Origin of the sequence: Rhodococcus sp. 27YEA15, from assembly GCF_049739425.1 — a bacterium.
Taxonomy (GTDB): Bacteria; Actinomycetota; Actinomycetes; order Mycobacteriales; family Mycobacteriaceae; genus Rhodococcus_F.
Map to the genome: position 1 here is coordinate 1280001 of NZ_JBMHHW010000001.1, position 57671 is coordinate 1337671.

The 57671-nt window shown below is 64.5% G+C and carries 41 protein-coding genes, 4 tRNA genes, 2 rRNA genes and 1 pseudogene (2 of these 48 cut by a window edge); 26 read left to right on the top strand and 22 right to left on the bottom strand.

Annotated features, from left to right (window positions below):
• The 3 genes from ABH922_RS05930 to ABH922_RS05940 all read left to right on the top strand — a co-directional run.
• Positions 1 to 1366: ribosomal RNA gene (locus ABH922_RS05930) — 23S ribosomal RNA — on the top strand; it begins 1771 nt to the left of the window's first position.
• A 171-nt stretch (positions 1367 to 1537) separates the two neighbouring features.
• Positions 1538 to 1654, top strand: a 5S ribosomal RNA gene (rrf, locus tag ABH922_RS05935).
• Positions 1655 to 1833: 179 nt separating this feature from the next.
• Positions 1834 to 3552, top strand: a complete 1719-nt coding sequence (locus ABH922_RS05940) for a metallophosphoesterase (RefSeq protein ID WP_424806040.1) — start codon at positions 1834 to 1836, stop codon at positions 3550 to 3552.
• 23 nt (positions 3553 to 3575) lie between these two features.
• Here the strand turns inward: ABH922_RS05940 and ABH922_RS05945 are convergent, their stop codons facing one another.
• On the bottom strand, positions 3576 to 5174 hold the full coding sequence (locus ABH922_RS05945; protein ID WP_424806041.1) for an adenylate/guanylate cyclase domain-containing protein: 1599 nt from the start codon (positions 5172 to 5174) through the stop codon (positions 3576 to 3578).
• Between the two features lie 42 nt (positions 5175 to 5216).
• Here ABH922_RS05945 and nucS point away from each other — a divergent pair, with 42 nt between their 5' ends.
• Both nucS and ABH922_RS05955 read left to right on the top strand, forming a co-directional pair.
• Positions 5217 to 5888 carry an endonuclease NucS gene (gene nucS / locus ABH922_RS05950; RefSeq protein ID WP_424806042.1) on the top strand — a complete coding sequence of 224 codons (672 nt, stop codon included), beginning with the start codon at positions 5217 to 5219 and terminating at the stop codon, positions 5886 to 5888.
• Between the two features lie 19 nt (positions 5889 to 5907).
• Positions 5908 to 6246: an ATP/GTP-binding protein gene (locus ABH922_RS05955; RefSeq protein ID WP_424806043.1), complete on the top strand. Its 339-nt coding sequence runs from the start codon at positions 5908 to 5910 to the stop codon at positions 6244 to 6246.
• Positions 6247 to 6253: 7 nt separating this feature from the next.
• On the opposite strand, the gene ABH922_RS05960 is transcribed toward ABH922_RS05955, so the two are convergent.
• Positions 6254 to 7261: a hypothetical protein gene (locus ABH922_RS05960; RefSeq protein ID WP_424806044.1), complete on the bottom strand. Its 1008-nt coding sequence runs from the start codon at positions 7259 to 7261 to the stop codon at positions 6254 to 6256.
• 40 nt (positions 7262 to 7301) lie between these two features.
• The gene (gene mce, locus ABH922_RS05965; protein WP_424806045.1) at positions 7302 to 7766 is read right to left on the bottom strand and encodes a methylmalonyl-CoA epimerase; all 465 of its coding nucleotides are present in this window, start codon (positions 7764 to 7766) and stop codon (positions 7302 to 7304) included.
• Positions 7767 to 7884: 118 nt separating this feature from the next.
• On the opposite strand from mce, the gene ABH922_RS05970 reads away from it, so the two are divergent.
• The 3 genes from ABH922_RS05970 to ABH922_RS05980 all read left to right on the top strand — a co-directional run bounded on the left by ABH922_RS05970 (position 7885) and on the right by ABH922_RS05980 (position 10557).
• On the top strand, positions 7885 to 9078 hold the full coding sequence (locus tag ABH922_RS05970) for an acetyl-CoA C-acetyltransferase (protein ID WP_424806046.1): 1194 nt from the start codon (positions 7885 to 7887) through the stop codon (positions 9076 to 9078).
• Positions 9079 to 9183: 105 nt separating this feature from the next.
• Positions 9184 to 9543 carry a DUF3817 domain-containing protein gene (locus tag ABH922_RS05975; protein ID WP_424806047.1) on the top strand — a complete coding sequence of 120 codons (360 nt, stop codon included), beginning with the start codon at positions 9184 to 9186 and terminating at the stop codon, positions 9541 to 9543.
• 105 nt (positions 9544 to 9648) lie between these two features.
• Positions 9649 to 10557: a co-chaperone YbbN gene (locus ABH922_RS05980; protein ID WP_424809579.1), complete on the top strand. Its 909-nt coding sequence runs from the start codon at positions 9649 to 9651 to the stop codon at positions 10555 to 10557.
• A 33-nt stretch (positions 10558 to 10590) separates the two neighbouring features.
• Here ABH922_RS05980 and ABH922_RS05985 read toward each other — a convergent pair whose 3' ends face one another.
• The 3 genes from ABH922_RS05985 to ABH922_RS05995 are packed head-to-tail and all read right to left on the bottom strand — an operon-like array spanning position 10591 to position 16264.
• On the bottom strand, positions 10591 to 12039 hold the full coding sequence (locus ABH922_RS05985) for a neutral zinc metallopeptidase (RefSeq protein ID WP_424809580.1): 1449 nt from the start codon (positions 12037 to 12039) through the stop codon (positions 10591 to 10593).
• A complete protein-coding gene (gene glgB / locus ABH922_RS05990) occupies positions 12039 to 14240 on the bottom strand; it encodes a 1,4-alpha-glucan branching protein GlgB (RefSeq protein ID WP_424806048.1) in 2202 nt (733 codons plus the stop codon). Before glgB ends, ABH922_RS05985 begins: the two co-directional genes overlap by 1 nt.
• Positions 14240 to 16264 carry a maltotransferase domain-containing protein gene (locus ABH922_RS05995; RefSeq protein WP_424806049.1) on the bottom strand — a complete coding sequence of 675 codons (2025 nt, stop codon included), beginning with the start codon at positions 16262 to 16264 and terminating at the stop codon, positions 14240 to 14242. The genes glgB and ABH922_RS05995 overlap by 1 nt, the downstream gene beginning before the upstream one ends.
• Before the next feature lie 217 nt (positions 16265 to 16481).
• On the opposite strand from ABH922_RS05995, the gene glgP reads away from it, so the two are divergent.
• Positions 16482 to 19082, top strand: a complete 2601-nt coding sequence (glgP, locus tag ABH922_RS06000) for an alpha-glucan family phosphorylase (protein WP_424806050.1) — start codon at positions 16482 to 16484, stop codon at positions 19080 to 19082.
• Positions 19083 to 19231: 149 nt separating this feature from the next.
• On the opposite strand, the gene ABH922_RS06005 is transcribed toward glgP, so the two are convergent.
• The 3 genes from ABH922_RS06005 to ABH922_RS06015 are packed head-to-tail and all read right to left on the bottom strand — an operon-like array spanning position 19232 to position 23253.
• Positions 19232 to 21280: an ATP-dependent DNA helicase gene (locus ABH922_RS06005; RefSeq protein ID WP_424806051.1), complete on the bottom strand. Its 2049-nt coding sequence runs from the start codon at positions 21278 to 21280 to the stop codon at positions 19232 to 19234.
• A gap of 9 nt (positions 21281 to 21289) precedes the next feature.
• Positions 21290 to 21904, bottom strand: a complete 615-nt coding sequence (locus ABH922_RS06010) for an isochorismatase family protein (protein WP_424806052.1) — start codon at positions 21902 to 21904, stop codon at positions 21290 to 21292.
• On the bottom strand, positions 21901 to 23253 hold the full coding sequence (locus ABH922_RS06015; RefSeq protein WP_424806053.1) for a nicotinate phosphoribosyltransferase: 1353 nt from the start codon (positions 23251 to 23253) through the stop codon (positions 21901 to 21903). The genes ABH922_RS06010 and ABH922_RS06015 overlap by 4 nt, the downstream gene beginning before the upstream one ends.
• Before the next feature lie 71 nt (positions 23254 to 23324).
• On the opposite strand from ABH922_RS06015, the gene clpS reads away from it, so the two are divergent.
• The 7 genes from clpS (at position 23325) to rdgB (ending at position 28433) form a co-directional block, all read left to right on the top strand.
• Positions 23325 to 23687: an ATP-dependent Clp protease adapter ClpS gene (gene clpS, locus ABH922_RS06020; RefSeq protein WP_424806054.1), complete on the top strand. Its 363-nt coding sequence runs from the start codon at positions 23325 to 23327 to the stop codon at positions 23685 to 23687.
• A gap of 56 nt (positions 23688 to 23743) precedes the next feature.
• Positions 23744 to 24334, top strand: coding sequence for a DUF2017 domain-containing protein (locus ABH922_RS06025; RefSeq protein WP_424806055.1), 591 nt, complete (start codon positions 23744 to 23746; stop codon positions 24332 to 24334).
• Positions 24331 to 25398: a P1 family peptidase gene (locus ABH922_RS06030; protein ID WP_424806056.1), complete on the top strand. Its 1068-nt coding sequence runs from the start codon at positions 24331 to 24333 to the stop codon at positions 25396 to 25398. Before ABH922_RS06025 ends, ABH922_RS06030 begins: the two co-directional genes overlap by 4 nt.
• A gap of 73 nt (positions 25399 to 25471) precedes the next feature.
• On the top strand, positions 25472 to 26125 hold the full coding sequence (locus ABH922_RS06035; RefSeq protein WP_424806057.1) for a rhomboid family intramembrane serine protease: 654 nt from the start codon (positions 25472 to 25474) through the stop codon (positions 26123 to 26125).
• A gap of 96 nt (positions 26126 to 26221) precedes the next feature.
• Positions 26222 to 26980, top strand: a complete 759-nt coding sequence (locus tag ABH922_RS06040; protein ID WP_424809581.1) for a cyclic nucleotide-degrading phosphodiesterase — start codon at positions 26222 to 26224, stop codon at positions 26978 to 26980.
• 55 nt (positions 26981 to 27035) lie between these two features.
• Positions 27036 to 27821, top strand: a complete 786-nt coding sequence (rph, locus tag ABH922_RS06045; RefSeq protein WP_424806058.1) for a ribonuclease PH — start codon at positions 27036 to 27038, stop codon at positions 27819 to 27821.
• A 3-nt stretch (positions 27822 to 27824) separates the two neighbouring features.
• Positions 27825 to 28433, top strand: a complete 609-nt coding sequence (gene rdgB, locus ABH922_RS06050) for an RdgB/HAM1 family non-canonical purine NTP pyrophosphatase (protein ID WP_424806059.1) — start codon at positions 27825 to 27827, stop codon at positions 28431 to 28433.
• A gap of 60 nt (positions 28434 to 28493) precedes the next feature.
• Here the strand turns inward: rdgB and ABH922_RS06055 are convergent, their stop codons facing one another.
• On the bottom strand, positions 28494 to 28874 hold the full coding sequence (locus ABH922_RS06055; protein WP_424806060.1) for a DUF3817 domain-containing protein: 381 nt from the start codon (positions 28872 to 28874) through the stop codon (positions 28494 to 28496).
• On the bottom strand, positions 28871 to 29278 hold the full coding sequence (locus tag ABH922_RS06060) for a transcriptional regulator (protein ID WP_424806061.1): 408 nt from the start codon (positions 29276 to 29278) through the stop codon (positions 28871 to 28873). Before ABH922_RS06060 ends, ABH922_RS06055 begins: the two co-directional genes overlap by 4 nt.
• A gap of 415 nt (positions 29279 to 29693) precedes the next feature.
• Between ABH922_RS06060 and gap the strand changes: the two genes are divergently transcribed.
• Together gap and ABH922_RS06070 are read left to right on the top strand one after the other, a co-directional pair.
• Positions 29694 to 30692, top strand: a complete 999-nt coding sequence (gene gap, locus ABH922_RS06065; RefSeq protein ID WP_424806062.1) for a type I glyceraldehyde-3-phosphate dehydrogenase — start codon at positions 29694 to 29696, stop codon at positions 30690 to 30692.
• Between the two features lie 901 nt (positions 30693 to 31593).
• Positions 31594 to 32013, top strand: a complete 420-nt coding sequence (locus ABH922_RS06070) for a YybH family protein (protein ID WP_424806063.1) — start codon at positions 31594 to 31596, stop codon at positions 32011 to 32013.
• A 102-nt stretch (positions 32014 to 32115) separates the two neighbouring features.
• Here the strand turns inward: ABH922_RS06070 and ABH922_RS06075 are convergent.
• Positions 32116 to 32200: transfer RNA gene (locus ABH922_RS06075), tRNA-Leu, on the bottom strand.
• A 1080-nt stretch (positions 32201 to 33280) separates the two neighbouring features.
• Here ABH922_RS06075 and ABH922_RS06080 point away from each other — a divergent pair.
• From ABH922_RS06080 to ABH922_RS06090, 3 genes and pseudogenes are all read left to right on the top strand, one after another.
• Positions 33281 to 42624: pseudogene (locus ABH922_RS06080) on the top strand (fatty acid synthase subunit beta domain-containing protein).
• Positions 42625 to 42635: 11 nt separating this feature from the next.
• Positions 42636 to 43034 carry a holo-ACP synthase gene (locus ABH922_RS06085; RefSeq protein WP_424806064.1) on the top strand — a complete coding sequence of 133 codons (399 nt, stop codon included), beginning with the start codon at positions 42636 to 42638 and terminating at the stop codon, positions 43032 to 43034.
• Positions 43035 to 43054: 20 nt separating this feature from the next.
• On the top strand, positions 43055 to 43852 hold the full coding sequence (locus ABH922_RS06090; protein ID WP_424806065.1) for an N-formylglutamate amidohydrolase: 798 nt from the start codon (positions 43055 to 43057) through the stop codon (positions 43850 to 43852).
• Here ABH922_RS06090 and ABH922_RS06095 read toward each other — a convergent pair.
• Positions 43849 to 44514 (bottom strand): TetR/AcrR family transcriptional regulator, encoded by a 666-nt coding sequence (locus ABH922_RS06095; protein ID WP_424809582.1) that lies wholly within the window; start codon positions 44512 to 44514, stop codon positions 43849 to 43851. The genes ABH922_RS06090 and ABH922_RS06095 overlap by 4 nt on opposite strands.
• A 316-nt stretch (positions 44515 to 44830) precedes the next feature.
• Here ABH922_RS06095 and ABH922_RS06100 point away from each other — a divergent pair, with 316 nt between their 5' ends.
• On the top strand, positions 44831 to 46183 hold the full coding sequence (locus tag ABH922_RS06100) for a dipeptidase (protein ID WP_424806066.1): 1353 nt from the start codon (positions 44831 to 44833) through the stop codon (positions 46181 to 46183).
• Positions 46184 to 46187: 4 nt separating this feature from the next.
• Here ABH922_RS06100 and bcp read toward each other — a convergent pair whose 3' ends face one another.
• Positions 46188 to 46661, bottom strand: coding sequence for a thioredoxin-dependent thiol peroxidase (bcp, locus tag ABH922_RS06105; protein WP_424806067.1), 474 nt, complete (start codon positions 46659 to 46661; stop codon positions 46188 to 46190).
• 129 nt (positions 46662 to 46790) lie between these two features.
• Between bcp and ABH922_RS06110 the strand changes: the two genes are divergently transcribed.
• Positions 46791 to 47012 carry a DUF3618 domain-containing protein gene (locus ABH922_RS06110; protein ID WP_424806068.1) on the top strand — a complete coding sequence of 74 codons (222 nt, stop codon included), beginning with the start codon at positions 46791 to 46793 and terminating at the stop codon, positions 47010 to 47012.
• A gap of 58 nt (positions 47013 to 47070) precedes the next feature.
• Here the strand turns inward: ABH922_RS06110 and ABH922_RS06115 are convergent.
• Positions 47071 to 47143: transfer RNA gene (locus ABH922_RS06115), tRNA-Lys, on the bottom strand.
• A gap of 146 nt (positions 47144 to 47289) precedes the next feature.
• Positions 47290 to 47362, bottom strand: a tRNA-Lys gene (locus ABH922_RS06120).
• Positions 47363 to 47673: 311 nt separating this feature from the next.
• On the opposite strand from ABH922_RS06120, the gene ABH922_RS06125 reads away from it, so the two are divergent.
• A complete protein-coding gene (locus ABH922_RS06125; protein WP_424806069.1) occupies positions 47674 to 48906 on the top strand; it encodes a L,D-transpeptidase in 1233 nt (410 codons plus the stop codon).
• Positions 48907 to 49082: 176 nt separating this feature from the next.
• Here ABH922_RS06125 and ABH922_RS06130 read toward each other — a convergent pair.
• Positions 49083 to 49155 (bottom strand) — tRNA-His (locus tag ABH922_RS06130).
• An 84-nt stretch (positions 49156 to 49239) separates the two neighbouring features.
• Positions 49240 to 49839 (bottom strand): oligoribonuclease, encoded by a 600-nt coding sequence (gene orn, locus ABH922_RS06135; RefSeq protein WP_424806070.1) that lies wholly within the window; start codon positions 49837 to 49839, stop codon positions 49240 to 49242.
• Positions 49840 to 49961: 122 nt separating this feature from the next.
• On the opposite strand from orn, the gene ABH922_RS06140 reads away from it, so the two are divergent.
• The gene (locus ABH922_RS06140; RefSeq protein WP_424806071.1) at positions 49962 to 51707 is read left to right on the top strand and encodes a helicase HerA-like domain-containing protein; all 1746 of its coding nucleotides are present in this window, start codon (positions 49962 to 49964) and stop codon (positions 51705 to 51707) included.
• A 103-nt stretch (positions 51708 to 51810) separates the two neighbouring features.
• Here ABH922_RS06140 and ABH922_RS06145 read toward each other — a convergent pair whose 3' ends face one another.
• The 4 genes from ABH922_RS06145 to ABH922_RS06160 form a co-directional block, all read right to left on the bottom strand.
• Entirely contained in the window at positions 51811 to 52938 is a 1128-nt protein-coding gene (locus tag ABH922_RS06145) for a beta-propeller fold lactonase family protein (RefSeq protein ID WP_424806072.1), read from the bottom strand.
• Positions 52939 to 53617: 679 nt separating this feature from the next.
• Positions 53618 to 54421, bottom strand: coding sequence for a mycolate reductase (gene cmrA, locus ABH922_RS06150; protein WP_424806073.1), 804 nt, complete (start codon positions 54419 to 54421; stop codon positions 53618 to 53620).
• Positions 54422 to 54440: 19 nt separating this feature from the next.
• A complete protein-coding gene (locus tag ABH922_RS06155; RefSeq protein WP_424806074.1) occupies positions 54441 to 56471 on the bottom strand; it encodes an FAD-dependent oxidoreductase in 2031 nt (676 codons plus the stop codon).
• Positions 56468 to 57049 carry a PadR family transcriptional regulator gene (locus tag ABH922_RS06160; RefSeq protein ID WP_424806075.1) on the bottom strand — a complete coding sequence of 194 codons (582 nt, stop codon included), beginning with the start codon at positions 57047 to 57049 and terminating at the stop codon, positions 56468 to 56470. The genes ABH922_RS06155 and ABH922_RS06160 overlap by 4 nt, the downstream gene beginning before the upstream one ends.
• A gap of 109 nt (positions 57050 to 57158) precedes the next feature.
• Here ABH922_RS06160 and ABH922_RS06165 point away from each other — a divergent pair, with 109 nt between their 5' ends.
• Positions 57159 to 57671 carry the start of an MFS transporter gene (locus tag ABH922_RS06165; protein WP_424806076.1) on the top strand. It continues 846 nt past the right edge of the window, so 513 of the gene's 1359 nt are visible here — the first part of the coding sequence; it begins with the start codon at positions 57159 to 57161; its stop codon lies off the right edge, out of view.

The window sequence follows — 57671 nt, forward strand, 5'->3', positions numbered from 1 at the left end:
GAGGCGAATTCAATCAGTGATCCTATGCTGCCGAGAAAAGCCTCTAGCGAGCTTTCACACGGCCCGTACCCCAAACCGACACAGGTGGTCAGGTAGAGAATACTAAGGCGATCGAGATAACTATGGTTAAGGAACTCGGCAAAATGCCCCCGTAACTTCGGGAGAAGGGGGGCCTCGTCTGGTGACGGAATTTACTTCCTGAGCTGGGTGGGGCCGCAGAGACCAGTGAGAAGCGACTGTTTACTAAAAACACAGGTCCGTGCGAAGTCGTAAGACGATGTATACGGACTGACGCCTGCCCGGTGCTGGAAGGTTAAGAGGACCGGTTAGCTTTTCGGAGCGAAGCTGAGAATTTAAGCCCCAGTAAACGGCGGTGGTAACTATAACCATCCTAAGGTAGCGAAATTCCTTGTCGGGTAAGTTCCGACCTGCACGAATGGCGTAACGACTTCTCAGCTGTCTCAACCATAGACTCGGCGAAATTGCATTACGAGTAAAGATGCTCGTTACGCGCGGCAGGACGAAAAGACCCCGGGACCTTCACTACAGCTTGGTATTGGTGTTCGGTTCGGTTTGTGTAGGATAGGTGGGAGACTGTGAAACGGTGACGCCAGTTATCGTGGAGTCGTTGTTGAAATACCACTCTGATCGAATTGGACCTCTAACCTCGGACCATGATCTGGTTCAGGGACAGTGCCTGGTGGGTAGTTTAACTGGGGCGGTTGCCTCCCAAAATGTAACGGAGGCGCCCAAAGGTTCCCTCAGCCTGGTTGGCAATCAGGTGTCGAGTGCAAGTGCACAAGGGAGCTTGACTGTGAGACTGACAGGTCGAGCAGGGACGAAAGTCGGGACTAGTGATCCGGCACCGGCAAGTGGAAGCGGTGTCGCTCAACGGATAAAAGGTACCCCGGGGATAACAGGCTGATCTTCCCCAAGAGTCCATATCGACGGGATGGTTTGGCACCTCGATGTCGGCTCGTCGCATCCTGGGGCTGGAGTAGGTCCCAAGGGTTGGGCTGTTCGCCCATTAAAGCGGCACGCGAGCTGGGTTTAGAACGTCGTGAGACAGTTCGGTCTCTATCCGCCGCGCGCGTAAGAAACTTGAGGAAGGCTGTCCCTAGTACGAGAGGACCGGGACGGACGAACCTCTGGTGTGCCAGTTGTTCCACCAGGAGCACCGCTGGTTAGCTACGTTCGGAAGGGATAACCGCTGAAAGCATCTAAGCGGGAAGCCTGTTCCAAGATGAGGTTTCTCACCCCCTCGAGGGGGTAAGGCCCCCGGCAGACCACCGGGTTGATAGGCCAGAACTGGAAGTGCGGTAACGCATGCAGGTGACTGGTACTAATAGGCCGAGGACTTACCACAAAGAAGCTACGCGTCCACTGTGCGGTATCTGAAACAACACAGATACCCGATCACCGAACATGATGTTCGCACCCACCCCCCACCCCAGCTCACCGAGCCGGCGACAGGGGTGGATCCGAACATGGTGTCCGCTGATCGCGGTTATCGTCCACTGTGACAGTTTCATAGAGTTACGGCGGCCATAGCGAAGGGGAAACGCCCGGTCCCATTCCGAACCCGGAAGCTAAGCCCTTCAGCGCCGATGGTACTGCACTCGACAGGGTGTGGGAGAGTAGGACACCGCCGAACACACATTCAGTAAAGCCCCCCAACACCGTTGGGGGGCTTTACTCATTTCTGAACAACGCAAGGGTTAATTTTAACTCCATGCGCTTTTTGCCGACGCATTCATCACTTTTCATCTGCTGTTCATCGCCCGGACGGCGCCCTTAAGCCTCGGCGACTTTCAATGTCGGAACTGTTACCTCATGCCGATAAACCCAGCAGGTGAAACTGTGGCGACCGGGGTACCGGAGAATCTTGCCGCGAACATGACCATCGCAGAGCAGTACGACTGGCATCGGTCGTTCCTACGCCGACATCCGGTGTCCCGCCGTAACTTTCTCGCGGGATCGGCTGCCGCAGCTGCCGTCGTCGCGGTCGGAAATACGTCGTGGTCCCAGATTGCCTACGCCCAGGATGCGCCCTTGGCGGTAGGGGGTCGACACACCTCGTTCGGCGTCGACCCGTCGTCACAGCTTCGCTTCTCGGCCCAGCTCTCCCGAAACCCCGGAGCCACCGGTGTCTTCCTCGATCACGGCCCTACCCCGGCGCTCGGTGCGACGACAGCAGCCGAGGTGCGCAATCTGCTGAGCCAAGTACCACAGACCGACGGCGGAATCCTCTCTGCTGAACAGTTCTACGTCCATGTTCCGGTCGACAGATTGGCGGCGAAGACGCCACACTTCTACCGGTGGCGCACAGTCGACGGATACGTCGGCGACGTGCAGAGCGTATGGACGGCACTACCCGCCGGACGGAGTGTTCCGTTTCGTTTCACGATGATGGGGGACCAGGGTGTGGACGAGACGCCCACCCAACCGCCCGGGTTGAAACCAGGGGACTACGACGACCTGTACTACAAGGCCGACAACGACCCGACGGTTCGTCACTCTGCGAACATCGTGAAGCAGATCGCCGCAGCCAAACCGGATTTCCACGTCCTGGCCGGCGACATCGCCTACGCCGATCCGTCGGGAGCCGGGTTGCCGCCACAGTTCGCGCCGAGCGGAAAGACACCTCCGAGCGGGTTCGACAAATACAACCCGTACGTCTGGGACGGATACTTCGCCGCGATCGAGACCGGCGCGATGTCGGCGCCCTGGTTGTTCGCCACCGGCAATCACGACATGGAAGCGCTGTACAGTCCAGATGGTTACGGCGGCCATGCGGCCCGGTTGGATCAACCCGAGAACGGTCCGACCGGTTGCCCGTCGGTGTATTCCGTCGTCTACGGCAACGTCGCGGTTCTCTCCCTCGACGCCAACGACATCTCGTACGAGATCAAGGCCAATACCGGGTACTCCGGCGGGGCTCAAACCTCTTGGGTGGAAAAGGCTTTGATGGATTTTAGGGCCGATCCCGAGATCGATTTCATCGTCTGCTTCTTCCATCACTGCGCTTATTCGACAACGGACTCGCACGCCAGCGACGGTGGTGTACGCGATGCGTGGGTTCCGTTGTTCGACCGGTACCAGGTCGACGTCGTGTTACAGGGTCACAATCACGTTTTCGAACGCACCGACCCGGTCCGCGGCGGAACCCCGACACGGGTGGCGGCGGATCAGTCGGTGGTGTATCCGGCGACGGACGGCACCGTCTACTACACCGTCGGCGGCGGTGGCCGACCCCGCTACGGTTTCCAGCCCCAGGAACTCGAGAGCTACCGTGGCAACGTCGTGGAAGACACGGCGGTGTCGAACAGTTACGTCTGGACACCCGAAGGGCAGAAGTCCGCCGAGTCGATCCATTGGTCGCGCGTGCGATTCAGAAACTATTCGTTCATCCGCGTGGACGTCGTTCCGGGTATTGCGGGGATAGTCCCGAGCGAGATGCATATTGCCGCGATCGACGAGTACGGCCGCGAGTTCGACCGGGTCACGTATCGGCGAGATGTTCCTCTCGGCGGACGCTTCGGCTCGTCCTGACAGTACGACGAGACCGTGACAAGTCACATCTGATCGTCGGCCATCGGGACCGTCGTCGTTGTCGGTCGCGTACCTACCGGCCGCTCGGGAACGGCGACAGTGGTCTCCGCCAAGCGTCCACGGAGGGTGACTGTCTCGGTGAACCTCCAGTGCCTGCTCTCACCGGGGTCGGCGGCTTCGACGGCGTGCCCGGACGCGACCAGATGTCCGTCGACGGATTTCGCCAACTCCGAAAGCCGGGCGGCTTCGTTGACCGGGTCACCTATGACGGTGTATTCGAAGCGCTCCCTGGCACCGACGTTACCGGCAACGGCCACGCCCGAAGCCACTCCGATTCCGGTCCGTATCTCGGGAACCTCCGCCGCCAATCGAGACGTGATGGCTCTCGACGCGGCCAGAGCACTACCCGCGTGATCGTCGATCGTGGTCGGTGCCCCGAAGATCGCCAGTGCCGCATCACCTTCGAACTTGTTGACAAAGCCCCCGTGCCGATCCACCTCGTCGACCACCACTTCGAAGAATCGATTGAGCAATGCCACGACGGTGGTGGGGGAGTTGGTCGCGGCCATGGTGGTCGAACCGATCACGTCGACGAACATGACGGCGACGTCGCGTTCCTCGCCGCCGAGCTCGGGGTTGTTCAGCATCGCGTTCGCGGCTACTTCGTGACCGACGTGGCGACCGAACAGATCGCGGATGCGTTCACGTTCTCGCAGCCCTTCGGCCATCCGGTTGAAACCGGTCTGCAGAAGCCCGAGCTCGGTGCCGTCGTACACGACGACGGACGCCGTGAAATCCCCGCGCGTGACCTGCTCCATGCCGAGTCGGACGGAACGGATCGGCGCCGCGGAGGAACGGTTGTTGATGAACGTCAAGCTCAGTCCGACGCAGATGGTCACTCCGCCGATCGCGAGAATCGACACGGCTAACGCGTCCGTGGTGGCCGGCCTGATGTAATTGAAGATGGCGATCAACATCAATCCGGAAACCGGCACACCACTGCCGAGTACCCAGATGAAGATCGTGCGGCCGGTCAGCCCGAGAACGGCGGCTTTGCGAGGCACACCGTGTTCGAGGGCCCGTGCGGCGACCGGGCGCAGCGCGAACTCGCTGAGGAGGTAGCAGAACGCGCAGGTGGTGATACCGCTGAAAGCTATGGTGAACAACACTTTCGGGATGGTGCTCGGATCGACTACCCCGTACATGGTGGTGAACGTGATCAGAGCGGCTGTCCAGAGAAAACCCTGGACGCGGGTCAATCGCCAGGGTCCGCGCAGTGCGGCACGTTGATTCGCCGTAGTGGGCACCTGATTCTCTGTTGCCCAACGTAAATCGTGTACGAGTCGTTTGGTGCCCCAGAACAGGCCGATCAGGAAGACACACCCGATGAAGATCGGGAGTGCTATGAAATTGATCCAGCCGAACTGACGGCCGATGATCGACGGGCCGGGTACCACGAAGGTCACCAGCACGATCGCCAACGTCGCGCCGATCAGATTCGTGATCAGCAGCGGAGCGGTCAGCAGCAGTTGCACCCTGATCCGGCGCCGCCGCGGGCTCTCGTCGGCCGACCCGAGGATTCGGGACCCGAGAGGAGCCGTGGACTTGTGGGTGCGTTGCATAGTGTGTCGAGACTATCCGCCGCTATCCCTTAGGGTGGTCCAGTGCGCCTAGTAATTGCTCGCTGTCGTGTCGACTACGTAGGTCGACTGACCTCCCATCTCCCCGTCGCCCGACGACTCCTCCTCGTCAAGGCCGACGGCTCGGTGAGCATCCACGCCGACGACCGCGCGTACAAGCCGCTGAACTGGATGAGCCCACCGTGCTGGCTGGTCGAGACCACCGCCGACGACGATATTCTCTGGGTGGTGACCAACAAGGCCGGGGAGGAACTTCGGATCACCATCGAGGAGGTGGAGCACGATTCCTCTCACGAACTCGGTATCGATCCCGGCTTGGTCAAGGACGGTGTGGAGGCGCACCTTCAGGAACTTCTCGCCGAACACGTCGAGACACTGGGTGCCGGTTACACGTTGGTTCGCCGCGAGTACATGACGGCGATCGGGCCCGTCGATCTTCTGGTGCGCGACGCCGACGGGGCGTCGGTGGCCGTGGAGATCAAACGACGCGGAGAGATCGACGGAGTCGAGCAGTTGACGCGATACCTGGAACTGCTCAATCGCGATCCGTTACTGGCCCCGGTGACCGGAGTGTTCGCGGCGCAGCAGATCAAGCCGCAGGCGAAGACGTTGGCAAACGACCGAGGCATCCGTTGCCTGGTTCTGGACTACGAAGCCTTACGTGGGACGGAAAGCACAGAGTTCCGGCTGTTCTGAAATCGTTAGACTTCTCACCATGCCGCGTCGTAAGCCTTCCCCGAAGCACACGTCCCGCGTCGAATCTCGCGGCGGACGTGGCCCGAGTGTGCCCCCGCACAGCGGAATGCTGTTCGGCGGAGCATTGGTTCGAGAAGAGCCGGGTCCGGGCGGAGAGCTTTACCTGGTGCGCCCCATTCCGGGCGCCAACGCGACGAAGAGTTACCGCTGCCCGGGCTGCGATCACGATATTCGTCCAGGCGTCGCGCACGTCGTGACGTGGCCGTCCGAGCCCGGTGGTGCGGAGGAACGTCGTCATTGGCACACCGGGTGCTGGTCCGGTCGCGGTACGCGCGGGCTCACCAGGCGCTGGTCCTGAGACCTGGTCAGCTCCGGGTTTGGGCGCGCTGCTCCACCACGCTGACGTCGATTTCGGTGGTGCTCGAGTCGTCGGTGTTCGAGTCGTCGTCTTCGGGCTCGACCTGCTCGCCGTCGAGATCCGCGTCGTCGACGTCTGCCGCTGCCGATGCCGCCGGTCCGTCCAGCAGCTCGCTTTCACGATTGACGGAAGCGAGCATCGCGGGAACAGAATCGAGTTGACCGCGGATTCCCAGCAGCTGAGCCAGAATTCGGCCGCGCAGTACACGCAGCTCTTCGGCCAATTCCTTCGCGTGGGCGATCTTTCGCTCCGACTGATCGGTTGCCGCCTGCAAACGACGCTGCGATTCGTGCGTCGCGTCGGACAAGCGCCGTTCGGCTTCGGCTTTACTGGAGGCTTCCAATTCGTTGACAGCGGCGATGACCTTGGCCCGGCGCTCGGACATCGAAATGTCGAAGTCCTCCCGAATCTGGGTGCGCTTGGCTTCGGACTCGGCAGCAAGACGGTCGCGCTCGGCCTGCGCGGCCTCGACGATCCGCGCTGCCTCGGTACGGGCCTGCGCCATCGTCTGCTCGTGCATCGTTTCCATGGCGTTGCGACGATCTTCGAGTTCGGCGATCAAGGACTCGTAGTGCCCTCGCAGCCGCGCACCGTCCTGTTCGGCGATGGACGTCATCTCCGCGGCGTCGGCCTCGGCCTTGGCGCGAACCTCGGACGCCTCGTCGGACGCGAGACGGAGCATGCGACTGATGCGATCGCTCATCCCCTCCGCGGTGGTCGGCGGAACGGAAAGACGGTCGACGTCCTTGCGTAGGTCGTCGATGTCGTCGCGGGCATCGTCGAGTTGTTTGGCCAGGTCGCGGGCCTGCGAAGCTGCGGCGTCACGGTCAGCGGCCGTGACGCGCAACTCCGCGTCGAAACGCTCGAAGTAGTTACGCACTTCGTCGCGGTCGTAGCCCTTGCGTGCGATCTGAAACGGAAGTTGGATCGAACCGCGGTCCTGCTCGTATGCCATGGCGACAATCTACCTGGCATTCCTGTCGGAGTCGGGACTGCTAGTGGCTTGCGTCTGGTTCGACCAATTCGACCAGTACGCCGCCGGCATCTTTGGGGTGTACGAAGTTGATTCGCGAGTTCGCGGTGCCCTGACGAGGTGCATCGTAGAGCAATCGGACGCCACGCTCGCGGAGTTGTTCGGAGATCGCGTCGATGTCCGTCACCCGGTAGGCGAGCTGCTGCAACCCGGGGCCACTGCGGTCGATGAACTTGGCGATGGTGGAGTTCTCGTCGAGGGGAGCGAGTAGCTGAAGTGCGGTGGCTCCGGCCGGGGCGCCGACGACCGAGAGCATCGCTTCCCGGACGCCTTGAGCCTCGTTCACTTCTTCGTGGGTGGACACCATTCCGAGATGGTCGGTGTACCAGGCGATGGCTGCATCGAGGTCCGGGACCGCGATACCGACGTGGTCTATCGCCACGACGAGGTCGGACGACAGGGGGCCGAGGGGGGAGGTCTGTGTCATGTGGTTCACGGTAGCGCTACCGTTTGTCGGGTACGCGTCGGGTCATGCCGGGCGATCGAAGCCTGGGGTGAATTCGGAAATGTCTTGTCTTCTCACTTCTTTACAGCCGGAGGAAATCGTGACCAGTTCTGTGATTGTGGCGGGGGCTCGTACCCCGATGGGTCGACTCCTGGGAAACCTGAAAACCCTCTCCGGATCCGACCTCGGCGCCATCGCCATCAAAGGCGCCCTCGACAAATCCGGCATCACCCCCGAACAAGTCGACTACGTCATCATGGGACAAGTCCTCACCGCCGGCGCCGGCCAAATGCCCGCCCGCCAAGCCGCCGTCGCCGCCGGCATCCCCATGAACGTCCCCGCCCTGACCATCAACAAAGTCTGCCTCTCCGGCATCGACGCCATCGCCCTCGCCGACCAACTCATCCGCGCCGGCGAATTCGACACCATCGTCGCCGGCGGACAAGAATCGATGACCCAAGCCCCCCACCTCCTCGACAAAAGCCGCGAAGGCTTCAAATACGGCGACGTCACCCTCCGCGACCACATGGCCTACGACGGCCTCCACGACATCTTCACCGACCAAGCCATGGGCCTGCTCACCGAACACGTCAACGAACAACAATCCACCCACATCACCCGCGAAGAACAAGACACCTTCGCCGCCGCCTCACACCAGAACGCCGCCCGCGCCTGGAAAAACGGACTCTTCGACAACGAAGTCGTCCCCGTCACCATCGCCCAACGCAGAGGCGAGCCGATCGTCATCGCCCAAGACGAAGGCATCCGCGCCGACACCACCACCGAATCCCTCGGCAAACTACGTCCCGCGTTCGCCAAGGACGGCACCATCACCGCCGGCTCCGCCTCCCCGATCTCCGACGGCGCCGCCGCCGTGATCGTGATGAGCAAAACCAAAGCCGAAGAACTCGGCCTGACCTGGATCGCGGAAATCGGCGCCCACGGCGTCGTCGCCGGACCCGACTCCACCCTCCAATCCCAACCCGCCCGCGCCATCGCCACAGCCTGCGCCAAAGAAGGCATCAACCCCACCGACCTCGACCTGGTCGAAATCAACGAAGCCTTCGCCGCCGTCGGAATCGCCTCCACCCGCGAACTCGGCCTCGACCCCACCACCGTCAACGTCAACGGCGGCGCCATCGCCCTCGGCCACCCCCTCGGCATGTCCGGCGCCCGCATCGCCCTGCACCTCGCCCTCGAACTCCGACGCCGCGGCGGCGGCACCGGCGCAGCCGCACTCTGCGGCGGCGGCGGACAAGGCGACGCCCTCATCCTCCACGTCCCCAAAGCCTGATTTACAGCCGCGTTACACCGTTTTTCGGATTAATGCTCGACGACGCTCCGTGGTTTTCCTCACACAACTACGGGGCGTCGTAGTCGTTCGGGCACAATGGGGCGCATGGCGAACGTCTTCGATCTCAGTACCACTGCCAAGCGCTTCCGGTTCGTTGCAATTCTCGAGGCCTTCACCTGGCTCGGTCTGCTGATCGGAATGGCCTTCAAATACATCCCGGACAACGGCAGTGAGATCGGCGTCAAGGTTTTCGGACCCATCCACGGCGTCGTGTTCGTCGCCTACGTGGCAGTGGCAATTCTGACCGCTGTGAAACTTCGCTGGAGCGTGATCACCACCCTGTGGGCACTGTTCGCGAGCATCCCGCCGTTCGGCACCGTCGTCTTCGAGGTGTGGGCGAGTCGAACGGGGAAGATGGCGGAATTGTCCACCTCTCCACAGCGTGCCGGCTCAGTTCACGCCTGAGCCGCACAGCCGTCTTCGTCTGATTCGTTCAGGCGTGACAAAATGGGAGTCGTGACTCGACCAGGCTCCAGGCCCCCAGTTCGTTCGTCCGCAATTGCTGCCGCCATGAGTGGTGCGGTGGACCTCTCCGCTCTCAAGGAACGTGCCACGGCGCCGCCGTCGCGTCCGGCTGCTGCGGCAAGCTCCGGCGCTCAAAGTGGCGCTGTGGCAACCCCCGGCGCTGTTGTCGAGGTGACCGAACAGAACTTCGAGGCGGAAGTTCTGGCGAAGTCGAATCAAGTACCGGTCATCGTCAACATCGGCGGACGCGCGTACGAGCCGTCTGTGGTATTCACCGAAGTTCTCGAGGCTCATGCCGCGCGAGCGGCCGGCCAGTGGATCCTCGCGAACGTCGACGTGGATGTCAGCCCGCGTATCGCGCAGGCTTTCGGAGTCCAGTCCATACCGACGGTCATCGCCGTCGCTGCGGGTCAACCGTTGGCCGATTTCCAGGGCGCACAGCCCGAAGAACAGCTCAACGGATGGTTCGCCGCCGTTCTCCAGGCTGTCGAAGGGAAGTTGTCCGGCCCGGTCGCCGACGGCGCAGACGCCGAGCCGGATGTGGTCGACCCGCGGTTCCTCGCAGCCGAAGACCTGTTGGACGCGGGCGACCTCGACGGCGCGATCGCCGCGTATCAGGTGATCCTGGATTCCGAGCCGGCCAACGCCGAGGCACTGGGAGCCATCCGTCAGGTGAAGTTCATGGCCCGGGTCCAGAGTCTCGATCCCGAATCGATTGCCGCCGCGGACGCCGATCCGTCCAATCTCGAGCTGCAGTTCGCCGCGGCGGATCTGGAGATGTTCGCTCAGCAACCGGAAGAGTCGTTCGCCCGGTTGATCAAAGTCGTCTCACGCACTGCGGGCGACGACAAGGCCGCCGCCCGCACCCGACTCCTCGAACTCTTCGAGCTGTTCGATCCAGCCGAGCCGATCGTCATCACTGCCAGACGCAAGCTGGCGTCGGCGTTGTACTGATCCCCGCTGCGCGGCCTGACGCTGACGACCTCGCTATTCGGTGTAGCGGCTGTCGCAGCCTTCCTGGCTACCGAGAACCCCGGTCCGGAAGGCATCCACTCGGGCGAAGCCGCTCGGTACGGTTTCGCCGTTGACATCGCTGGCCGCCAGGCCGTCGGTGAGCAGGCCCGAGACAGCCTCGTCGAGATCGCCGGGGGAGAGCGTCACCTGCGCCCCGGAGGCCGCAGCGTTGGTGGGGCTCAGAGCTGCGGTGATGACACCGGACAGACACGCTGCACGCAGTGCGGTCTGTGGGCTGTCGAGTGGTTGACCGCGGCCTTTCTGCATCGCCAGGGTGTATCTGGAGACGAGCAGTACGTATGCGTTGTAGTCCCCGGTGATGTTGGTCTGGATCAATTCGCGTCGACCCATTCGGCCGGGGGTTCCGCGCTCGGCCAGTTCGGGGACGCTGATGCCGATGGTATTGGTAGCCGGACAGTACGAGACGGGTTCGGTGGTGACGGCGTCGGTGCAACCGGTGTCGGCTCCGGAGTAGACGACGTTCGGGGCATCGGGCAGATCGAAGATCGCCTGAAATGTTGCGACGAATTGAGCGAGCGTCTCCTCGGTGACGGGCAATTCGCCCGAATCGGAGTCCTGGGTGAACTGTTGGGGCAGATCGGCGCGACGTGAGTCGATCTCGTCGGCGTCCATTCGGGCGCACGCGCCGGGGCCGTCCGTGAAGCCTATCTGGGTGGCGGTGACACGTTCGAATGCCGAACCGTGGTGACTTTCCGGATCATTGGGATCTTCATCGCGGATCGCGACAGCCGAGGCCAGCACCTTGTTGAGTCCGTCAGAGGTGTTGACGGTGAAGTGTGCGGCCTTGTCCTCGGCGACAGCGCGCAGGAACGCGCCGCCGAAGCAGTCCGCCTGCTGCTCACGTACCAGTGCGGCCTCACGCCCTCCCATGGCGATTCCGGCCCGTCGCTGCACGGCATGGCCGTACTCGTGCGCGAAGATGAATGCGACAGCAACATCACCGAACTTTTCCTGCACTTCCGGGAGCAGCAGTTCCCGATCCCAACCAATGGTGTGGTCGATGCTGCAGTAACCGGCGTTGATCAGTTCCTCGGTGGTTTCCTCGCAGAACACAGGGCCGTCCGATCTGGTCGGGTCCCAGGAGATCAGCTCGTCGACCGGTTCGAACGGTTGATCGAACAGTGCTGGAAATTGTTGACTCCAGTACGTCTCGATGTCGGTGATCGCATTGGCCGCCAGCGCGTCGATCGGGCCGCCGTCGGTACCGGTGATGTCGTGAACGGCGTTCGGCGCGCCGGGTCGTGATCCACTGGGCCCGGCGGTGGCGTCCAGGCCGGCGACGCGGAACGGATCGTGGTAGATGGAGACCGGTCGGCCTGCGGTACTCGCGCAGCCCACCACCAGCGCGGACACGGCCACGAGAGAAGCCGCCATCACCGTCGTTCGCCGACCGAGCACCATCAACGCTCCAAACTCATCCAAATCGCTCCGGCCGCGGGAAGTGCGACCTCCGCGGAAGCCGGCCGACCGTGCCACGAGTGCGACGTCGCTGTCACCGCTCCGAGGTTGCCCACACCCGAGCCGCCGTACGCCTGTGCGTCGGTGTTGAGGATTTCAACCCACCGGCCGGGCTCCGGTAGCCCGACGCGGTAGCTCGAGTGGGCGCTGCCCGAGAAGTTGAACAGGCAGGCGACTATCGAGCCGTCAGTACCGTAACGCAGGAAACTGAGGACGTTGTTTTCGGTGTCGTTGGCGTCGATCCAGGAGTAGCCGCCCGGTGACGTGTCGAGGGTCCACAGTGCACTGTGGTTCCGATACGCGAAGTTCAGATCACTCACCAATTGTCGGACGCCGCGGTGCAGTCCGCCGGTGTCCGGATCGTCGAGTTGCCACCAATCGAGACCACGCTCCTCCGACCATTCACCGGTCTGCCCGAATTCCTGTCCCATGAAGAGCAGTTGCTTGCCGGGGTGTGCCCACATGTACGCCAGCAGCGACCGAAGACCGGAGGCCTTGTCGAAATCGCTGCCAGGCAGGCGCGTCCACAGGGTGCCTTTGCCGTGGACCACTTCGTCGTGGCTGATCGGCAGTAGGTAGTTCTCGCTCCACGCGTACATGAGGGAGAACGTGATCTCGTGGTGGTGATACGAGCGGTGCACCGGATCGTGGCCGAGAAAACCGAGAGTGTCGTGCATCCATCCCATGTTCCACTTCATGGTGAAGCCGAGACCGCCGACGTTGGTGGCTCGGGTGACGCCCGGCCAGGCCGTCGATTCCTCGGCAATGGTGACCACGCCCCGGTGTTTCTTGTGGACGGTCGCGTTCATCTCCTGCAGAAACGTGACGGCCTCGAGATTCTCGCGTCCGCCGTGGATGTTGGGGACCCAACCGCCGTCCGGCCGGGAGTAGTCGAGATAGAGCATGGAGGCGACGGCGTCGACGCGCAGGCCGTCGACATGGAATTCGTCGAGCCAGAACAGTGCGTTGGCCACCAGGAAGTTTCGCACCTCGCGTCGGCCGAAGTCGAATACGTATGTGCCCCAGTCCAGCTGCTCACCACGGCGCGGATCCGGGTGTTCGTAGAGCGGGGTTCCGTCGAACCGGGCCAGCGCCCATTCGTCCTTGGGGAAATGCGCAGGCACCCAGTCGACGAGCACGCCGATCCCGGCGCCGTGGAGGTGGTCGACGAACCAGCGGAAGTCGTCCGGGGTGCCGAACCGAGAAGTCGGCGCGTAGTACGACGTGACCTGGTAGCCCCACGATCCGCCGAACGGGTGCTCGGAGACCGGGAGCAGTTCGACGTGGGTGAATCCCGTCGCGAGGACGTAATCGGCGAGTTCCTCGGCCAGTTGCCGATAGTCGAGGCCGGGACGCCACGAACCCAGATGCACCTCGTACACGCTCATCGGAGATTGCGACGGATCGGTGCCTGCGCGGGTCTCGAGCCAGGCGGCGTCGGACCATTCGTGTGAACTCGTGGTGATGCGTGAGGCGGTGGCGGGCGGCACTTCGGTCCCGAATGCCATGGGGTCGGCTTTGTCCCGTACCGAGCCGTCCTGGCCGTGCACCCGGAACTTGTACAGTTCCCCGACTCCGATGTCGGGGACGAAAAGTTCCCAGACTCCGGTGGAGCCGAGCACCCGCATAGGCGCGAACCGCCCTTCCCATCCTTCGAAATCGCCGACGACGCTGACGCCGCGTGCGGCCGGCGCCCACACTGCGAACGAGGTGCCCGTCACGGTTCCGTCGGGTGTCTCGTAGGAGCGGGGGTGTGCCCCGAGGACGTCCCACAACCGTTCGTGGCGACCCTCACCGAACAGATGCAGATCGAGTTCGCCGAGGGTCGGCAGGAATCGGTACGGATCTGCTGCGGTCGCAGTGCGCCCACCGGGGTAGGTGATGCGGTACCGGTAGTCGACCAGATCCGAGTAGGGGACGAGAGCAGCAAAGATCCCATCCGAGACATGTTGGAGTGGAAAAGTTTTCCCGCCGATCACCGCCTCGACGGTTTCGGCGTGTGGACGCAGAGCCCGCACCACGGTACCGCCGGGATGGGAGTGGGCGCCGAGTACGCTGTGCGGATCGTGGTGTTCACCGCGCGCCAGCAGGGCCAGATCGTGGTCGTCCGGAACGATGCCGGCCGAGGCCTTGTCTGCCGGCATCAGTTGCCTCCACCTGTGTTGTGTGCATTGCGTGCCTGGTACGCCAATGCGATCCGAGCCGGATATGGTACCGGCGGTAACGCCAGAATGTGGGCCACGGATCGCCAGGGCTCGAGTCTGACGAAATTGGCTTGACCCCAGTTGAACTGCTCGCCGGTCACCTCGTCGAGGACGGTCATGTGATCGTGCCATTCACGGCCGAGGGCGGGCAGGTCCAGCCACACCGTGCCTTCCTCCGGGGCAAAGGGATTGAGATTGATCACAACCAGCACTGCGTCACCGGTGGCGGCATCGAATTTGGAGTAGGCGATCAGGGCGTCGTTGTCTATGTGATGAAAGTGCAGGTTACGCAGTTGCTGCAATGCCGGGTGGGCGCGCCGAATTCTGTTCAGCGCGGTGATCCACGGTTCGAGGGATTCGCCGCGTGCGGCGGCCTCCGCGAAGCGGCGTGGGCGAAGCTCGTACTTCTCCGAGTCCAGATACTCTTCGCTGCCGGGCTGAACCGCTTGATGTTCGTAGAGCTCGTATCCGGAGTAGACGCCCCACGTCGGCGCGAGGGTGGCGGCTAACGCTGCTCGAAGTGCGAACATTCCGGGGCCGCCGTGTTGCAGGGACTCGTGCAGGATGTCGGGGGTGTTCACGAACAGATTGGGGCGGGCTTCGTCGGCCTTCGCGGCGAGTTCGTTGCCGAACTCCGTGAGCTCCCACTTCGCGATCCGCCACGTGAAGTACGTGTACGACTGGGTGAATCCGCGTCGCGCCAACCCGTACATGCGGGCCGGGCGGGTGAACGCCTCGGCCAGGAACAGGACGTCTGGGTCCGACTTCTTGATCTCGGCGATCAGTGTTTCCCAGAAGTTCGGAGGTTTGGTGTGCGGGTTGTCCACCCGAAAGATCTTGACCCCGACCGATATCCAATGCCGTACGACGCGCAGGATCTCCTTGTCGAGTCCGCGCGGATCGGTGTCGAAGTTGATCGGGTAGATGTCCTGGTACTTCTTCGGGGGGTTCTCCGCGTACGCGATGGTTCCGTCGGGCAGGACGGTGAACCACTCCGGATGTCGCTTCGCCCATGGATGATCGGGTGCGCACTGCAGAGCCAGATCGAGTGCGACCTCGAGATCGAGCGCGCGGGCCTGTGCGACGAAGGCCTTGAAATCCTTCAGCGTGCCCAGCTGCGGATGAACGGCGTCGTGTCCGCCGTCGGAGGATCCGATGGCCCACGGTGAACCGACGTCGTCGGGTTCGGGGGTGAGGGTGTTGTTGCGGCCTTTGCGGTTGATCTCACCGATCGGGTGGATCGGCGGCAGGTAGACGACATCGAAACCCATCGCCGCGATGCGCGGCAGGTCGGCGGCCGCAGTCTTGAACGTCCCGTGCCGTGGCTTCCCGTTCTCGTCCCACCCGCCGGTCGATCGCGGAAAGAATTCGTACCAGGACCCGAAAAGGGCTCTCGTGCGATCGACGATCACTCGGTGTGATTTGCCCTTGGTGACCAACTCGCGTAGCGGAGCGGCGCGCAGCAACTCGGCCACGTCCGACGCGAAGGCCGGGGCGACGCGGGCGGTCACGGTCTGATCGGCACGTAGTGCGGCGGTCACGGCAGCCAACCGGGAGCGGCTGCCCTGGGGTAGACCCAGCGCGGCCTGCTCGAACAGTCGTGCCCCGGTTTCCAAGTCATTGGCCAACTCGACCGGGCCCTGTCCCACGGACAACTTCGCCTCGACGGCGTGCTTCCAGGTTGCGATCGGATCGCTCCACGCCTCGATGCGGAAAGTCCACAATCCTTCGGCGGTCGGGGTGAACACGGCATCGACGGTGTCCGGTAGTGCGCCCGGGTCCATCGGGATGCGCAGAGTTTTGCTACCGCGGGGTCCGCGGACGACGAGGGTGGCGGACACGGCGTCGTGACCCTCCCGCCAGACCGTAGCGTGAACAGGGAAGATTTCTCCCACCACAGCCTTTGCGGGATAGTCGCCCGAGATCTCGGGTACCACGTCGTCGATACCGAGGCGTCCTGTCACGTGGGCTCCATTTCTGCTGATCGATCGCAGTCGTGTACGTCTGCCGGTGGGGCCAGAGCGCGGGCGAGGTGCTCGCCCGGTTCAACCGTAGTGGGTCGGACGCCGCACCGCCGGGAACGGCGGGAGCTCGACTGCCGGGAACGGCGAGAGCTACACCCGCTCGGGTGTGCGCGACTACACCGGACATGTCGGCCCGATCTCGACTAGGGTTCGCGGAGTGAAAGCCTTGCGTCGGTTCACCGTCCGTGCCCATCTTCCCGAGCGCCTCGCCGCACTCGCTCCACTCTCGACCAACCTCCGGTGGTCGTGGCATCCCGAGACACAGGATCTGTTCTCGCGCCTCGACCCCGAACTGTGGCGTACCGTCCAGTTCGATCCCGTGCGAATCCTGGGCGAAGTTGATCCGGCTCGGCTCGACGAACTCAGTACCGATTCGGAATTCCTCCGCGATCTCGACAGTGCCGCAGCAGATCTCGACGACTACCTGAGCACTCCGCGGTGGTATCAGGGGCAGGTTGCCAAGGGGGCGCCTGCAGCCGGGGGTATCGCGTACTTCTCGATGGAGTTCGGTGTCAGCGAAGTCCTCCCCAACTACTCCGGCGGACTGGGCATTCTCGCCGGCGATCACCTCAAGGCCGCATCCGATCTGGGATTGCCGCTCATCGGTGTCGGACTGCTCTACCGGTCCGGCTACTTCCGTCAGTCGTTGACGGCCGACGGATGGCAGGCCGAGCACTACCCGCCGCACGATCCGCAGGGGTTGCCTCTGCGGTTGCTGACCGATGCCGGCCCGTCGTCTGGTGAGGGTTCACCGGTCATCATTCACGTCGCCATGCCCGGTGGCCGGATTCTGCGTGCGCAGGTGTGGATTGCCCAGGTGGGGCGGGTGCCGCTGCTTCTTCTCGACTCCGACGTCCCCGAGAACGACGCGGAGCTGCGCGGAGTGACCGATCGCCTGTACGGCGGTGATCAGGATCACCGCATCAAGCAGGAGATCCTGGCCGGTATCGGCGGGGTGCGGGCCGTCCGCGCCTATACCGCCGCGTACGGTCTGCCTGCCCCCGAGGTGTTCCACATGAACGAGGGCCACGCCGGGTTCCTCGGCATCGAGCGAATCCGAGAACTCGTCACCGCCGAGGGGCTCGACTTCGATTCGGCACTGGCGGTGGTGCGGGCAGGCACCGTCTTCACCACTCACACGCCGGTGCCTGCCGGTATCGACCGCTTCCCGGCTGATCTGGTCCGGCACTACTTCGGGGGCACCAACGGCGAGAACGAGTCGTCGCTCCTGCCGGGGTTGACCGTCGACCGAATCGTCGGCATGGGTCGCGAAGCCGATCCGTCGATCTTCAACATGGCGCACATGGGTCTTCGTCTCGGCCAGCGCGCCAACGGAGTCTCGAAGCTGCACGGCATCGTGAGCCGGGAGATGTTCAACGGTCTGTGGCCGGGGTTCGATGCCGCCGAGGTTCCGATCGGCTCGGTCACCAACGGTGTTCACGCCCCCACCTGGGCGGCACCGGAGTGGATGGACATCGCCCGGCGCATGGTCGGTGACGAACATCTCGAAGAAGCCCGCGGTTGGGAGCGCCTGCACGAACTCTCGGCGGCGGAACTGTGGAGTACTCGAAACACGTTGCGCGGCAAACTTGTCGACGAGGTTCGTCGACGGGTGCGAGCGTCGTGGCTCGAACGCGGCGCCACCGAGGCCGAACTCGGGTGGACGCAGTCGGTGTTCGACCCGAGTGTCTTGACCGTGGGCTTTGCCCGCCGTGTTCCCACCTACAAGCGGCTCACGCTGATGCTGCGCGATCCGGACCGTCTGCGCGCGATGCTCCTCGACGAGAAGCGTCCCGTGCAGTTGGTGGTGGCAGGTAAGTCGCATCCCGCCGACGACGGGGGCAAGGCGCTCATCCAGCAGGTGGTCCGGTTCGCCGACGAGGCCGACGTTCGACATCGCATCGTGTTCCTGCCCGACTACGACATGTCGATGGCACGCTACCTCTACTGGGGTTGCGACGTGTGGCTCAACAATCCGCTGCGACCACTCGAAGCGTGTGGGACGTCGGGCATGAAGTCCGCCCTGAACGGCGGCCTCAACCTGTCGATCCGCGACGGGTGGTGGGACGAGATGTACGACGGCGAGAACGGCTGGGCCATCCCCACCGCGGACGGTGTCTTCGACGACACTCGCCGGGACGATCTCGAGGCCGGGGCGCTCTACGAACTGCTCGAGCACGAAGTCCTGCCCACGTTCTACGACCGTGACTCGGCAGGTCTACCGGTTCACTGGGTCGAGAAGGTCCGGCACACCCTCGAGCATCTCGGTCCGAAGGTCTTGGCCTCGAGGATGGTGCGCGACTACGCGGTGGACTATTACGCGAAGTCTGCCGGGTCAGCGCGAGAAGTGTTGGCGGACAGCTTTTCCGGTGCCCGCGAACTTGCCGAGTTCCGACGTCGGATCGAAGCCGGCTGGCCGTCGGTGCGCGTCGATCAGGTCGACGGATCGGGTTTGCCGGACACCCCGGAGATCGGTGCGAGCATCGCCTTGACGGCGTCCGTCCGTCTGGGCGCGCTGTCCGTCGCCGACGTCGAGGTGCAGGCTGTCGTCGGACGGGTCGGACCCGAGGACGATCTCACGGACGTGGTGACGTTCGCGATGAAGCACGTCGGCGCCGCCGACGGAGCGGACAACTTCGAAGCGGACGTGGCGCTGCCGGTGTCGGGTTCGGTCGGGTACACGGTGCGGGTGTTACCGCATCACCGACTGTTGGTGAATGCCTCCGAGCTCGGACTGGTCACCACCGCGAACGCCTGACCGGGAGCCTGCCGCCACTCCGTCGGGGCGGAGGCGGGCTTACTTGCACCAGCGTGGTGTACCGAGGCCCGGATGTGACTTCTCATCCGGGCCTCGGTGCACATTTGACCGCTATTCGGTAGCGCGGTGCACATTTGACCGCTATTCGGTCAGGGGCGCGAATCGCGAATGCGGGTGAGGGCTTTGCGAACCACATCCGGCTTGCTCGTCTCCCAGAACGGCGGCAGCGACGCCCGCAGATAGCCTGCGTAGCGCGCAGTGGCAAGTCGCGGGTCGAGGACGGCCACCACACCTTTGTCGTCGACGCTGCGCAGCAGGCGCCCGACGCCCTGAGCCAGCAGGAGCGCCGCGTGGTTGGCGGAGACTCCGAGGAATCCGTTGCCGCCATGCGACTCGATGGCTTGTTGACGCGCCATCAACAGCGGGTCGTCGGGGCGAGGGAACGGAATCCGGTCCAAGATCACCAGGCTCAACGACGGGCCGGGCACATCGACACCTTGCCACAGCGACAGCGTCCCGAACAACGACGTCGGCTCGTCCTTGGCGAAGGCCTTCACGAGGGTGCCGGTGGCGTCGTCGCCCTGGCAGAGTACCGGTGTGTCGAGGCGCTCGCGCATGGCTTCGGCGGCGGCTTTGGCGGCTCGCATCGAGGAGAACAGGCCGAGTGTGCGCCCGCCGGTCGCCTGGACCAGATCTGCTATCTCGTCGAGATAGACCGGCGCCAACCCGTCGCGGCCCGGAGTGGGCAGGTGCCGGGCGATGTAGAGAATGCCTGCCTTCGGGTAGTCGAAGGGGGAGCCGACGTCGAGGGAGTTCCAGCGCAATGCCGAAGCGTCGGAAGGTGCTTCGGAGCCGACGGCGGTCCCGGTGTTCGGTGTGGTCGACGATTCCGCAGGCAGTCCCCAGTTGACGGCGAGACCGTCGAACGAGCCGCCGACGGTCAGCGTCGCGGAGGTGAGGACCACCGTCGACTCGGCGAACAGGCGCGTGCGCAGCAGACCGCCGACGGACAGCGGAGCCATGCGTACCGAGCGGCGCACCGAACCCCGGAACTCGTCCGAGGACAGCCAGACGACGTCCTTGCGTTTGGCCGGATCCGGTTCGTCGAAGGCGGTGAGGATGCGCACGGCGCTGTCGTGAATATCGTCGACGGAAGACAGGGCGGCATTCCTGGCGGCAGCGGCCTCGGGGTCGGCGGCTGCCATGCCCGGCTTGGCCGGCCCGATCGCGGTGCGCAACGACCAGGCGGCGTCACGAATCGCGGCCAGGGCGGGTGCGGCCCCGTCCGGCAAGCCCTCCCAGCGTCCGGGGCGAAGCTCCTCGAGCAGTCCGGCCCAGCCCTCCCCGGCGGCTTCGAGGCGGTCGGCGTCACGTTCCTCGACGATCTTGCCGGTTCGCCTGGCCGCTGCACTGATCGACGAGGCGGTCAGGTCTGCTGTTGCGACGCCGGTGACGCGGTCTACCAGTTCGTGGGCTTCGTCGATGACCACCACGTCATGTTCGGGCAGGATCTGGATGCCGGTGATGGCGTCGATGGCGAGCAGCGCGTGGTTGGTGACCACGACGTCGGCCTTGGACGCCTCGACCCGGGCGCGCTCGGCGAAACAGTCCTCACCGACGGGGCACTGATTCTTGCCGATGCACTCGCGCGAGGTCACGCTGACCTGACGCCACGCCTGATCGGAGACGCCCGGCACCAGTTCGTCGCGGTCACCGGTCTCGGTGTCCGATGACCACTCGGTCAACCGCACCACCTCGCGGCCGAGCCTGGACACCGTGAAGGGGTCGAACAACTCGTCCTCGGGAGGCTGCTCGGACGCGCCGGTGTGAATCTTGTTCATGCACAGATAGTTGTTGCGGCCCTTGAGGATTGCGAACTCTGCCCGCCGTCCGAGTGGCTTTTTCAGGGCGTCGGCCAAACGTGGCAGGTCTCGATCGACCAGCTGACGTTGCAGAGCGATGGTGGCCGTGGAGACCACGACGGTTCGTCCCGACTCCACCGCGTGCCGCAGACTCGGCACCAGGTAAGCCAGCGACTTACCCGTCCCGGTGCCTGCCTGTACGGCGAGGTGTTCGCCGGTGTCGATCGAATGCGCCACCGCCGACGCCATGGTCAGCTGGGCGGTCCGCTCGGCACCACCCAGGGACTGCACCGCCGCGCGGAGCAGTTCGGGAACGTTGGGAAGTTGAGCGGCCACTGAAGCAGGTTAGTGGATGCCTACGTCGGAAATGCCGACGGAGTCGGACGGGATATCGGAGTCGCGTCCCACGAGCAACACCCCGGCCTCACGTAACTGTGCCAAAGCGGACTCCGTGGTGGTGGTCGCCACCCCGGCCGTGAGTGGAAGGACGACCGTCGTGGTGAATCCGGCGCGTACCGAATCGAGCGCGGTCGCCCGCACGCAGTGGTCGGTGGCGATACCCACGACGTCGACGTACGTGACGTCGTGGTCGAGCAGCCACTGTTCGAGTGTGAGGCCGTCTTCGGTGGCTCCTTCGAAGCCGGAGTACGCCGCGCTGTAGGCGCCCTTGGAGAACACTGCAGGCCCGGCGACCGACGCGTCGAAAGCCGGATGGAACTCGGCGCCGGTCGTGCCCACGACGCAGTGCACCGGCCAGCTGTCCACGTAGTCGGGGTTCTCGGCGAAGTGAGCTCCCGGGTCGATGTGGAAATCGCGGGTGGCGGCGACGGCGTCGTACTCGTGCGCACGGATGTAGCCGTTGACCGCCGCTGCGACGGCAGCACCGCCGTCGACGGCAAGGGCGCCGCCCTCGCAGAAGTCGTTCTGCACGTCCACCACTATCAAGGCGCGGGCACTCATTTCCGGTCTCCCGTCTCGAATCGAACGTGCACCGCGGATTCACCACGTGAGAGTTTGAGTCCTTCCCACGGGAGGCTGAGCAGGCCGGCGGCGAGCACGGCGCGACTGTCCTCGAGCGTCGGGATGCCGTCGACGGTCTTGCCGTCGCGGACCAGCGGGATCTGGAGCTCTCGTCCGCCGTCGGCTTCGGCGACGGGAGCAGGAGAACCGGCCGGGTAGATCACTTCCTCGACAATGGTGCCGGTGTCACGAACCACGCGCAGCGCCTTCTTCGCGCCGCCACGTGAGGCTTTGTTGCTGCTGCGCTTCTCGACGGCGATGCCGTCTACCTCGACGAGCTTGTAGACCATGCCGGCTGTCGGTGCCCCGGAACCGGTGACCAGCGAGGTTCCGACGCCGTAGGAGTCGACGGGTTCCGCACGCAGTGCTGCGATCGCGTATTCGTCGAGATCACCCGAGACGACGATGCGGGTTTTCGTGGCACCGAGATCATCGAGTTGTTGCCGTACCTGGCGGGCGAGAACACCGAGGTCACCGGAATCGATGCGCACACCACCCAGCTCCGTTCCGGCGACATCGATCGCCGTCTTCACGCCTTCGGTGATGTCGTAGGTGTCGACGAGCAAGGTGGTGGACACGCCGAGCGCGGCGACCTGTCCCCGGAACGCGGCGGCCTCGTCGGTGCCGTCCTCGGTGGTGTGCAGGAGGGTGAAGGCGTGCGCGCTGGTTCCGGCACCGGGAACGCCGTGTCGGCGGACGGCCTCCAGGTTGGAGGTGGCGTCGAATCCGGCGAGATACGCGGCCCTGGATGCGGCGACCGCTGCCTGCTCGTGGGTACGACGCGAGCCCATCTCGATCATTCGACGTCCTGCGGCTGCACTGACCATGCGGGCAGCGGCGGAGGCGATCGCACTGTCGTGGTTGAGGATCGAGAGGATCAGGGTTTCCAGGATGACGCATTCGGCGAACGTGCCGCGTACCGACAGGATCGGGGAATCGGGGAAGTAGAAGTCACCTTCCCGGTATCCGTCGATGTCGCCGGAGAATCGGAAGTCGCGCAGCCAGTTCACGGTGTTCTCGTCGAGGAACTTCGCGACGACCGCCAATTCGGGTTCGCCGAACCGGAATTGCTCGAGTGCGGTCAGTACGCGTTCGGTTCCGGCGACGACGCCGTAGCGTCGCCCGTCGGGGAGGCGGCGCGCAAACACCTCGAAAGTGCAGGTACGGAACGCCGATCCGTCGGCGAGCGCGGCCGAAAGCATGGTCAGCTCGTACTGATCGGTCAGCAGGGCGCTGCTGACTCGCGCATCGTCGACAAGGGGGGACAGTTCGGGTGATGGCGTAGGCACGCACACAACTCTAGGCCCGCCGACGCGTGGGTGGGTGTTCTCGGCTCGCGTCGCGCCGTAGTCTTGGGGGCATGGTTTCCGGCTCCACAACAGTCCACACGAGACGTTCATCGGATGTAACGGCCAGGGGCGCCACAGCGACCTCGCCACAGGCGACGCCGGGGCAGTCGGAAGCGGTGGCGGTGGCCGAATCGGCCGATCGCCCCTGGGTCACGATCGTGTGGGACGATCCGGTCAATCTCATGCACTACGTGACGTACGTGTTCCAGAAGTTGTTCGGCTACAGCAAGGCCAAGGCCACCGAGCTGATGATGCAGGTCCACTCGGAAGGCAAGGCCGTTGTCTCCAGCGGGACCCGCGACAAGATGGAAGCCGACGTGCAGCGACTCCACGCGGCCGGCTTGTGGGCCACCATGCAGCGCGACGACACCTGAGTTCACAACCGAATCCGTTAACTTGTTCGCCTACCTCGAAGACGGGAGTCCGACGCGTGCGGACCTGGAGTAGAAAGAACTCGCTCAGTGGAGTGAAGTTCAAGTCCGAGATCGACGCACACGAGGCGTCGGTGCTGACATCGTTGGTCGAGTCGGTGATCGGACTGCTCGACGAGCGGACGGCGTCGACTCCGCAAGACGAACTGGCCGCACTCACCGGCTTGGTCACCGGTAATTCGCAGGCGCCGGACAATCCTGTCCTTGCGCGATTGCTGCCGAATTTCCAGCGGCCCGATCCCGACAAGGTAGTGCTCGACAACGAGGACCTCGACGATGTCGGCGCCGACGTGAACGGTGCACTACGTAGCTTGCACGAGCCGGGCATCATCGACGCCAAGTCTGCCGCTGCCCGTGTTCTGCTGGCGACGTTGCCCGCTACAGGCGGAAAGGTCGTTCTGAATCAGGAGCAGGCCGACTCCTGGCTCACTGCGCTCAACGATGTCCGCCTGGCGCTCGGAACCAACCTCGGTATCGACGCGGACACTCCGGATGCCTTCGATGCCGACGATCCGCGGGCGCCGCATCTCGATGTCTATCACTGGCTCACCTGGATGCAGGACTCCCTCGTCCAGGCCCTCATGCCGTGACGCCGACACGCACCGGACCCGCCGACTCGTTGACCGATGTGTCGGGCGTCCTGGTCGGGCACCATCATCGGCTCGACGAGAACGCGACGCTCGGTAGCGGATCGGCAACCGGGTGCACAGTCGTTCTGGTGCCAGGCGGTGCCACTGCCGGCGTCGACGTCCGCGGTGGCGGGCCGGGCACCCGGGAAACCGATCTGCTCGACCCCAGCCATTCCGTGCAGCAGGTGAACGCCGTTTTACTCACGGGCGGAAGCGCTTACGGGCTGGCTGCGGCGGACGGCGTCATGCGATGGCTCGAGGAACACGGCCACGGAATTGCGATGGGCGCGCCGGGCCAGGTGGTGCCGATCGTGCCCGGTGCGGTCATCTTCGATCTGCCGGTGGGGGATTGGACGGTGCGGCCGACCGGAGACTTCGGGTTCCTCGCAGCTGAGGACGCGGCCCGTGATTTCGCCACCGGAACGGTGGGAGCCGGTGTCGGTGCGCGAGCGGGCGCAATCAAGGGCGGTGTCGGAACAGCCGGTGTCGTGATCGCCGACGGCCCGGCGGAAGGTGTCACGGTATCGGCACTGATGGTGGCCAATCCGGTGGGTTCGGTCTTCGATCCACGCACCGGCCTGCCGTGGGGAGTCGGTTCGGACGGTGCCGAATCGTTCGGACTGCGTCGCCCGGATACAGCGGAACTCGCGGCGGCCAACGTCGTCGCCGCCAAGGGCACGGTCTTGAACACGACCATCGGTGTGGTTGCCACCGATGCCGTGTTGACGAAGGCGAGCTGCCGCCGCGTCGCCGTCGCCGGCCACGACGGGCTGGCACGAGCGATTCGACCGGCGCACTCACCGCTGGACGGCGACACCATCTTCGCGTTGGCGACCGGTACACACGCGCAGGCGACGACCATCGAGGTTCCGGCAGCGTTCCCGGCGGACCTGCCGGTACTGGACGCGGTGTGCGCGGCCGCCGCTCGGGTGGTGGAGCGCGCGATCGTCACGGCGATTCTCGAAGCCACCTCGGTTGCCGGTATCCCGAGCTATCGGGAACTCTTTCCCTCCGCCTTCCTGTGACGGCGTGTGCGGGGTGCGGCGGTAGGCTCGAGAGCGGAACGGTAGCGGCGGAGAACGGCGGAAGGCGCCTGCGATGACGATGGATTTCAGTAGTCCGAACTTCGGTTCCCGGACCCCGGTGCCACGTCAGTCGTCGGTGTGGAAGCGGTCCGCCGTTCTGGTCGGCGGCTTCGTCGTGTTGCTCTACCTGATCGAGATTGCCGACGTCGTCTCCGGCCAGCGCATCCAGAATGCGGGTGTGTCCCCGCGAACTCTCGACGGATTGTGGGGGATCGTCTTCGCGCCACTGCTGCACGACGACTGGTCGCATTTGATCGCCAACACTGTTCCCGCACTGGTTCTGGGTTTTCTGGTGCTTGTTTCCGGTATCGGGCAGGGATTGGCCGTGACCGGAATCATCTGGGTGATCGGGGGCGCCGGAACGTGGTTGTTCGCCGGCGCGCATTCCAATCACATCGGCGCGTCGGTGCTGATCTTCGGGTGGGTGACGTACCTGCTGGTTCGGGGTCTGTTCGCTCGGAACTTCGGGCAGATACTCGTCGGTGTGGTGGTCTTCGTGATCTACGGCGGAGTGTTGTGGGGTGTGCTGCCCAGTGATCCGCGGGTCTCGTGGCAAGGGCACCTGTTCGGTGCCGTCGGTGGTGTGGCAGCAGCCTGGATGTTGTCCTCGGGCGATCGGGAGAAGCGAAGATCGTCGAAGTCAACGCCAGGACCACCTGGTTTCTGAACGGACCTGAGTCACACCGACTCGGTGGTGTGACTTCGATCGGACAAATCAGTGAAGTGTTTTTCGTAGACAGGTAGACGTGGCAGCATGACCGGTATGCGCATGACCGTCCTGGGGTGTTCCGGCAGCGTCTCGGGGCCGGATTCTCCGGCCTCCGGGTACCTTCTGACGGCACCGGGAACTGAACCGATCGTCATCGACTTCGGCCCGGGAGTGCTCGGAGCACTCCAGCGTCATGCCGATCCGGGCGAAGTGACGATTCTGCTCTCGCACCTGCACGCCGATCACTGTCTGGACATGCCTGGGCTTCTGGTGTGGCGCCGTTACCATCCCCATCCACCCGTCGGCCGTGCGCTCGTGTACGGACCGACCGACACCGCGCTTCGAATCGGAGTGTCTTCCGCGGAGTGTCCGGGCGAAACCGACGACGTCTCCGACACTCTCGACGTCAGGTTGTGGGTCGAGAACGCACCAGTGCAGTTCGGTCAGTTGAATGTCGTCGCGCAACGGATGAATCATCCGCCGGAGGCGTACGGGTTCAGAATCACCGACAACGCCGGCCGGGTATTCGTCTACACCGGCGACACCGGAATGTGTGACAACGTCGTCGAACTTGCTCGTGGTGCAGACGTGCTGTTGTCCGAGGCGTCGTGGACCGACGGTCCCGACCGACCCGAAGGCGTTCATCTATCGGGCCGTGAAGCCGGGCGGGTAGCCGCCCTCGCCGGAGTGGGCGAACTACTCCTGACTCACATTCCGCCGTGGACTTCTCGCGAAGACGTCATCGCCGAGGCCAAGTCCGAATTTTCCGGCCCGGTGCACGCCGTCTCCTCCGGTAGCGTCTACGACATCTGATGCTCGATCAGGCCGTACCGGGGATCGATCGTAGTGGGCGGCTAGGCTCGCGAAGGTGACTACACGAGAAGACGGCAGAGCGGACGACGAACTCCGCACAGTCAAGATCACCCGCGGGTTCACCAGTCATCCAGCCGGATCCGTTCTGGTCGAATTCGGCAACACGCGCGTGATGTGCACCGCGAGTGTGCAAGAGGGTGTGCCGCGATGGCGTAAGGGTTCCGGCCTCGGCTGGCTCACCGCCGAATACGCGATGCTGCCGGCCGCCACGCACACTCGGAGCGGGCGCGAATCGGTCAAAGGCAAAGTTGGTGGCCGAACCCAGGAAATCAGCCGACTCATCGGCCGCTCGCTGCGCGCCTGCATCGATCTCGCCGCGATCGGGGAGAACACCATCGCCCTCGACTGCGACGTACTGCAGGCCGACGGCGGTACTCGCACCGCGGCGGTGACCGGCGCGTATGTGGCTTTGGTCGATGCGGTCACATACCTGCGCGCCGCTGACCTCCTCTCGGATCCGCAGCCGATCTCGTGTGGCATCGCGGCGGTGAGTGTCGGCGTCGTCGACGGGCGAGTGCGTCTCGACCTGCCGTACGAGGAAGATTCACGTGCCGAGGTAGACATGAACGTCGTCGCCACCGACACCGGGACATTGGTCGAGATCCAAGGAACCGGCGAGGGCGCTACCTTCCCGCGCTCGACGCTGGACAAACTGCTCGACTCCGCACTGGCAGGATGCGAGCAGTTGTTCGAGATCCAGAAGCAAGCACTCGCGGAGCCGTATCCCGGTGTGCTCCCCGAACCCAAGAACCCGGAACCCAAGAAGAAGTTCGGTGCCTGAGCTGTGAGCGTACGAGTACTGGTCGCGAGTAGGAACGCGAAGAAACTGAAAGAACTGCACCGCGTCCTCGACGCAGCGGGCGTCCACGGTATCGACCTGGTCGGACTCGACGAGGTGCCACCGTTCCCCGAAGCGCCCGAGACCGGCGCCACATTCGAGGAGAACGCACTCGCCAAAGCGCGAGACGGCGCCGCTGCCACCGCAATGGCTTGCATCGCAGACGATTCCGGCGTCGAAATCGACGCGCTCAACGGTATGCCCGGAGTGCTGTCCGCGCGCTGGTCCGGAACCCACGGCAACGACGAAGCCAACACGACGCTGGTGTTGGCGCAGCTCGGTGACGTTCCCGACGGGCGTCGTGGCGCGGCATTCGTCTCGGCGTGTGCACTGGTGATCCCCGGCGGTGAGGAGATCGTCGTGCGCGGTGAGTGGCGCGGGGTGATCGGCCGTGAACCGGCAGGCGACGGCGGTTTCGGTTACGACCCGATCTTCCGCCCGGACGGCGACACCCGCTCGGCCGCAGAACTCACTGCGGCCGAGAAAGACGCCGCGTCGCACCGGGGGCGGGCACTGGTGCAACTGGTACCGGCGCTCGCTGCTCTGGCCGGCTGACCGAGCAGACGAGTGAGGCCCTGAACGCAACCGCGTTCAGGGCCTCACTCGTCGACGATGTCAGAGCTGGTAGGCCTGCTTGACCTGAATGGTTCGCTTGTGCTCGAACACGAACGACAAGAACGGAATGGTACCGGCGAGCGCGGTGGCGACCGTCGTACCGGCCTTCCACCGGGCCTTGATCGCGAGGTCGATCGTGAACACCAGGTACAGCATGTAGAACAGGCCGTGGATCTGGCCGATGTAGAACAGCCACGACGGGGCATCCGCCGAGTTGTCCAGAATTAGGTATTTGTAGATCATCTCGCCGGTCAGGAACAACAGCCACAGGCCGGTGATCCACGCGAGAACGCGGTAACGAACCAGCGCCGACGCAACCTTCTTCTGCTTCTCGGCATTGACTGCGGGGGCAGCGGTACGCGCTTCCGGACCGGTACTCACGTGGTGCTCCTATCGGACTCGCGAGCGGCGAGCTGCGCAAGGTAGTCGTTGTATTCGAGCATCTGCCGGGCCTCCGGATCGTCGACGTCGAATTCCGCGTCGTCGAAACGAGCCCGTGGCCGTTGCGGCAGAAGATCCGCCGGAATCTCACGCGGCGGCGCGGCAGCCTCTTCCGCCTCGGCTTCCTCCGGATCGACGTCTTCCAACTTGACGAACTTGAGGTACGCATACACGACGAATCCGGCGAAAAGCGGCCATTGGAACGCGTAACCGAGGTTCTGTCCGTTACCCCCGACAGCCTCGAAGCGCTCCCACTGCCACCATCCGAGCGCCAAGCAGGTTGCTGCCGACGCGATGACCAGCACGATCAGCGCAGGCCGGCGTTTAGTGGCGTTCTTGGACACACCTAGACGGTACCCGAGAGCTGTTCTGCCGTGTCAGGCGATCTCCGACACGGTGTCGTAGAACCGTTCCACGGTGTGTCGTAGAACCGTTCCACGGTGTGTCGTAGAACTGCTCGACGGTGTGTCGTAGAACTGTTCGACGGTGTGTCGTAGAACCGTTCCAGAAAGTTTTCCAGGTGTGCCTCAGTCGGGCTCTGGCGCACCGAACCGCTCTTTGACGGTCACATCCAGCCCCTTGATCCCGACTCGGGTGCCGTCGGGCTCGGTTCGCGCTCGACCTTCGCTACCCGGTGTGCGGCGGTACGATTACGTTCACGTTGCAAGTCCACGATCGTCACCGGCTCGGTCGTCGTCGAGTTCGAGGTTTGAACTCCCCGTGCGGCCAGGTCAGGGTACCGAAGGGATGTATGTACCGATGACTCGTATCGCCATCAACGGATTCGGCCGTATCGGCCGAAATGCATTGCGCGCCTTGCTTGAACGGGACACCGGGCTGGAGATAGTGGCCGTCAACGACCTGACCGAGCCGATCGCTCTCGCACGGCTCCTCGGGTTCGATTCCACGGCAGGGCGTCTCGGCCGTCCGGTGGAGGTGGACGGCGACGTTCTCGTCGTAGACGGACATCGCATCAAAGTTCTTGCCGAACGCGACCCGGTGCAGTTGCCGTGGGACGAATTGGGCGTCGAGATCGTGTTGGAATCGACGGGACGTTTCACCTCCGCGAAGGCGGCGAACGCCCACATCGATGCAGGGGCGAAGAAGGTGTTGGTCAGCGCACCGTCGGACGGCGCCGACGTCACGCTCGCATTCGGCGTCAACACCGACGCCTACGATCCGGAGCGGCACACGATCGTTTCCAATGCCTCGTGCACCACCAATGCCCTGGCCCCGCTGGCCGCTGTGCTCGACGAGCTTGCAGGTATCGAGCACGGCTTCATGACCACGGTGCACGCGTACACCCAGGAGCAGAATCTGCAGGACGGACCGCACCGTGATCCTCGTCGTGCCCGCGCCGCTGCGGTCAACATCGTTCCCACCACCACGGGCGCGGCCAAAGCCATCGGACTCGTCCTGCCGCAACTCGAAGGCAAGTTGTCCGGTGACTCGATTCGTGTTCCCGTTCCGGTGGGCTCGCTGGTCGAGCTCAACACCAGCGTGGCCCGTGACGTGACACGCGACGACGTCCTCGCCGCTTATCGCGCAGCGGCGGAGGGCGCGTTGGCGGGCATCCTCGAATACTCCGACGATGCGTTGGTCTCGTCCGACATCACGGGCAACCCGGCGTCGTCGATCTTCGATTCCGAGCTCACTCGCGTCGACGGTCGGCACGTCAAGGTTGTCGCCTGGTACGACAACGAGTGGGGATTCTCCAACCGTGTCATCGACACACTCGAACTTCTTGCCGGACGGTGACATTTCGGTACAAGGCGATAGATATTGCGCGGGTTCGGATTTGATCGGCCACTGGGGCGAATGGCACTGCTGACGTGGGCGCGTCCGTTCTGTTCATCGGGGGAAGATTGCGATCAGGTCGATGTCGAACGGGCGTAGGCCCGGCGCATTGACCGTCAAGTGGTCGATCGCGGCCACCGCACATCCGGCCGCCAGGTGTCCATGCTGCACGGATGAGCATTGGGCTCATCTGCCTGGCGCTGGTGGTGGGGCAATACTCGTGAGCGGGTGGTACGCGGCATGGAGTGCTCCCGCTCCGCGGCAGGTGGCCGAGATCCGTTCCGCGGACGCGCCGACCGACGCGCAATCCACCCCTCCTCTCCGTTGGACGACTGCGGATTATCTTGCACTCTGACAGCTTTCGCGGTGCGATTGCTGACGGAGGCGTCACCTGTCGAGCACTGCATTGCGCTCACCGACAACGGCTTCAGGGCGTTATCCGGGTGCTCGCCGATATGGTCGTGCCGGGGCCGCTGAACCTGGGTTCGAGCACGTTCGCGTGCGGCTGACTCTGCCGTTTCGAGCTCACCGCATCCGTGAGCCCTTTCCGCGGCATGGTCGACGAACGCTCCGAAAGCCGAGTCCTGCTTGACGATCTCGTGCGATTCTGGCTCCAGCGGATCGATGTCCGGCGCCGGCAACGTCAGCGGTTACGACGATCGGTTCGATATCTGCGCCGACAGGACCGGAACCAGTATCGGTGATGGTCGAGCTCGACGGTTGCCACCGCATTCCGGTGGACGGTTCCGCCCCGGTAGCACTCGTCACGGATGACCAGGCTCGGCTGCTGTAATCGTGAAATTCGAATGCCCGGCGAATCGAGGATTGACCTGAACCTCACTAGAGATCCTAGAGTTCGTTCATGCCTAGTTCACAGACGACCTCCGAACCGAATTCATCGACCTACAGCGTGATTCTGGCGATCGTCACCGACGTGCAGAACGGATTCGACAACAACGATGCTCAGCGGATGAACGCGCACCTCGCCGATGACGCGGTGGTGGTCACGGCTCGCGGAACGGTTCTCAGCGGACGCCCGGACATCGAGCGAGCGACGGAAGAAAGTTTCGAATCCGGATTCTCGAGCGACGCCACCGCCTACTACCAGGTGACCGACGTTTTCCTCCTCGCCCCGGACGTCATCTCGGCGCGCAAGAACGCGTGGTCGACGCGCGCGAGTGCCGAAGCGGGAAGCCCGCCGGAAATGAACGCCCTCTACATATTCGTCCGACGATCGAACCGTTGGCTCATCTGGAGGCGGCAGAATACGCTCGTGGCCTGATCCGTCCGGTCTGATCGGCGCCGGCATTGCCGCGCTGGTCACGGATTCGAGCTGCCCCGCGAACGCTTCCTGACCGATGAAGCCGTTCGCGGGTACCGCTCGTGGTGCGCGAGGGGGGACTTGAACCCCCACGTCCTGAGACACTGGAACCTAAATCCAGCGCGTCTGCCAATTCCGCCACTCGCGCGCGGAATTCAAAGGATACGCGACGGCGACAGCAGCCGCGAACACCACCCTCGCGAGCGACGGATCGGTGCTCGTCAGGCCGAGGGGAAGGCGCGTTCGCCGCGCGGATCGACGTGTCGCCTCCGCAAGCCGCTGATACGAAGCGCTCGAGCAGATCTGCCGAGTCCGCAGTGGATTTTCCCGACAGGAAGACGAGAGCGCCGAAGCTCTTGTGGCCCAGTCCTGGAACCGAGACCACCGCCACTCGCTGCTGATCATCGTCGAGGTGGGCATTCGAGGACGCTCCGACGCCGATCAGCGCTGTTGCGGTGCGAGCGACGGCCTCGGCTTTGGTGAAGTAGCTGCCGGATACGCGTTGTCGGTTGCCCAGGATTACCGCCAGTTCGTCGCCGCGTTCGGCGAAGGCGGCGAGCGCCGACAGATCGTCGAGACGCTCGGTGGTGTGAGGCGACCGGCAAGTGCGCCACCGGTCGAACACGGCCCGTACCCCGATTGTGGGCGCTGCGTCGGCGGATCGGGCCGAGAATACGGAGTCCAGCGAGGCGGCTTCCGATTCCCCCGGCCACCCGTGATTCGAGCGCCGCCAGTCGGAGTGTGCATGCGCGGCTTCGATGTGATCGCAGACCGTGAGGACGGCGTTTGTTTCCATGTATTTCTCCCCCCGAGAAATACGGTCCGCGGGGACACTCTCACCTTGAACGAGAGCTACGACACAGAACGTCGGCCGCACGCACGGTACTGCCGAATCGTCAAGCATATAACAAATTGATAACAATTAATGTGAGGGCATCCTCAGGTTTGTGCGAACACGAGTAACACCCCCAGGCAGGGTGTTCTCGACCTACTGGCGAGTCACTTTCGCGAGGTCTCGTGAGGAAGATCACCGGCTGGAAACCGTCGATTTCGAGGCACTCGGCAAACGTGAGGAAATCCTCATGATTCTGTGCCAACCTTGACGTGCACGAGGCCCCGGCCACTTCGAATCTCGGCGGTTTCACCGGCGAAACTCGCGAGCACCCCAATCGAGCAGCACACCGCACATCACACCTCGCCGCAGAGGTGACCAGGAGAGGACGTACGCGTGACGATCGACGACACGACACCTGCAGGAAACGAACGGAACACTCGCAGTGGGCACCAGCTCGGTGTCGACGGAGGTGGGTCACGTGCGAGAAGCAAAGGTGCACTCGTCGATTCGCTCAGCAGCGACACCGCATATGCCGTGGCCTTCGGAGGTCAAGGCGCGCAGTGGATCAGCACTCTGGAGGAACTGAGCCGTGACAACGGCCTGGAGCCGGTGCTGACAGACCTGGTCAACGACGCTGCCGCACGGCTCGTTCCGGTAGCGCAAGAGCTTCTGGTCGTTCGCCCGGTGGGCTTCGATCCCATCGCCTGGATTCTCGAGGCCGACCTCGCCGACGAAGAAGAGGGTGAGAAGTCCGCTGGTCCGTCCGCTGCCGCTCTCACCGCTGCGCCCGTCTCGATGCCCGGCGTTTTTCTCACGCAACTTGCGGCGTTGCGTGCGCTGTCCGCCCAGGGGCTCGATATCGCGGCAAACCGACCGGCCGCCGTCATCGGCCACTCCCAGGGTCAACTCGGCGTTGCTGCGGTGGCCGCCGGCGGAGATGACGATGCCGAGCTGCTTGCCGTTGCTCAGCTGATCGGTGCGGCTGCGAGCCTGGTCGGTCGTCGTCGCGGAATTGTCGCCGCCGCATCGGCCAAGCCTATGGTCGCCGTGTCGAACGTCGATCCAGATCGTTTGGCTGCCATTGTCGCCGAGCTGGCCGAAGGCCTTGCGCCCGAGCGTGCCGCTGTTCTCGCGATCCGCAACGGTCGCCGTCGCGTCGTACTCGCCGGCCCGCCCGCGCAGCTCGCGCGTGTGCAGGAGCGGTGTGAGCAGATCGAGGCCGACGAGGCCCGAGCACGCGACGGTAAGAAGCGTGGCGGCTCGGTGTTCGCGCCGTCCTTCGATCCCCTCGACACCGAGGTCGGTTTTCATCATCCCGCTTTCGCCGACGCGGTCGAGCTCGTCGGCGGTTGGGCCGCTCGTTGCGGCCTCGACGCCGACCGCGCCCGCGAACTCGCGCAGGCGATTCTGGTCGATCCCGTCAACTGGATCGAGGCCGTCGACGGCGCGCTGGCTGCCGGCGCGCAGTGGATTCTCGATCTCGGTCCAACCGATCAGCTGACTCGCATGACCTCCTCGGCGCTGCGCGGACAGGGCGTCGGCATTGTCGCCGCATCCACCCGTGGTGGGCATCGTAATTTGCTCACTCCCGGTGCAGCACCCGAGATTTCACCGTCATGGAGCGAGTTCGCTCCCAAGCCGGTCACGTTGCCGGGTGGCCGTATCGGCGTCGAGACCGCTTTCACCAAATTGACCGGACGCTCGCCGATCCTGTTGGCAGGCATGACCCCCACCACGGTTGACGCCAAGATCGTCGCCGCCGCCGCGAATGCCGGCCACTGGGCCGAGCTCGCCGGTGGTGGGCAGGTCACCGAGGAGATCTTCGAAGACCGCGTCGAAGAGCTGAAGCTGCTGCTCGAGCCGGGCCGCGCCATTCAGTTCAACTCGCTGTTCCTCGACCCGTACCTGTGGAAGTTGCAGCTCGGCGGCAAGCGTCTCGTCCAGCGCGCCCGCACCGCAGGCGCTCCCATCGACGGTGTCATCGTCACCGCCGGTATCCCGGAACTCGAAGAGGCCGTTGCCCTCATCGAAGAGTTGTCCGAAATCGGGATCACCAACATAGCTTTCAAACCGGGCACCGTGGCGCAGATCCGTTCCGTGATCCGCATCGCCAACGAGGTCCCGGACTTCCCGGTCATCGTCCACATCGAAGGTGGCCGCGCCGGTGGACACCACTCGTGGGAAGACCTCGACGATCTCCTGCTCGACACGTACGCCGAGCTGCGCACCCGCCCCAACCTGATCGTCTGCGTCGGCGGCGGCATCGGAACACCTGAGCGTGCAGCCGACTACCTGACCGGACGCTGGTCTGCCGCAGCCGGTTTCCCGGCGATGCCGGTGGACGGCATCCTCGTGGGCACGGCGGCGATGGCAACGCTCGAGGCAACCACCTCACCCGAGGTCAAGCAGCTCCTCGTCGATACCCCCGGCACCTCGGAGTGGGTCGGTGCAGGCACCGCCGAGGGTGGAATGGCCTCCGGCCGTAGCCAGCTCGGTGCAGACATTCACGAGATCGACAACGCCGCCTCGCGCACCGGCCGTCTCCTCGACGAGGTCGCCGGCGATGCCGCCGCCGTTGCCGAGCGTCGCGACGAGATCATCGCCGCTCTCGACGTCACCGCCAAGCCGTACTTCGGTGACGTGGAGACCATGACGTACCAGCAGTGGCTGCGTCGCTACCTGGAGCTGACCGTCGGCATCGACGCAGCCAAGGAATTCGACTGCGGCGCCGATCTGCAGGATGCGATTGCCGAGGCGACAGCAAGCCCGTGGCTCGACATCACCTGGCGCAGCCGCTTCGGTGAGATGCTTCAGCGCGCCGAAGCTCGTCTGCACCCGGTGGATCGTGGCCCCATCCCGACACTGTTCGGTGACGCCGCCACCCTCGAACGCCCCGAAGCCGCCATCTGCGCACTGCAGGCGTCTTACCCGGACTACGCGAGCACGGTTCTCCATCCCGCAGACGTCTCGTTCTTCATCTCCCTGTGCAAGACGCCGGGCAAGCCCGTCAACTTCGTACCCGTCGTCGACGGCGACGTGCGACGCTGGTGGCGCAGTGACTCGCTGTGGCAGGCACACGATCCGCGCTACTCCGCCGATCAGGTCTGTGTCATCCCGGGCACCGTCGCGCCGTTGCCGGTATCACCGAGGTCGACGAGCCGGTCGGTGCACTCCTCGATCGCTTCGAGAAGGCCACCTACGACGAATTGGTCGCAGGCGGAAGCACTCCGGTGGTTCTCGCGAGCCGTCGCCATCAGGATGCCGCACCCGGACCGCTCGACGCCGTTCTCTCCGCACCCGATCTGCAGTGGGCCGGCCGCCTGACGCAGAACCCGGTCCGTCGCCTCGGCGATCCGGCCGAGTGGAAGGCCGAGTCCGCCGAGAAGGCAGTGCACGGAACCACCGGTTCCAGCCTGACCGTCGTCGACGCCTCGCACGTCCTGCTGTCGGTTCCGCTGGTCGCGGACAAGTCCGTCGACATCACGATCACCCTCCCGGCATCCGTGATCGACGGCGGCGCTCCCGTCGTCACCGAGGCCGACGCCGAAGATGCGATGTCAGCCTTGCTGGCAGTTGCTGCCGGACAGGAGCTTCCGACCGTCAAGAACGGTAAGGCTCGCGTCAACGTCGCGTGGGTTCCCGATCGCATCGCCGATCACGCCGGTGTCACCGGCTCGGGTCTGCCCGCCACACTCAGTGTGAGCGGCAAGGCTGTTCCGGACGTCGTCGTCGGAGCCTGCTGGCCCGCCGTCTTCGCCGTCCTCGGCGCCGCCAAGCTCGACCCTGAAACATCCCCCGTCGCTTCGCTCGCCCCGGTCCCTGTCATCGAAGGCATGCTCGACCTGGTCCACCTCGACCACGTCGTCGACTTCGTCGGTGAACTGCCCTCCGAGACCAGCATTCTCGTCGTCAACGCCGAGGTCGCGTCGGTGCTCGACACCGATCTGGGCCGTGTCGTCGAGGTCAAGGTGGAGGTCGGTGCCATGCTCGGCGAGGGCCTGGACGCCCCCGCCGTCGTCACCATGACCGAGCGCTTCGCCATCCGTGGCCGCACCGGCGCAGGCGAACTCGCCGATCCGGCGCGCGCAGGCGGATCGATCAGCGACGCCGCGATCGACACCTCTCGTCGTCGTCGTCGTGACGCGAAGATCCTCGCTCCTGTCAGCATGGGTGCCTTCGCTCAGGTGTCCGGTGACCACAACCCGATCCACACCTCCGAGAACGCCGCACTGCTGGCCGGTCTCGGAACCCCGATCGTGCACGGCATGTGGCTCTCTGCCGCAGCGCAGCAGGTCGTCACCGCTGTCGATCCGTCCGAGACCCGCGTTCCGCCCCGCCGCCTGACGGCGTGGACCGCACGCTTCCTCGGCATGGTTCGCCCCGGTGCCGAGATCGACGTCCGCGTCGATCGTGTCGGTATCGACCAGGGCGCAGAGATCGTCGAGGTCGGCTGCCGTATCGACGGCGAACTCGTCATGGTCGCCACCGGCCGCACTGCGGCACCGAAGACCGTCTACGCCTTCCCCGGCCAGGGCATCCAGCGCCCCGGTATGGGTCTCGACGCCCGTGCTCGCTCCAAGGCCGCGCGCGCCGTCTGGGAGCGCGCGGACAAGCACACCCGCAAGGCGCTGGGCTTCTCGATTCTTGCTGTGGTGCGCGACAACCCGGTGACCGTCAAGGCCCGCGGCATCGAGCACAGGCACCCGGACGGCGTCTTGCACCTGACTCAGTTCACCCAGGTGGCCATGGCCGTCCTCGGGGTCGCCCAGGTTGCGGAACTGCGTGAGTCCGGAACCTTCGTCGAAGGCTCGCTGCTGGCCGGTCACTCGGTCGGTGAATACAATGCCCTCGCCGCCGTCGCCGAGGTCTTCCCGCTCGAAGCACTGCTCGAGGTCGTGTTCCAGCGCGGCTCTGCAATGCACCAGCTCGTTCCCCGTGACGCAGCCGGCCGGTCGGACTTCCGCATGGCCGCCATCCGCCCGTCGCAGATCGGTGTTGCGGACGACGACGTGCAGGCGTTCGTCGCCGGTGTTGCAGAGGCGACCGGAGAGTTTCTCGAGATCGTCAACCTGAACCTGCGTGGCAGCCAGTACGCCATCGCCGGCTCCGTTGCCGGACTCGATGCTCTCGAAGTCGAAATCGACCGTCTGCGTGCCGAGTTCGGTGGCAAGCGAGCGTACATCCAGGTGCCAGGCATCGACGTCCCGTTCCACTCGACCGTCCTTCGCGGCGGTGTGGCGGACTTCCGTGGCTGCCTGCAGGATCTGCTCCCGCACGACATCGACCCGGATATTCTCATCGGTCGCTACATCCCGAACCTCGTCCCGAAGCCGTTCTCACTGCGCCGTGACTTCGTTCAGGAGATCGCCGATCTGGTGCCGTCCGAGCCGTTGCAGGAAGTTCTCGCAGACTTCGACAGCTACGCAACGCGCACTCACGAGCTCTCCCGCATCATCTTGATCGAGCTGCTGGCCTGGCAGTTCGCCAGCCCGGTCCGGTGGATCGAGACCCAGGACCTGCTGTTCGGTGACGAAGCCGACGGCGGCCTCGGCGTGGAGCGCTTCGTCGAGGTGGGCCTCGGCGCGGCCCCGACCGTGGCGAACCTCGCATCGCAGACCCTCAAGCTGCCGGGCCGCTTCGGCTATCCGGTCGAGGTTCTCAACGTCGAACGCGAAGCTGCGATCGTCTACGGTACGGACGTCGATCCGGCCGTCGATGACGACGACGAGGTGGAAGCACCTGCCACGCAGGCTGCTCCGGCTGCCGCCGCGCCGGCACCGGTTGCTGCCGCCGCCCCGGCCGCAGCATCGGGTGGTCCGCGTCCGGACGATCTCACCTTCAAGGCGCCCGACGCCACCAAGGTGCTGATCAGCCTCTGGACCAAGCTCCGTCCCGACCAGGTCGGCCCCGCCGACACGATCGAAGCCCTGTGCGACGGTGTGTCATCACGGCGCAACCAGCTCCTCGTCGACCTCGGTTCCGAGCTGTCCCTCGGTGCCATCGACGGCGCTGCCGATGCCGACATGGGCTCACTCGGGGCAACTGTCGACAAGCTGGCCCGTACGTACAAGCCGTTCGGACCGGTGCTCTCCGATTCGATCGGCGATCACCTGCGCAAGGTGTTCGGCCCCTCGGGTAAGCGTCCCGGCTACATCGCGGACCGCGTCAAGAAGGTCTGGGAACTGGGCGAGGGCTGGGCGCATCACGTCACCGCAGCAGTGGCGCTCGGCACCCGTGACGGCGCCAGCATCCGCGGCGGCGACCTCGGCGGTCTGAGTTCCGGCGCCCTGGCCGACGCGGCAGCCGTCGACGCCGTCATCGACAGCGCCGTCGCATCCGTCGGTGCCGCTCGCGGCGTCAGCGTCACGCTGCCGGCCGCAGGTGGCGCAGCAGGTGGAACCGTCGACGCAGCAGCGCTGGGCGAGTTCACCGAGAACATCACCGGTCGCAACGGCGTGCTGGCTTCGGCTGCGCGTCTCGTGCTCGAGCAGCTCGGGCTGAGCGAAGAGGCTCCGGCTGCTTCGGTCGAGGACACCGAACTCCTCGACCTGGTCTCGGCCGAGCTCGGCTCCGACTGGCCGCGACTGGTCGCCCCGGCGTTCGACGCCCGCAAGGCCGTTCTGCTCGATGACCGTTGGGCAAGTGCGCGTGAGGATCTCGCTCGTATCTGGCTCGGTTCGGACACGCTGTCGGTGGAGAATTTCGTCGGGGCCGGTTCCACCGTTGCCACGCAGGCGAAGTGGTGGGCTACCCGCGCCGCCGACGAGGGCCGCACCGCGCCGGCCGAGCTGTACACCCGCATCGCCGATGCTGCCGTGTCGGCGGAGTCGGACGCCCCCGAGTGGGCCGGCGAGGTCGCCGTCGTGACCGGCGCGAGCAAGGGCTCCATCGCGGCAGCAGTCACGGGCAAGCTCCTGGCCGGTGGCGCAACGGTATTCGTGACCACCTCGCGCCTGGACGGTGCGCGTCTCGGTTTCTACCGCGACCTGTACCGCGAGAACGCTCGCGCCGGTGCCGCCCTGTGGGTGGTGCCCGCGAACATGGCGTCGTACACCGACGTCGACGCACTGATCGACTGGATCGGCAGCGAGGCCACCGAGAATGCCAGTGGCGCGAAGAAGCTGATCAAGCCGGCCATGACGCCGACGATGTTGTTCCCGTTCGCAGCTCCTCGCGTCGGTGGTGAACTGTCCGATGCCGGTGCCCGTGCGGAAATGGAAATGCGGGTTCTGCTGTGGTCGGTGGAGCGCTTGATCGGCGGTCTGTCGAAGATCGGCTACGACAGTGACGTCGACACCCACCTGCACGTCGTTCTGCCCGGCTCACCCAACCGTGGAACGTTCGGCGGTGACGGCGCGTACGGCGAATCCAAGGCTTCACTGATCGCGGTGGTCAACCGCTGGAAGGCCGAGCGTAACTGGGCCGAGCGGGTCACCATCGCCCACGCCGTCATCGGCTGGGTTCGCGGCACCGGCCTGATGGGTCACAACGATCCGATCGTCGACGCTGTCGAAGCTGCAGGCGTTCGCACCTGGTCCACCCAGGAGATGGCCACCGAGCTCCTGAAGACGGCAACGCGGGCGTCGCGTCGCTCCGCTGCCGAGGCTCCGCTCGAAGTGGACCTCACCGGTGGACTGTCCGAGGCCGACCTGGATCTGGGCGCACTGGCGAAGGAAGCAGCCGAGGTAGCGGATCTCGCCGAGGCCGTGGACGAAGCCGTCGACGAGAACAGCATCCTGGCTCTGCCCGCCCCGGCCCGCATCGACAGTTCGATCGCGATTCCGAGCTGGCCCGAACTGGATGTCGCTCCGGCGGACCTCGTGGTCATCGTGGGTGCAGGAGAGCTCGGCCCCTACGGTTCCTCGCGCACCCGCTTCGAGATGGAGGTGCACGAGCAGCTCTCCGCCGCAGGTGTTCTCGAGCTGGCGTGGAACACCGGTCTCATCGTCTGGGAGAACGACCCCAAGCCGGGTTGGTACGACGTCGAATCCGGTGACCTGGTGCCGGAGGCGGAGATCGCCGACAGGTACAACGACGCTGTCGTCGAGCGCTGCGGTATCCGCAGTTTCGTCGACGACGGTGCGATGATCGATCACACCGCGCCGCTGCTCACCTCCGTGTTCTTGGACAAGGATCTGAGCTTCGTGGTCGGCAGTGAGGCGGAGGCTGCGGCCTTCGTCGAATCCGATCCCGACAACACGGTTGCGTCGGTGTCCGCCGAATCCGGTGACTGGACGGTGACCCGCCGCGCCGGTACCGAGATCCGCGTTCCCCGCAAGATGAAGCTCACTCGTAGTGTGGGCGGCCAGATTCCGACCAACTTCGACGTCACCAAGTGGGGCATCCCCGCGGACATGGCCGATTCGGTCGACCGCGTCGGACTGTGGAATATCGTCGCGACGGTGGACGCCTTCCTCACCGGCGGCTTCACCCCGAGCGAGCTGCTCCGCTGGGTGCACCCGAGCCTGGTCGCCAATACACAGGGCACCGGCATGGGCGGCATGTCCTCCATGAGGAGCCTGTACATCGACACGCTGCTCGGCGAGAACCGTCCCAACGACATCCTGCAGGAAGCTCTGCCGAACGTCATTGCGGCACACGTCGTTCAGTCCTACGTCGGCGGCTACGGCTCGATGGTTCACCCCGTCGCGGCCTGCGCCACGGTGGCCGTGTCCGTCGAGGAAGGCGTCGACAAGATCAAGTTGGGCAAGGCCACGCTGGTCGTCGCCGGTGGTTACGACGACTTGAGCGCGGAAGAGATCATCGGGTTCGGTGACATGTCGGCCACGGCCAAGACGGACGACATGCGCGCCAAGGGCATCGAGGATCACCGCTTCTCGCGGGCCAACGATCGTCGTCGCGGCGGCTTCGTCGGGTCGGCGGGCGGCGGCACGATCCTGCTCGCTCGCGGCGACCTGGCACTGGAGATGGGCTTGCCCGTTCTCGGTGTGGTGGCCTGGGCCGGATCGTTCTCCGACGGCGTCAACACCTCCATCCCGGCTCCGGGAATCGGCGCACTGGGTGCCGGACGTGGGGGCGCGGACTCGCAGCTCGCACTCTCGCTCAATGCACTCGGGGTGAGCGCCGACGACATCTCGGTGATCTCCAAGCACGACACCTCCACTGCCGCCAACGATCCCAACGAGGCGGAGCTGCACGAGCGTCTCGCTGGGGCGCTGGGACGCAGCGACGGTGCGCCGCTGTTCGTGGTCTCGCAGAAGAGCCTGACCGGCCACGCCAAGGGTGGTGCCGCAGCCTTCCAGTTGATCGGCCTCTGCCAGGTACTGAGCCAGGGTGTCATCCCGCCGAACCGCAGTCTCGACTGCGTCGACGACAAGATGGCCGAGTTCGAGCACCTCGTCTGGGCACGTCAGCCGCTTCAGTTCGGTGAGCAGCTGCCGCTGCGCGCCGGCCTGTTGACCAGCCTCGGTTTCGGGCATGTCACCGGACTGATCGCAGTGGTGCATCCGCAGGCATTCGTGGAGTCGGTACCCGCCGACAAGCGTGCGGCATACGTCGCCACGGCGCAGCAGCGCACTGTCGACGGCCGACGTCGCCTCGCCAAGGCGATGTGCGGTGGCGACAGCCTCTACGAGCGCCCGGCGGATCGTCGCCTCGGCGGCGACGGAACGCCTGCGACGGCGTCCCGTCAGCTCGAAGTGGACGTCCTCCTGAGCGAGACCGCCCGCCTCGGTGACGACGGTAAGTTCCGTTCGAACCTGCCCGGCTGCAAGTAGAGGTTGCGGCAGTGGGAGTTCTGGGTATCGGTTTCGACCTCGTCACGGTGTCGGAGTTCGCCGAGCAGCTGGATCGGCCGGGAACGGCCATGCTCGCGAATTTCACACCGGGCGAACGCCGCGACGCCGCTACCCGGAGCTCCCAACCGGCACGACATTTCGCCGCCCGGTGGGCCGCGAAGGAGGCAGTGATCAAAGCGTGGTCCACTGCACTCTTCGCGAGCCCACCGGTGCTGGGGGAGATGATCCACCATCAGATCGAGGTCGTCTCCGATGCCTGGGGGAGACCGAGTATCCGTCTTCGCGGTGACGTCGCGAAGGCACTCACCGGCGTCAGGATCCACATCTCGTTGACGCACGACGGCGACACGGCAGGTGCGTTCGCGGTCATCGAGTCGGATCCCGAATAGCTGGAGGTAGTTTCGAGGACGTGCTCAGTGACGTCCTTCTCCTGCCGCCCGACGAGCCGTCGCCGGTGGTGCTTCATGTCCCGCATTCGTCTCGCCAGATTCCGCCCGATATCCGTGTGGATCTACTTCTGTCCGACGCGGATCTCGCCGACGAGCTGGACGAGGCCACCGATACCGCGACCGACCAGATCGCACTGGCGGCACTCGCTCTGGTTCGTCACCGGCCGGTGACGGTGATCAATCGGCTCTCACGCCTGGTCGTCGACCCTGAGCGATTCTCGGGCGGCAGTGAACCTGCTGAGCAGTTCGGGCGCGGAGCCGTCTACACACGAACATGCTCGGGTGCGCCGTTACGTCGAGAGCCGTACCCCCGTAGGTCGGAACTGCTCGACCGATACTTTCGCCCGTACGCCCAGGCCGTCACCGAGGCAGTGGCGGACCGACTGACGGTGTGCGGGCGGGCCGTCGTCGTCGATCTGCACTCGTATCCGCTGATCGCGTCCGGGTTCGAGGATCGACTCGCGCCGCGTCCGCCGCTGTGTATCGGCACCGACGAGCTGCACACCCCGCCGTGGCTGATCGCGGCCGTCCGTCACGCCTTCACCGGGATCGGACAGGTCTTCGAGAACTCGCCCTACTCCGGATGCTATGTGCCGCTGCGGTATTACGGCCACGACCGACGCGTGTCGGCGGTGATGATCGAGTTGCGCCGCGACACCTACCTGATCGATCCGCAAACGTCGACCCCGGACCGCATCGAGGCTTTGGGTAATCGCCTCGCCGCCCTGATCGACGCGGTGGCAGAGCACGGGGACTAGCTCTTGGTTCGCGATTCCTTCTCGGCAACCAGCAGGTACGCCGTCATCAGGCGTTTGAGTTCGGAAACGGCGTCGGCGTGCGACTGTCCGTCCTGAACCGAGAAGTTGAGCATCGAATAGACCACGTGAACAAGGACTTCCGCCATCATCAGGCGTCGTTCGCGTCGTGTCCGCGGGGTCAGTGGACCGAGCATGTTGGCTACGGTTTCGGCGAACTGCTTCTCGTGGATCACGCCGGTGGCGCGGGTGGACGGTGTGGATTGCATGGCCAACCACACCTCACGGCGTGACGGGTCGGATGTCCACAGCCCGGCCATGTGGTCGACGAAGCTGTTGAGGAACCGGAGCCAGTCCAGCGAGGGAACTTCCCCACCGAACTGCGCGAGTTCGTGTTGTACTCCGACGAGGTCCTGACGGTTCAGTTCGCATACGATGACATATTTGTTGGCGAAGAATTGATACAGGGTTCCGATCGGCACATCGGCCCGAGATGCGACTTCTTCACACGTGAACGATTCGAAGCCCACATCGGTGAGGAGCTCGCGGGATGCAGCGAGGAGGGCATCGAACTTGCGCTGACTACGCTCTTGCGTCGGCCGCTTGCGCGGGAGAAGCTCGCGTGGTTCGTCGAGACTCTGCGGATCGTCGAGTGCTAGGTCCAGTCGCTTCCTGGATTGATTGCGCGAAGTCGGCTGCACGGAGTTCAGAATATCCGGAACTTGTTCCAGTTTCGTCGATTGCGACTTATCGGGCGTCATCGGCCACCGATCTACCGGTCGACGGGGCTCGAAACGCGTCGCTGTCGTGCAATCGGACGACTTCCGTTCGTATACCCACGCCTCGATACTAGGTGACCGGCCGTTCAACTCCCACGACGGATGATTCCGGGTGTCGCCTCGGGAACCGGGAAGGACTCCGGTGAGGCGATTCCGGCACACTGGTATTCGACGATCGACCGGCGACGAGCGGAGAATGCCGATGACGACCGAGAAATTACGCAGGGCGGTCCGCGACCTCATGCCACGGGCCAGGCAGGACCTCGCCGAGCTGGTGGCGATGCGATCGGTGGCCGACGAGAGGGCATTCCCGCCCGAAGAATGCGAGGCCGCGGCGCAGTGGGTTCTCGGCGCTTTCCGTGACGAGGGATTCGCCGACATCGAGGCAATCGAGACGGACGACGGTTCGGCGGCGGTGATCGGTCGCCGGCCCGGCCCGCAGGGTGCGCCGACAGTGCTGCTGTACTGCCACTACGACGTCCAGCCTCCCGGCGACGAAGAGCTCTGGGGTTCCCCACCTTTCACGCTCACCGAGCGCGACGGTCGCTGGTACGGGCGCGGAGCCGCAGACTGCAAGGGCAATCTGGTGATGCATCTGACCGCCTTGCGGGCGCTCGACGCGCTGGAGCTCGATACGTCGGTGAACGTGACGATTGTGGCCGAAGGCTCGGAAGAGACCGGTGCCGGTGGACTCGAGCACCTCGTGCGCGCACGTCCGGAATTGTTCGCCGCCGACGTCGTTCTCGTGGCGGACACCGGTAACACCGAGGTGGGCAGGCCGACTATCACGACGTCACTGCGCGGTATGGCCAATGTCGTCGTCCACGTGACAGCCCTGGCCGGGGAGGTGCATTCCGGCGTGTTCGGCGGCCCGGCACCCGACGCGGTAGCGGCGCTGGTCCACATACTGGCCACCCTGCACGACACCGAGGGCAATACGACGGTGAACGGACTTGCCCGCGAGCAGTTCTGGGGCGGGGTGGAGTACGACGAGAAACGATTCCGCGCCGATGCGGGTGTGCTCGACGGTGTCGAGTTGATCGGAACGGGCTCGGTGGCCGATAGAGTCTGGGCGCGACCCGCGGTGACGATCGTGGGTATCGACTGCCCGCCGGTCGTGGGATCGGCGGCCGCGATCTCGCCGTCGGCATCGGCCCGGCTGAATCTGCGCGTTCCACCGGGAACCGATCCGATTCGGGCGCAGGAATTGTTGACGGCCCACCTCGAGGCGGCGGCGCCGTGGGGTGTGTGCGTGAAGGTTGTCCCCGAGGCGACGGGTTCACCGTTCTCGGCGTCGACGACGGGCCCGGGATTCGCGGCGCTGACGTCGGCGCTGGGACAGGCGTACGGCGCCGAGGTGGGATTTGCCGGGCAAGGTGGATCGATCCCGCTGTGCAGCGCTCTGGCCGAGCAGTTCCCCGACGCGGAGATCGCGTTGATCGGCGTCGAGGAACCACTGTGCCGCATCCATGCCCCGGACGAGAGCGTCGATCCGAACGAGATCGAGGCCCTGGCTGTCGCCGAGGCGCTCTTTCTCGGTACCTACGGGGCCTGACGGGTCAGACGGACAGGTCGCGTCGCAGCTTGGCGACGTGACCGGTGGCGCGCACGTTGTACTGGGCTACTTCGATCTTGCCGTCGGCATCGACCAGGAACGTGGAGCGGATGACACCCTGAACCGTCTTGCCGTACATCTTCTTCTCCCCGAAGGCGCCCCAGGCCGTGAGGGTGTCCTTCTCGGGATCGGAGAGGAGGGGGAACGTCAGTTCTTCGGTGTCCCGGAACTTGGCGAGCTTGGCCGGCTTGTCCGGGGAGATTCCGACGACGTCGAGTCCGGCACCGTTCAGTTCGGCCAGGCTGTCACGGAAGTCGCACGCCTGCTTGGTGCAGCCGGGGGTGCCGGCGGCGGGATAGAAATAAACGACGACTTTGCGTCCGCGATAGTCGCTCAGCGAAACCGGGTTGCCGTCGGCATCGGGAAGTGTGAAATCCGGCGCGGTATCGCCGGCTGACAGTCTGCTGTTCTCGGTCACGGGTATCGACGTTAGTCCAGAAGTTGCACGGCAGGTGACCGCGCGAGCATTCTGCTGCTCTACGGTTAGAACAAAGTGCCGGTGCCATATGCCCGCGCACTCGGCAGCACACAGACAAGTGGAGGACATGTGCCCAGGGACACCGAGAGTATCGAGCGCGAGATCGAGAAGGCTCGCAACCAACTCGCGAGCACACTCGACGAACTGACTGTCCGTACCAACCCCAAGCGGTTGTTGGAGAACACGAAACGGTCCGTTCTGGGCAAGCTCAACGAACCGGCTGTGAAGTACGCCCTGATTGCCGTCGGATCTGTTGTGGGTCTGTTGGTGGTCAGAAAGATCATTCGCTGACGGCAACACATGAACGAACAAGGCCCCCACCTCGACGAGGTGGGGGCCTTGTTGCAAGTGCGCCCACAGGGACTCGAACCCCGGACCCAGTGATTAAGAGTCACTTGCTCTACCAACTGAGCTATAGGCGCTTGCTCTTGCGAGACAGAACATTAGCCGACGAGTTCACTCGATTGCAAAACGCCGAGACGGCGGACACATGCGCGCGCGACTCGTGCCGTGTGCACGCAAACGAAAAGATCCCCACCTTACGACGAAGGTGGGGATCTTCTGCAAGTGCGCCCACAGGGACTCGAACCCCGGACCCAGTGATTAAGAGTCACTTGCTCTACCAACTGAGCTATAGGCGCTCGCTCTTGCGAGACAGAACATTAGCGCAAGCGTCGACACGCGAGCAAATCGCCAGGTGAAGCCACCGTAGGCGCTAGATTTCGAGAAACCTACCCCAGGCGGGCGAGACCGGGTGGCATGTAACACGACGAGCTGCGTGAGCCGATGGACACCTGAGGGATGATGTTCGGCTCACTGGGGCGAAAGGTGCGAACCAGCGGCCTGGCATCATTGACTCGACAGCGTACGCGGTGACGGGAATCTCGTAATTGCACCGAGTCTCGCCATCGGGTGCGTGCGGAAGTCGAATATGTGAAAGCGGAGTCGAACAATGAGTCGTCAGTGGTGGGGTCCGTCCGTGCGTGGACGAAACGTTCGCGCATCCAAATCGGTGGCGATGATCGCCACGTCGCTCGGGGTGCTGGCGCTGGTGAGCGCCTGTACGTCCGGAGCCGACACGACGAGTGCCGAGTCGGCGCCTATCGATTCCAATCCACTCACCGAACTCATCAAGCCGAAGCTGACCGCCACGGCATCGGACGGCATGGTCGGGTTCTCGCCGGGGGATCCGCTGGCGATCAAAGTCGTCGACGGCACGTTGTCCGACGTCACCATGGTCAACCAGGACGGTAAATCGGTCGCCGGAGCCATAGCGGCAGACGGAGCGTCCTGGGTCACCACCGAACCGCTCGGGTACAACCGCAAGTACACGGTCGAGGCCCGGGCCTACGGACTCGGCGGTGCCAGTACGACGGTGACCTCCTTCACCACCAGTGCGCCGGGCAACGTCACCAAGCCGTACGTTCTGCCCAACGAGGACGCCGTGGTCGGTATCGGCCAACCCGTCGCGGTGCAGTTCGACGAGAACATCCCCGATCGCAAGGCGGCCGAAGCCGCCATCACGGTCACGACGACGCCGGCTGTCGAGGGCGCCTTCTACTGGGTCAACAATCGTGAGGTCCGGTGGCGGCCCGAGGAGTACTGGGCGCCGAGAACCAAGGTGGACGTGTCGGTCGACGTCTACGGACGCGATCTGGGCAAGGGTGTTTACGGGCAGGAGAACGCGAGCACGTCGTTCACCATCGGTGATGCGGTCGTCGCGGTGGCGGACGACAACACCAAGCAGGTCACGTTCCAGGTGAACGGTGAGACGGTCAAGACCATGCCCACCTCGATGGGCAAGGACAGCACGCCCACCGACAACGGCGTCTACATCATCGGTGACCGCTTCGCGAACATGGTGATGGACTCGTCCACGTACGGGGTTCCGGTGACATCTGCCGACGGCTACAAGACTCCGGTGGACTGGGCGACGCGGATGTCCTACAGCGGTATCTTCTTCCATTCGGCGCCCTGGTCGGTGGGACAGCAGGGCTACTCCAACACCAGCCACGGGTGCCTGAACCTGAGCCCGGCCAACGCGAAGTGGGTCTACGACAACACCAAGCGCGGAGACATCGTCGTCGTGAAGAACACAGTGGGCGGCACGCTGTCCGGGACGGACGGGCTCGGCGACTGGAACATCCCGTGGAGCGTGTGGAAGGCGGGCAACGCCGACGCCTGAAGCGGTGATCGGCCGGTGAACTGATCATCCTGCCGACATTCTCGAGTGAACGCACCTTCGGAAGTTCGACGACATTCGACGGTGCGTTCACTTGTTCGACGAGAGCGTTCGTGACGATCAGGAAAACCAAAAGAACCCCCGCGAGCGTCCGAAGACATTCACGGGGGTTCCCTTTGGGTGAGCGACGGGACTCGAACCCGCGACAGCCAGGATCACAACCTGGTGCTCTACCAACTGAACTACGCCCACCATTGCCGCGGCGGCCGGTTCGACCCGGCTGCTTTGACGAGAGAAATACTAGCGCGAAACGTGGTCAGGAATCCAATCGCCTGGTCAGGCGGGTCCCAAGCCCTCCACGACGGCTGCGATCTCGGCGCCGGACGGTCCGGGCGCCGGAACGAACGCAGTCCCGCGGTAGTAGCGAAGTTCACGTATCGATTCCTTGATGTCCGCCAGCGCTCGATGTGCCAAACCCTTCTCGGGCTGACCGAAGTAGATCTTCGGATACCAGCGGCGGGAAAGCTCCTTGATGGAGCTGACGTCGATCATGCGGTAGTGCAGATACGTATCCAGCGCCGTCATGTCGCGAGCGATGAACCCGCGGTCGGTTGCGATGGAATTCCCGGCCAGAGGTGCGGTCCCGGCAACGGGGACGTGCTGCCGGATGTAGGCGAGCACTTCCGCCTCCGCCTCTGCCAACGTCACCGTGGACCGGCGTACCTCCTCGGTCAGTCCCGACTTGGCGTGCATCTTCTTCACGACGTCCGGCATCGTGGCCAGTGCGTCGTCGTCGGCGTGGATGACGATGTCCACACCTTCGCCGAGGATGTTCAAGTCGCTGTCGGTGACGAGAGCCGCAATTTCGATGAGTTTGTCCGACCCGAGTCGGAGCCCGGTCATTTCACAATCGATCCATACCAATTTGTCCTGCACCAGGAACACAGTAGTGCGCGCCGGCGCGGGATAAGGTTCTGCGGTGGAACTCGGCCGCCGAGCGCACTGTGGTCGAGTGAGCCGAATGATCTTCGACGCGCTGCAACGAGGAGGGCCTTGCAATGACCGTGGATCCGAATGACGGAGCCCCTACGCTGACGCCGGCGGAGAAGGCGAAAGTGGCCAAGGCCGCCGCTGCGGAGGCCGCCAGGCTCGCTGCCGAGGCCGCCGCTGCCGCCGACGCGGCCGAACGCGAAGCTGCCGAGGCCGAGGCCGATGTATCACCGGCGCCCGATCCGTCCTCGGCCCCTGCCGCAGCGACCGGTGCGGCCGCCGAGATCGCGGCCGGGTACGCGTCCGAAGGGCGAGCCCTGGAACTGGGATCGGTGGTGATCGACGGAGTTGCCGATCCGAATGCGCGGGTGCGAATTCCGTTGGCGACGGTCAATCGGCACGGCCTGATCGCCGGTGCTACCGGCACGGGTAAGACGAAGACGTTGCAAGGTATCGCCGAGCAGTTGTCGGCCGCCGGTGTGCCGGTGGTCATGGCTGACGTCAAAGGCGACCTGTCCGGATTGTCGCGCGCGGGTGCGGACAACGAGAAAATACGGGCTCGCGCACTCGAGACCGGTGACAACTCGTGGTCTCCGGCGTCGATGCCCGTCGAATTTCTTTCGCTCGGCACCGGAGGTATCGGAATTCCGGTGCGGGCGACGATCACCAGTTTTGGTCCGATCCTGCTCAGCAAGGTGTTGGGTCTCAACGAAACCCAAGAATCGACACTCGGATTGATCTTCCACTGGGCTGACACCCAGGGTTTGGCGTTGCTGGACCTGAAGGATCTACGTTCGGTCATCGCGCACCTCACCAGCACCGAAGGCAAAGCCGACCTGAAGGGCATCGGCGGTGTGTCGTCGGCGACGGCGGGCGTCATCTTGCGTGCGCTGGTCAATCTCGAGGCCGACGGCGGTGACACGTTCTTCGGTGAGCCGGAACTCGAGACCGAGGATCTGCTGCGAGTCGTCGGCGGCGCGGGTGTCGTGACGCTCTTCGAGTTGGGAGCGCAAGCTGCGCGCCCGGCGATGTTCTCGACCTTCTTGATGTGGGTGCTCGCCGACCTGTTCCAGACGTTGCCCGAAGAAGGTGACCTGGACAAGCCCAAGTTGGTCTTCATCTTCGACGAGGCACACCTACTCTTCACTGACGCGTCGAAGGCATTCCTGCAGCAGGTGGAGCAGACCGTCAAGCTGATCCGATCGAAGGGCGTCGGTGTGTTCTTCTGCACTCAACTACCCACCGATATCCCGAATGCCGTTCTCTCCCAGTTGGGAGCGCGCGTTCAGCACGCGCTGCGCGCCTTCACGCCCGATGATCAGAAGGCTCTCAACAAGACGGTGCGAACGTATCCGAAGACGGCGCACTACGATTTGGAGAAGGCCCTCACCTCGCTCGGAACCGGCGAAGCGATAGTGACTGTTCTGTCGGAGAAGGGGGCACCGACTCCGGTTGCCTGGACGAAGATCCGGCCGCCGAGGTCACTGATGGACACGATCGGCAACGACGCGATCAAGGCCGCAGCTACGTCGAGTCCACTGGCTGTGAAGTACGTCGACACCGTCGATCGTGAATCGGCGTACGAGAAGTTGACGGCCAAGGTCGCCGGTGCGCCCACGGAGGTCCAGTCGTTGGATCTGCCACCGTTGCCGGATCTTTCGTCGTTACCGCCACTTCCGCCCCAGGGCCCGAGCCTGGCCGAGCAGATTCTCGGAAACTCCGCGGTGAAGAGTTTCCTGCGGTCTGCGGCGTCGTCCGCCGGGCGAGAGATTTCGCGCAGCATCTTCGGGACAGGTAACCGCCGTAAGCGGTGAGAATACCTCTGGAACAAGTTGTTTGAGATCCTCGGAGCTACTGTGGCCGCCCACCCGGGAGCGGGTGAGCGGCCACAGTCGGCGTAGGTGAATTCTTGTCGTGTCAGGAACCGAAAATCGAGCCGATGGACCCGGTCGACGACCCGCTCGACCCGCCCGACGGTGGGGTTGCAGCGGCGAACGAGATGACCGTCACGGTACCGTCGCCTAAGTTGGTCACGTAGGCGCGGTTGCCGTCGGACGTGATCGCTATTCCGGTCGGCAGTGCGCCGACGCCGATGGGTGCGCCGACGGCGACCGGCGGGGTGACGGTGGTGTCGAAGACCGAAATCGAACCGGCGTCGAACCCGGTGACGTAGAGACGATTACCGTCGGGCGCGAAGGTTACCCCGATGGCAATCGCGCCGACGTCGACCGGTGCGCCGATGACAGCGGGGGGTGTTGCGCTGAGGTCGATGACCGACACCGCAGCTTCGGTCTGGCTGGTGACGTAGGCACGGCCCCCGTCAGGTGCGATCGCTATCCCGCTGGGGCCCGAGCCGACGGTGATGGGTGCGCCGACGGCAGCGGGGGGTGTTGCGCTGGTGTCGATGACCGATACCGAACCGACATTGGAATTGGTGACGTAGACGCGGCCACCGTCGGGTGCGATCGCTATCGCGCTGGGGCCCGAGCCGACGGTGATGGGTGCGCCGACGACGACCGGGGGATTGGCGGTCGTGTCGATCACCGACACCGAATTGCTGGTGCTGTTGGTGACGTAGACGCGGCCCCCGTCAGGGCTGATCGCTATCCCGATGGGGCCCGAGCCGACGGTGATGGGTGCGCCGACGGCGACTGGTGGATTGGCGGTCGTGTCGAGGACCGACACCGAATTGTCACCGTTGTTGGCGACGTAGGCGCGGCGCCCGTCGGGTGCGATCGCTATCCCGCCAGGATTCGTGCCGACGTCGATGGGTGCGCCGACGACGGCCGGGGGATTGGCGGTCGTGTCGATCACCGACACCGAATTACTCTCGTAATTGGTGACGTAGGCGCGGTTGCCGTCGGGTGTGATCGCGACCGCGTACGGACTGCCGCCGACGTCGATGGTGGCGACCGTGACGGGGTCCGCGGCCGAGACACCGCTCGTGACGCCGAGGGTGAGTGCGAGAGTGAGGGCAACAGTGCCGACCACCGCGACGGATCGGGGTCGGCGCCGGGGCGGATGTAGTCGATCGAGAACAGTCACGAGTTGATGCCCTTCCATGCAGTCGGTACCCCGCAGGGTGCGCAGCGGTCGCTGAAGGCAACCACCAAGAAGAACATAACGGACATTTACCTATTTTTTGCAAATCAATGGCAAATGTTCGGAAAAGTAGACGTAGAGCCGAACATCGTGAGCCTAGTGGGCAGATATTGGAGACTGCGAGTATTGGCGACGAGGTTGCGTGACCGGTGCGCAACTATCCTGCACATCCCGGCGTGGGCATACGAGAGGGCGTTCTCGCAGTTCGATGCCACGATGTGACGACAGGCTCCGGTGCCGGGCGTCTACGTCGATAGCCTTCGGGTAGAGCTGCGGAAAGTACGGTTCCGGCGGCAATTTCGTCCCCGGATTCACGACGGCGACCGACCACCGATACCGCTCGGAACAGCGCGCTGGAATATCGATTGGCGGTTCGAGTGTCGTAAGTGACTGCCGAGCAATGTTGCTCGTGGATTCTCATTCGTGTCGGCGTCGACGGAGGCGACCGTTCTTGTGCCGCTGATCGGGTAGGCGTAGTGACTGCGGTAGGGCGCGCCGGCAGCCGCACCGCCCGGTTCGGGGACGATCTCGGGGTGGGGAGACGGTTGGACCGGATTGGTCGTGGCGAGAGGGTGAGGCGCCCCCGACGGATACCTCCGGCAGGGGCGCATCGACGTCTGACTCAGCCGCCGAGTTTCTTGTAGAAGGTGCCGACGATCGGTGCGACGACGGCGCGCGGGCTGTACCCACCTGCGACGGACATCGCTTTGCTCAAGATGCCGGGTACGACGCGCATCTTGTTGGATGCAAGTCCGTCGAGGGATACCTTCGCGGTGTACTCGCTCGAGATCCAGAAGAAGTCCGGTACCAATTTGTCCACGATCGACGCCTCGGCGGGATCGGGGATTTCGGTTCGAACCGGCCCGGGCGCGAGGAGTGTGACGTTGACGCCGCTCCCTTTGAGTTCCCCGCGCAACGACTCCGCGAAGGTGTTCACGAACGCCTTGGTGGCGGCGTAGGTGGCGTTGTTCGGGATGGGCATGTTGCCTGCCGCGGACCCGACCATCAAGATCCCGCCGGATCGGCGGGCCAGCATGCCCGGTAGGACTGCGAGCGTGAGGTCGTGGACGGCGACGGCGTTGAGTTCGACCTGTGCACGCTCGTAGCCCGGGTCGAGTTCGGATACCGGCCCGAAGGTGGCTATACCGGCGTTGTTGCAGAGAACGCTGATCTCGCGGCCGCTCAACTCTTCGACGAGCACGGCTCGAGCCGTGCTGTCGGAGAGGTCTGACGCCCGAACCTCCACCTCGACGCCGTGGGCGGCGCGAAGCTTGTCGGCGAGAACTTCCATGACGTCGCCGCGGCGGGCTACGAGGATCAAGGAGTGTCCACGGGAGGCCAGATCGGCGGCCAGCGCCTCTCCGATACCGGACGAGGCGCCGGTCACGACGGCGCGGGCTGTGGTGGTGGGTGTCGGCAGGCTCACGACCAGTCAGCGTAGCCGGTCAGATCGTCGCCGCCAGTCGTGTGCCCTGTTCGATGGCGCGTTTCGCGTCGAGTTCGCCGGCCACGTCGGCGCCGCCGATGATGTGGGTGACGACGCCGGCGACGGTCAGTTCGTCGACCAGATCACGGACCGATTCCTGCCCGGCACAGATCACGATGGTGTCCACTTCGAGGAGGCGCGGCTTCTGGTGCTTTTCACCGAACGTGATGTGCAGACCCTCGTCGTCGATCCGCTCGTAGTTCACGCCGGACAACTCGTGGACGCCCTTGTTCTTCAAGGCCGCTCGGTGCACCCATCCGGTGGTCTTCGCCAGCCCGGCGCCGATGCGCCCTGGCTTGCGCTGCAGGAGGTAGACCTCGCGTTCGGAGGGTTCCGGTATCGGTGTGGTGAGTGCTCCCGGCGCCATCTCCGGTTCGGTGACGCCCCATTCCTGCTTCCATTCCTTCAGATGCAGCGTGGGGGAAGTGGGGTGGGTGAGGAATTCGCTGACGTCGACCCCGATCCCGCCGGCACCGACGACGGCGACGGACTTACCGACCGGCTTGCCGTCTCGGACCACCTCGGCGTAGGTCAGCACCTTCGGGTTCTCGATGCCGGGGATTCTCGGTACCCGCGGCGTCACTCCGGTGGCGACCACGACTTCGTCGAACGAACCGATGAGATCCGCCGGTGTGACCCGGGTTTCGAGCTTGACCGTCACCTCGGCCACGGCCAGCATGCGTGTGTAGTAGCGAATGGTTTCGGCGAACTCTTCCTTACCCGGAATGAGTTGGGCTATGCCGAACTGTCCGCCGATCTTGTCCGAAGCCTCGAACAACGTCACCGAATGACCACGCTGTGCGAGATTGAGTGCCGCGGACAATCCGGCGGGACCGGCACCGACGACGGCGAGGTTCTTGGTCCGTCGGGTGGGGGAGAGGATCAAGGTGGTCTCGCGGCCCGCGCGTGGGTTGAGCAGGCAGGAGACCTGCTTGTGCACGAAGGCGTGGTCGAGGCACGCCTGGTTGCAGGCGATGCAGGTGTTGATCTCCTCGGACGCGCCCCGACCCGCCTTGTTCACCCACTCGGGATCGGCGAGCATCGGGCGCGCCATCGAAATCAACTGAGCATCACCGCGGGTGAGGATTTCCTCGGCGGTTTCGGGCATGTTGATCCGATTGGAGGCGACAACCGGGATGGTGACGTGCTTTTCGAGTTTGGCGGTGATATCGACGAACGCGGCTCGCGGCACCGACGTGACGATAGTGGGCACTCGTGATTCGTGCCAGCCGATGTCGGTGTTGATGATCGTAGCGCCGGCAGCTTCGACTTCTTTTGCGAGGGAAACGATCTCGTCCCAGGTTTGTCCGCCTTCGACGAGGTCTGCCATGGACAATCGGAACATGACGATGAAGTGCGGGCCGACGGCCTGGCGTGTGCGCCGCACGATCTCGACCGCGATGCGTCGGCGGTTCTCGGAGCTGCCGCCCCATTGGTCGGTGCGCTTGTTGGTGCGTTCGCAGAGGAACTGGTTGATGAAGTAGCCTTCACCGCCCATGATTTCGACGCCGTCGTACCCGGCTGATTTGGCGAGCCTGGCGCAGCGGTCGAAATTGCGGATCTGCCATCGCACACCCCGGCCGGTCAGCTTGCGCGGACGGAACGGATTGATGGGAGCTTTGATCGACGACGCGGACACACTGAGTGGCTGGTAGCTGTAACGGCCCGCGTGCAGGATCTGCAGGGCGATCTTACCGCCCTCGTCGTGGACGGCCTTCGTGATTCGACGGTGACGGCGGGCCTCGATGCGATTGGTCAGTTTCGCCCCGAACGGAAGCAGCCAACCGGTGCGGTTGGGGGCGTAGCCGCCGGTCACGATCAAACCGACGCCGCCGCGCGCGCGTTCGGCGAAATAGGCGGCCAGGCGGTCGACGTCCTTGGCTCGGTCTTCGAGACCGGTGTGGATCGAACCCATGATCACGCGATTGCGCAGCGTCGTGAAACCGAGATCGAGGGGCTCGAACAGGCGGGGAAACTGAGCACCGGTCATGGTTGGGAATGTCCTTCCGGGGAGTGTTCGCTCTGCGGTGGTGTACCGGCAGGTAATGCATCCAGAACTTCCTGGCACCAGTCGGTGAACCCCTCCTCGACGCGAATGCCGCCACGTAGAACGAGATACTGATGCAGTGATGAACCGGAAAGTGCTGCCGGATCGGGAAAGTCGCGTTTTTCGATGAGCCGGTATACGTCGAGCCGGGCAGCATGCCCGTCGCGGTGGCGGGTGACCTCGCGTCGTAGCGCGGGAAGGTCGGCGTGGGCGGCGGCCCGAATCTTGATCGCCAATTCGTTGCGTAGGTGGTTCGGCTCGGACGGTTCGGCGATCCATCGCGTCAGCTCGGCATGACCGGCCTCGCTGACGCGGTACACCTTCTTGTCCGGGCGCCCGTCCTGCGCGATTGCCTTGCCGTCGACCCAGCCGGCTTCGTCCATGCGTTTGAGAACGCGGTAGATCTGCTGATGTGTGGCGCTGTGGAAGAAGCCGATCGACTTGTCGAAGCGGCGGGTGAGGTCGTATCCCGACGCATCGTGTTCGGCCAGCGAGACGAGCAGCGCGTGTTCGAGAGCCATCAGCCAAGTATCTATGCAACTAGGTTCCTATGCAACTAAGTTAACACTTACCTTGATGTTCATGCACGCACGCATCACGTGATCACGAAGCTGACATAAGCTCCCGAGCATGGCCTCGGAGTCGATGAATGCGCAGCCTGAAGCACGAGCAGGCGTTGGTGATGCAGCTACCAGAAGTCAGGTCTTCGCCTGGGGATTGTGGGACTGGGGATCGGCCGCATTCAATGCGGTGATCCTCACCTTCGTCTTCTCCGTCTACCTCACCGATGCCGTGGGGGACGACCTCCCCGGCACGATTTCGGCAACGACGTGGCTCAGTTGGGCGCTCGGCATCGCCGGTCTGTTCATCGCCGTGCTCGCGCCGGTCAGTGGGCAGCGCTTCGACGCGCGAGGCCGTCGCAAGCTGTCGTTGGCCGCCCTGACCGGATTGACGGTCGTGTCGATGGCGGGTCTCTATTTCGTCGAGGACGACTATCGGTACCTGTGGCTCGGTCTGGTGCTGTTGGCGATCGGGTCGGTGATCTTCGAGTTGGCGGAAGTTCCGTACAACGCCATGATGCGTCAGGTCTCCACTCCCGAGAACCTGGGGCGCGTCTCCGGTTTCGGTTGGGCCATGGGATAT

Excerpts from the sequence above, each read along its gene's own strand:
- ABH922_RS06125 (WP_424806069.1), top strand. The coding sequence starts at position 47,674 with ATGAGTCGTCAGTGGTGGGGTCCGTCCGTGCGTGGACGAAACGTTCGC.
- ABH922_RS05955 (WP_424806043.1), top strand. The coding sequence starts at position 5,908 with ATGCCGCGTCGTAAGCCTTCCCCGAAGCACACGTCCCGCGTCGAATCT.
- mce (WP_424806045.1), bottom strand. The coding sequence starts at position 7,766 with ATGACACAGACCTCCCCCCTCGGCCCCCTGTCGTCCGACCTCGTCGTG.
- ABH922_RS05960 (WP_424806044.1), bottom strand. The coding sequence starts at position 7,261 with ATGGCATACGAGCAGGACCGCGGTTCGATCCAACTTCCGTTTCAGATC.
- ABH922_RS06010 (WP_424806052.1), bottom strand. The coding sequence starts at position 21,904 with ATGAGTGCCCGCGCCTTGATAGTGGTGGACGTGCAGAACGACTTCTGC.
- glgB (WP_424806048.1), bottom strand. The coding sequence starts at position 14,240 with ATGCCGGCAGACAAGGCCTCGGCCGGCATCGTTCCGGACGACCACGAT.
- clpS (WP_424806054.1), top strand. The coding sequence starts at position 23,325 with ATGGTTTCCGGCTCCACAACAGTCCACACGAGACGTTCATCGGATGTA.
- ABH922_RS06035 (WP_424806057.1), top strand. The coding sequence starts at position 25,472 with ATGACGATGGATTTCAGTAGTCCGAACTTCGGTTCCCGGACCCCGGTG.
- ABH922_RS06070 (WP_424806063.1), top strand. The coding sequence starts at position 31,594 with ATGCCTAGTTCACAGACGACCTCCGAACCGAATTCATCGACCTACAGC.
- ABH922_RS06155 (WP_424806074.1), bottom strand. The coding sequence starts at position 56,471 with ATGACCGGTGCTCAGTTTCCCCGCCTGTTCGAGCCCCTCGATCTCGGT.
- ABH922_RS05975 (WP_424806047.1), top strand. The coding sequence starts at position 9,184 with ATGGCGAACGTCTTCGATCTCAGTACCACTGCCAAGCGCTTCCGGTTC.
- ABH922_RS06040 (WP_424809581.1), top strand. The coding sequence starts at position 26,222 with ATGCGCATGACCGTCCTGGGGTGTTCCGGCAGCGTCTCGGGGCCGGAT.
- ABH922_RS05980 (WP_424809579.1), top strand. The coding sequence starts at position 9,649 with ATGAGTGGTGCGGTGGACCTCTCCGCTCTCAAGGAACGTGCCACGGCG.
- ABH922_RS06100 (WP_424806066.1), top strand. The coding sequence starts at position 44,831 with ATGACGACCGAGAAATTACGCAGGGCGGTCCGCGACCTCATGCCACGG.
- gap (WP_424806062.1), top strand. The coding sequence starts at position 29,694 with ATGACTCGTATCGCCATCAACGGATTCGGCCGTATCGGCCGAAATGCA.
- ABH922_RS06160 (WP_424806075.1), bottom strand. The coding sequence starts at position 57,049 with ATGGCTCTCGAACACGCGCTGCTCGTCTCGCTGGCCGAACACGATGCG.
- ABH922_RS05945 (WP_424806041.1), bottom strand. The coding sequence starts at position 5,174 with ATGCAACGCACCCACAAGTCCACGGCTCCTCTCGGGTCCCGAATCCTC.
- ABH922_RS05940 (WP_424806040.1), top strand. The coding sequence starts at position 1,834 with ATGCCGATAAACCCAGCAGGTGAAACTGTGGCGACCGGGGTACCGGAG.
- ABH922_RS06140 (WP_424806071.1), top strand. The coding sequence starts at position 49,962 with ATGACCGTGGATCCGAATGACGGAGCCCCTACGCTGACGCCGGCGGAG.
- ABH922_RS05985 (WP_424809580.1), bottom strand. The coding sequence starts at position 12,039 with ATGGTGCTCGGTCGGCGAACGACGGTGATGGCGGCTTCTCTCGTGGCC.